This window comes from Thermodesulfobacteriota bacterium (assembly GCA_026415035.1).
In the GTDB taxonomy this organism is placed as follows: Bacteria; Desulfobacterota; BSN033; order BSN033; family UBA1163; genus RBG-16-49-23.
Genome location: JAOAHX010000006.1, coordinates 57,672 through 115,342 on the forward strand (window position 1 = coordinate 57,672; position 57,671 = coordinate 115,342).

The 57,671-nt window shown below is 56.8% G+C and carries 51 protein-coding genes and 5 tRNA genes (2 of these 56 cut by a window edge); 44 read left to right on the plus strand and 12 right to left on the minus strand.

The window, feature by feature from the left end; all coding sequences use genetic code 11:
- From hflC to N3G78_05470, 3 genes are all read left to right on the plus strand, one after another.
- On the plus strand, positions 1–159 hold the 3' end of the coding sequence (gene hflC, locus N3G78_05460) for a protease modulator HflC (GenBank protein MCX8117365.1). 714 nt of this gene lie to the left of the window's left edge; only the last 159 of its 873 coding nucleotides appear in the window; the start codon falls outside the window, past its left edge; its stop codon occupies positions 157–159.
- Between the two features lie 186 nt (positions 160–345).
- Positions 346–1,698 carry a magnesium transporter gene (gene mgtE / locus N3G78_05465; GenBank protein ID MCX8117366.1) on the plus strand — a complete coding sequence of 451 codons (1,353 nt, stop codon included), beginning with the start codon at positions 346–348 and terminating at the stop codon, positions 1,696–1,698.
- Between the two features lie 128 nt (positions 1,699–1,826).
- Positions 1,827–4,529 carry a cation-translocating P-type ATPase gene (locus N3G78_05470; GenBank protein ID MCX8117367.1) on the plus strand — a complete coding sequence of 901 codons (2,703 nt, stop codon included), beginning with the start codon at positions 1,827–1,829 and terminating at the stop codon, positions 4,527–4,529.
- On the opposite strand, the gene N3G78_05475 is transcribed toward N3G78_05470, so the two are convergent.
- From N3G78_05475 to rpoD, 8 genes are all read right to left on the minus strand, one after another.
- Positions 4,518–5,486: a 6-phosphofructokinase gene (locus tag N3G78_05475; GenBank protein ID MCX8117368.1), complete on the minus strand. Its 969-nt coding sequence runs from the start codon at positions 5,484–5,486 to the stop codon at positions 4,518–4,520. The two genes, N3G78_05470 and N3G78_05475, sit on opposite strands and share 12 nt — an antisense overlap.
- Positions 5,487–5,556: 70 nt before the next feature.
- Positions 5,557–6,195 carry an HAD family phosphatase gene (locus N3G78_05480; protein ID MCX8117369.1) on the minus strand — a complete coding sequence of 213 codons (639 nt, stop codon included), beginning with the start codon at positions 6,193–6,195 and terminating at the stop codon, positions 5,557–5,559.
- Positions 6,192–7,001 (minus strand): uroporphyrinogen-III synthase, encoded by an 810-nt coding sequence (locus N3G78_05485; GenBank protein MCX8117370.1) that lies wholly within the window; start codon positions 6,999–7,001, stop codon positions 6,192–6,194. The genes N3G78_05480 and N3G78_05485 overlap by 4 nt, the downstream gene beginning before the upstream one ends.
- Positions 6,998–7,939, minus strand: a complete 942-nt coding sequence (gene hemC, locus N3G78_05490) for a hydroxymethylbilane synthase (GenBank protein MCX8117371.1) — start codon at positions 7,937–7,939, stop codon at positions 6,998–7,000. Before hemC ends, N3G78_05485 begins: the two co-directional genes overlap by 4 nt.
- The gene (gene hemA, locus N3G78_05495; protein ID MCX8117372.1) at positions 7,926–9,245 is read right to left on the minus strand and encodes a glutamyl-tRNA reductase; all 1,320 of its coding nucleotides are present in this window, start codon (positions 9,243–9,245) and stop codon (positions 7,926–7,928) included. The genes hemC and hemA overlap by 14 nt, the downstream gene beginning before the upstream one ends.
- 30 nt (positions 9,246–9,275) lie before the next feature.
- Complete coding sequence (ccsB, locus tag N3G78_05500) at positions 9,276–10,103, minus strand: c-type cytochrome biogenesis protein CcsB (GenBank protein ID MCX8117373.1); 828 nt, start codon at positions 10,101–10,103, stop codon at positions 9,276–9,278.
- Between the two features lie 11 nt (positions 10,104–10,114).
- Positions 10,115–11,461, minus strand: a complete 1,347-nt coding sequence (locus N3G78_05505; protein MCX8117374.1) for a B12-binding domain-containing radical SAM protein — start codon at positions 11,459–11,461, stop codon at positions 10,115–10,117.
- Positions 11,462–11,562: 101 nt separating this feature from the next.
- Entirely contained in the window at positions 11,563–13,137 is a 1,575-nt protein-coding gene (gene rpoD / locus N3G78_05510; GenBank protein MCX8117375.1) for an RNA polymerase sigma factor RpoD, read from the minus strand.
- A 556-nt stretch (positions 13,138–13,693) separates the two neighbouring features.
- Between rpoD and N3G78_05515 the strand changes: the two genes are divergently transcribed.
- From N3G78_05515 to N3G78_05565, 11 genes are all read left to right on the plus strand, one after another.
- Positions 13,694–14,923: an acyl-CoA/acyl-ACP dehydrogenase gene (locus N3G78_05515; protein ID MCX8117376.1), complete on the plus strand. Its 1,230-nt coding sequence runs from the start codon at positions 13,694–13,696 to the stop codon at positions 14,921–14,923.
- A 132-nt stretch (positions 14,924–15,055) separates the two neighbouring features.
- A complete protein-coding gene (locus N3G78_05520; protein ID MCX8117377.1) occupies positions 15,056–15,700 on the plus strand; it encodes a ThaI family type II restriction endonuclease in 645 nt (214 codons plus the stop codon).
- Positions 15,690–16,625: a site-specific DNA-methyltransferase gene (locus tag N3G78_05525; protein MCX8117378.1), complete on the plus strand. Its 936-nt coding sequence runs from the start codon at positions 15,690–15,692 to the stop codon at positions 16,623–16,625. The genes N3G78_05520 and N3G78_05525 overlap by 11 nt, the downstream gene beginning before the upstream one ends.
- A 317-nt stretch (positions 16,626–16,942) precedes the next feature.
- Positions 16,943–18,169 carry a beta-ketoacyl-[acyl-carrier-protein] synthase family protein gene (locus N3G78_05530; protein MCX8117379.1) on the plus strand — a complete coding sequence of 409 codons (1,227 nt, stop codon included), beginning with the start codon at positions 16,943–16,945 and terminating at the stop codon, positions 18,167–18,169.
- Positions 18,157–18,639, plus strand: coding sequence for a small multi-drug export protein (locus N3G78_05535; GenBank protein MCX8117380.1), 483 nt, complete (start codon positions 18,157–18,159; stop codon positions 18,637–18,639). The genes N3G78_05530 and N3G78_05535 overlap by 13 nt, the downstream gene beginning before the upstream one ends.
- Before the next feature lie 51 nt (positions 18,640–18,690).
- Positions 18,691–19,116 carry a 3-hydroxyacyl-ACP dehydratase FabZ gene (fabZ, locus tag N3G78_05540; protein ID MCX8117381.1) on the plus strand — a complete coding sequence of 142 codons (426 nt, stop codon included), beginning with the start codon at positions 18,691–18,693 and terminating at the stop codon, positions 19,114–19,116.
- Positions 19,113–19,784 (plus strand): class I SAM-dependent methyltransferase, encoded by a 672-nt coding sequence (locus tag N3G78_05545; GenBank protein ID MCX8117382.1) that lies wholly within the window; start codon positions 19,113–19,115, stop codon positions 19,782–19,784. The genes fabZ and N3G78_05545 overlap by 4 nt, the downstream gene beginning before the upstream one ends.
- Positions 19,760–20,641: a class I SAM-dependent methyltransferase gene (locus tag N3G78_05550; protein ID MCX8117383.1), complete on the plus strand. Its 882-nt coding sequence runs from the start codon at positions 19,760–19,762 to the stop codon at positions 20,639–20,641. The genes N3G78_05545 and N3G78_05550 overlap by 25 nt, the downstream gene beginning before the upstream one ends.
- Positions 20,642–20,647: 6 nt before the next feature.
- Complete coding sequence (locus N3G78_05555; protein MCX8117384.1) at positions 20,648–21,295, plus strand: outer membrane lipoprotein carrier protein LolA; 648 nt, start codon at positions 20,648–20,650, stop codon at positions 21,293–21,295.
- Positions 21,292–22,521: a beta-ketoacyl-[acyl-carrier-protein] synthase family protein gene (locus tag N3G78_05560; GenBank protein ID MCX8117385.1), complete on the plus strand. Its 1,230-nt coding sequence runs from the start codon at positions 21,292–21,294 to the stop codon at positions 22,519–22,521. Before N3G78_05555 ends, N3G78_05560 begins: the two co-directional genes overlap by 4 nt.
- Positions 22,475–23,752, plus strand: coding sequence for a beta-ketoacyl-[acyl-carrier-protein] synthase family protein (locus tag N3G78_05565; GenBank protein ID MCX8117386.1), 1,278 nt, complete (start codon positions 22,475–22,477; stop codon positions 23,750–23,752). The genes N3G78_05560 and N3G78_05565 overlap by 47 nt, the downstream gene beginning before the upstream one ends.
- A gap of 12 nt (positions 23,753–23,764) precedes the next feature.
- Here N3G78_05565 and N3G78_05570 read toward each other — a convergent pair whose 3' ends face one another.
- A complete protein-coding gene (locus N3G78_05570; GenBank protein ID MCX8117387.1) occupies positions 23,765–25,750 on the minus strand; it encodes a FecR domain-containing protein in 1,986 nt (661 codons plus the stop codon).
- Between the two features lie 130 nt (positions 25,751–25,880).
- Here N3G78_05570 and N3G78_05575 point away from each other — a divergent pair, with 130 nt between their 5' ends.
- The 6 genes from N3G78_05575 (at position 25,881) to queF (ending at position 33,510) form a co-directional block, all read left to right on the plus strand.
- A complete protein-coding gene (locus N3G78_05575; GenBank protein ID MCX8117388.1) occupies positions 25,881–27,371 on the plus strand; it encodes an NAD(P)/FAD-dependent oxidoreductase in 1,491 nt (496 codons plus the stop codon).
- A 1-nt stretch (position 27,372) separates the two neighbouring features.
- Complete coding sequence (locus N3G78_05580) at positions 27,373–27,987, plus strand: hypothetical protein (GenBank protein MCX8117389.1); 615 nt, start codon at positions 27,373–27,375, stop codon at positions 27,985–27,987.
- Complete coding sequence (locus N3G78_05585) at positions 27,984–29,285, plus strand: B12-binding domain-containing radical SAM protein (protein MCX8117390.1); 1,302 nt, start codon at positions 27,984–27,986, stop codon at positions 29,283–29,285. Before N3G78_05580 ends, N3G78_05585 begins: the two co-directional genes overlap by 4 nt.
- A 485-nt stretch (positions 29,286–29,770) precedes the next feature.
- Complete coding sequence (locus N3G78_05590) at positions 29,771–31,504, plus strand: aldehyde ferredoxin oxidoreductase family protein (GenBank protein ID MCX8117391.1); 1,734 nt, start codon at positions 29,771–29,773, stop codon at positions 31,502–31,504.
- Entirely contained in the window at positions 31,501–33,078 is a 1,578-nt protein-coding gene (locus N3G78_05595; protein MCX8117392.1) for an ATP-binding protein, read from the plus strand. The genes N3G78_05590 and N3G78_05595 overlap by 4 nt, the downstream gene beginning before the upstream one ends.
- A 15-nt stretch (positions 33,079–33,093) precedes the next feature.
- Positions 33,094–33,510 (plus strand): preQ(1) synthase, encoded by a 417-nt coding sequence (queF, locus tag N3G78_05600; GenBank protein ID MCX8117393.1) that lies wholly within the window; start codon positions 33,094–33,096, stop codon positions 33,508–33,510.
- On the opposite strand, the gene N3G78_05605 is transcribed toward queF, so the two are convergent.
- The 3 genes from N3G78_05605 to N3G78_05615 are packed head-to-tail and all read right to left on the minus strand — an operon-like array spanning position 33,507 to position 36,887.
- The gene (locus tag N3G78_05605) at positions 33,507–34,148 is read right to left on the minus strand and encodes a histidine phosphatase family protein (protein ID MCX8117394.1); all 642 of its coding nucleotides are present in this window, start codon (positions 34,146–34,148) and stop codon (positions 33,507–33,509) included. The two genes, queF and N3G78_05605, sit on opposite strands and share 4 nt — an antisense overlap.
- Positions 34,149–34,160: 12 nt before the next feature.
- Positions 34,161–35,171 carry a zinc-dependent alcohol dehydrogenase family protein gene (locus N3G78_05610; GenBank protein MCX8117395.1) on the minus strand — a complete coding sequence of 337 codons (1,011 nt, stop codon included), beginning with the start codon at positions 35,169–35,171 and terminating at the stop codon, positions 34,161–34,163.
- Between the two features lie 57 nt (positions 35,172–35,228).
- On the minus strand, positions 35,229–36,887 hold the full coding sequence (locus N3G78_05615) for a B12-binding domain-containing radical SAM protein (GenBank protein ID MCX8117396.1): 1,659 nt from the start codon (positions 36,885–36,887) through the stop codon (positions 35,229–35,231).
- 171 nt (positions 36,888–37,058) lie between these two features.
- Between N3G78_05615 and rplU the strand changes: the two genes are divergently transcribed.
- The 24 genes from rplU to tig all read left to right on the plus strand — a co-directional run.
- Positions 37,059–37,373 (plus strand): 50S ribosomal protein L21, encoded by a 315-nt coding sequence (rplU, locus tag N3G78_05620; GenBank protein ID MCX8117397.1) that lies wholly within the window; start codon positions 37,059–37,061, stop codon positions 37,371–37,373.
- A gap of 101 nt (positions 37,374–37,474) precedes the next feature.
- Positions 37,475–37,735: a 50S ribosomal protein L27 gene (gene rpmA / locus N3G78_05625; GenBank protein ID MCX8117398.1), complete on the plus strand. Its 261-nt coding sequence runs from the start codon at positions 37,475–37,477 to the stop codon at positions 37,733–37,735.
- Positions 37,736–37,765: 30 nt separating this feature from the next.
- Positions 37,766–38,791, plus strand: a complete 1,026-nt coding sequence (gene obgE / locus N3G78_05630; protein ID MCX8117399.1) for a GTPase ObgE — start codon at positions 37,766–37,768, stop codon at positions 38,789–38,791.
- Positions 38,792–38,825: 34 nt separating this feature from the next.
- Entirely contained in the window at positions 38,826–39,947 is a 1,122-nt protein-coding gene (gene proB, locus N3G78_05635; GenBank protein MCX8117400.1) for a glutamate 5-kinase, read from the plus strand.
- A gap of 7 nt (positions 39,948–39,954) precedes the next feature.
- A complete protein-coding gene (locus tag N3G78_05640) occupies positions 39,955–41,214 on the plus strand; it encodes a glutamate-5-semialdehyde dehydrogenase (protein MCX8117401.1) in 1,260 nt (419 codons plus the stop codon).
- A 52-nt stretch (positions 41,215–41,266) separates the two neighbouring features.
- A complete protein-coding gene (gene nadD, locus N3G78_05645; protein MCX8117402.1) occupies positions 41,267–41,935 on the plus strand; it encodes a nicotinate-nucleotide adenylyltransferase in 669 nt (222 codons plus the stop codon).
- A 94-nt stretch (positions 41,936–42,029) separates the two neighbouring features.
- Positions 42,030–42,395 carry a ribosome silencing factor gene (gene rsfS / locus N3G78_05650; GenBank protein ID MCX8117403.1) on the plus strand — a complete coding sequence of 122 codons (366 nt, stop codon included), beginning with the start codon at positions 42,030–42,032 and terminating at the stop codon, positions 42,393–42,395.
- A 136-nt stretch (positions 42,396–42,531) separates the two neighbouring features.
- Positions 42,532–42,912 (plus strand): TraR/DksA family transcriptional regulator, encoded by a 381-nt coding sequence (locus tag N3G78_05655; GenBank protein ID MCX8117404.1) that lies wholly within the window; start codon positions 42,532–42,534, stop codon positions 42,910–42,912.
- 4 nt (positions 42,913–42,916) lie between these two features.
- On the plus strand, positions 42,917–44,293 hold the full coding sequence (locus tag N3G78_05660; GenBank protein ID MCX8117405.1) for a tetratricopeptide repeat protein: 1,377 nt from the start codon (positions 42,917–42,919) through the stop codon (positions 44,291–44,293).
- 27 nt (positions 44,294–44,320) lie between these two features.
- Positions 44,321–45,049: a ComF family protein gene (locus N3G78_05665; GenBank protein MCX8117406.1), complete on the plus strand. Its 729-nt coding sequence runs from the start codon at positions 44,321–44,323 to the stop codon at positions 45,047–45,049.
- Positions 45,050–45,063: 14 nt separating this feature from the next.
- Positions 45,064–48,570: an AsmA-like C-terminal domain-containing protein gene (locus N3G78_05670; GenBank protein MCX8117407.1), complete on the plus strand. Its 3,507-nt coding sequence runs from the start codon at positions 45,064–45,066 to the stop codon at positions 48,568–48,570.
- A 138-nt stretch (positions 48,571–48,708) separates the two neighbouring features.
- Complete coding sequence (nrdD, locus tag N3G78_05675; protein ID MCX8117408.1) at positions 48,709–50,853, plus strand: anaerobic ribonucleoside-triphosphate reductase; 2,145 nt, start codon at positions 48,709–48,711, stop codon at positions 50,851–50,853.
- Between the two features lie 74 nt (positions 50,854–50,927).
- Positions 50,928–51,206 (plus strand): thioredoxin family protein, encoded by a 279-nt coding sequence (locus tag N3G78_05680; GenBank protein ID MCX8117409.1) that lies wholly within the window; start codon positions 50,928–50,930, stop codon positions 51,204–51,206.
- A gap of 108 nt (positions 51,207–51,314) precedes the next feature.
- On the plus strand, positions 51,315–51,995 hold the full coding sequence (locus N3G78_05685; protein MCX8117410.1) for an anaerobic ribonucleoside-triphosphate reductase activating protein: 681 nt from the start codon (positions 51,315–51,317) through the stop codon (positions 51,993–51,995).
- A gap of 36 nt (positions 51,996–52,031) precedes the next feature.
- Positions 52,032–52,874 carry a hypothetical protein gene (locus N3G78_05690; GenBank protein MCX8117411.1) on the plus strand — a complete coding sequence of 281 codons (843 nt, stop codon included), beginning with the start codon at positions 52,032–52,034 and terminating at the stop codon, positions 52,872–52,874.
- 265 nt (positions 52,875–53,139) lie between these two features.
- Positions 53,140–54,390, plus strand: coding sequence for a CBS domain-containing protein (locus N3G78_05695; protein ID MCX8117412.1), 1,251 nt, complete (start codon positions 53,140–53,142; stop codon positions 54,388–54,390).
- Positions 54,391–54,506: 116 nt separating this feature from the next.
- Complete coding sequence (locus tag N3G78_05700) at positions 54,507–55,763, plus strand: Nramp family divalent metal transporter (GenBank protein MCX8117413.1); 1,257 nt, start codon at positions 54,507–54,509, stop codon at positions 55,761–55,763.
- Positions 55,764–55,930: 167 nt separating this feature from the next.
- On the plus strand, positions 55,931–56,308 hold the full coding sequence (locus N3G78_05705; protein MCX8117414.1) for a response regulator: 378 nt from the start codon (positions 55,931–55,933) through the stop codon (positions 56,306–56,308).
- A gap of 135 nt (positions 56,309–56,443) precedes the next feature.
- Positions 56,444–56,520 (plus strand) — tRNA-Arg (locus N3G78_05710).
- Positions 56,521–56,607: 87 nt separating this feature from the next.
- A tRNA-His gene (locus N3G78_05715) sits at positions 56,608–56,684 on the plus strand.
- Positions 56,685–56,688: 4 nt separating this feature from the next.
- Positions 56,689–56,765: transfer RNA gene (locus tag N3G78_05720), tRNA-Arg, on the plus strand.
- A 29-nt stretch (positions 56,766–56,794) separates the two neighbouring features.
- Positions 56,795–56,870 (plus strand) — tRNA-Lys (locus N3G78_05725).
- An 8-nt stretch (positions 56,871–56,878) separates the two neighbouring features.
- Positions 56,879–56,965: transfer RNA gene (locus N3G78_05730), tRNA-Leu, on the plus strand.
- Positions 56,966–57,022: 57 nt separating this feature from the next.
- Positions 57,023–57,671 carry the 5' portion of a trigger factor gene (gene tig / locus N3G78_05735; protein ID MCX8117415.1) on the plus strand. The gene runs 629 nt beyond the window's last position, so the window shows 649 of its 1,278 coding nt (coding positions 1–649); the start codon lies at positions 57,023–57,025; its stop codon lies off the right edge, out of view.

Here is a 57,671-nt window from a genome sequence, read left to right on the forward strand (position 1 = left end):
ATCTATGCCTCCGCTTACGAACAGGACGCGGAGTTTTACTCCTTCCTCCGGAGGCTTCAGGCCTACGAAAAGTTCTTCGAGGGAAAGACGACCGTCCTCCTCGAGTCAGATTCCGAACTCCTCAAATACTTCCGAAGCCCCCGCCCCTCGGGCAAATAAGTCTGTTAGAGGCGAGCCCTTTAAGGGGGGAGGAACTTCTCTCCCTGCTCCTATCCTGTTCATGGACACTCCCTGACGTTTGGAACGGGTCCGGAGGGAGGGCGATCCGGACAGACGGGGGATTGGGTGACCCAGAGGGGGCGATGGACGGAGGCATCTGCCTCGGAGGACGAAAGAGGGGGCTCAATGAAATTTTATCGATTGATCAAACCGGAGGTCCAGGCCTTAATCGAAGAGAGAAGATGGGCCGAGTTGAAAGAGGCCCTGAAGGGAATCGCGGTCCCGGATATCGCCGATCTGTTGCTCGATCTGGGAAAGAAGGACCGGATCATCCTCTTCCGCCTCTTGCCCAGGCCATTATCTTCCGAGGTATTTACCTATTTGGAGTCGAGCCACAAGGATGCCCTCCTCAAGGAGATGACGGACGGGGAGACCCGCTCTCTTCTGGCCGATCTCAGCCCGGATGACCGCACCGAGATCTTCGAGGAGCTCCCGGGACAGGCCACCCAGAGATTGCTCAACCTCCTCGATCCCGAGGACCGGAAAGAGACCCTGAAACTGCTTGGCTATCCCGAAGAGAGCGTGGGGAGGCTCATGACCCCGGACTACGTGGCCATCCGCCCCGAGTGGACGGTGGAGGAGGCCCTCAACCATATTCGGACGAGGGGGAAGGACAGCGAGACGATCAATGTCGTCTACGTGGTCGATCCCTCCTGGAAACTGTTGGATGACCTTCCCCTTCGACGCTTGATCCTTGCCAGGCCGTCCGATCCGGTTGAACAGATCATGGATCATGCCTTCGTCAGCATCTCCGCCTACGAAGACCGGGAGAGGGCGGTCCGGCTCATCCAGCACTACGACCTCGACGTCCTTCCGGTCGTCGATTCGGAGGGGATCCTGGTCGGCATCGTGACGGTCGATGACGTCATGGACGTGGCCGAGGAGGAGGCGACCGAGGACTTTCAGAAGGTGGCCGCCGTTGCCCCGTTGAAGATGAACTATCGGGAATCGAGCATCTGGTCTCTTTACCGGAAACGGGTCGGGTGGCTCATCGCCCTGGTGCTGGTCAACCTGGCCTCCTCGGGGGTGATCGCGGCCTACGAGGAGACCCTGGCCTCGGCGATCGTCCTGGCCTTCTTCATCCCCCTCCTGATCGACAGCGGTGGGAATACGGGCAGCCAGTCGGCAACCTTGATCGTCCGGGCCATCGCGATGGGCGATGTCAAACTGCGGGAGTGGTTCTGGGCCGTCAGCCGGGAGATCGGGGTGGGCCTCCTCCTCGGGTTGACGATGGGCGTGGGGGCTTGGTTGCTCGGGGTCTTCAAGGGAGGATACGAGATCGGGATCGTCGTTGGATTATCCATGGCCTCGATCGTGGTGGTCGCCAACCTGGTCGGGGTCGTCCTCCCCTTTCTGCTGAGTCGACTTCGAATGGACCCCGCGGTGGCCAGCAGCCCCCTGATCACCTCCATCGCTGACGCCGTCGGTTTAGCGATCTATTTCTCCATTGCCACCTGGGTGCTTCGCACCCCCGGATGAAGCTGGGCTCAGGGTTGAGAGTCCCTCTGTTCGGGTAGGGTCAAGGATCATTCCACAGGCGAGGATTCGAGTAGACATCCCATCGTTCCGGGAGAAAGGAAGCGTGGGCCATGCGTCGCTGGCATTCGATGGAGGCAGAGCAGGTTCTTCAGCATCTCGAGACGAACCTCGAGCAGGGGCTGAGCGAGGGAGAGGTTCAGAGGCGCCTCCGGAGATATGGCTTCAATGAATTGAGAAGGGAAGAACGGATCTCTCCCCTTTCCCTCTTCTTCCGCCAGTTCAAAAACCCCCTTCTGATCATCCTCATGGTGGCCATCGGGCTTTCCGGCCTGGTGGGAGAGGCGGTCGATGCGGCCATCATCGCTGTCATCCTCCTCTTCTGCGTCCTCCTCGGCTTCATTCAGGAGTACCGGGCCGATCGGGCCCTGGAGGCCTTGAAGAGGATGCTCACCCCGACGATCACCGTGAGAAGGGAGGGCAGAGAGAAGGAGGTCACGATCAGGGAGTTGGTCCCGGGAGATCTTCTGGTCCTGGAGGCAGGAGACCGGATCCCGGCGGACGGAAGGATCGTGGAGAACCACTTCCTGAGATGCGACGAGGCCGCTCTGACCGGCGAGTCCATTCCCGTCGAAAAGGAGATTGCTCCCTTGCCCGAAGGGGTGAGGGCTGGCGATCGGAGGAACATGGTCTTTGCGGGCACCAGCGTCACCTTCGGAAGGGGGATGGCCGTCGTCACCTCCACCGGGATGGAGACCGAATTGGGAAGGATCGCCGGACAGGTGACCTCGGTCAGGGCGGAGAAGACGCCACTCGAGCGAAGGACGGAGGAGATCGGAAAGTGGCTCGGAATCGGCGCCCTTTCGGTCTGTTTTTTAGTGGCCGCCTTCAGCATCCTCCGGGAGGCCCTCACCGGAAGGGTCGATTTCCCCTTCCTCGTCCGGATGGCGATGTTCACCGTGGCCTTGGCCGTGGCCGCGGTCCCAGAAGCCCTCTCCGCCATCGTGACCGGCGCCCTGGCGATCGGAATGCGGCAGATGGCCAAGAAGAATGCTCTGATCCGTAAGATGCCCGCGGTCGAGACCCTGGGCTGCACCACGGTGATCTGCACGGATAAGACCGGCACCCTCACCAGAGGCGAGATGACGGTGCGGAGGATATGGGCCGGAGGCCGTTGGGTGGAGGTTTCGGGCTCGGGTTATGCGCCGCAGGGAGAGATGAGAGGGTCGGGCCTTCTCCATCCGGAAGACCTTCCCGGCCTCCGGCTCCTCCTCCTGGGAGGGTTGCTCTGCAATGACTCCTCTTTGGAGGCCGAGGAGGGGAGATGGACCATCAAGGGCGATCCCACGGAAGGGGCCCTGGTGGTGGCAGCGGTCAAGGCGGGGATGCGCCAGGAAGAGACGAGGCGCGAGAACCCGAGGATCGAGGAGATCCCCTTCAGCTCCGAAAGGAAGAGGATGACGACCATCCACCAGATGAAAGACGGCCGAAGGCTCGCCTTCATGAAAGGGGCTCCCGAAGAGGTTCTGGCCAAGTGTGAACGGTGGATGGTGGAAGGGGAGCTCCGACCCCTGGGAGAGGCCGAGAGGGCGGAGATCCTCAAGGCGAACGAGGAGATGGCCCGGGATGCCTTAAGGGTCCTCGGGTTCGCTTACAAGGAGTGTCTGGAAGGAGCCGGATGTGAAATCGAATCGGTCGAGGCCGGGATGGTCTTCCTCGGGCTGGCAGGCATGATCGACCCGCCCAGGGAGGAGGCGGTCGAGGCGATCCGGGTCTGTCAACAGGTGGGCATCAAGCCGGTGATGATCACGGGCGACCACAGGATCACGGCCCTCGCCATCGCCAAGGAGATGGGGATTTACCGCGAAGGCGATTCGATCCTGACAGGCGAGGAGCTGGAGCGGATCTCGGAGGAGGAACTCACCGAGAGGGTCGATCGCATCACGGTCTACGCCCGGGTCTCCCCTTTGGACAAACTGAAGATCGTCAAGGCCTGGAAACGGAGGGGGGAGGTCGTCGCCATGACGGGCGATGGTGTCAACGATGCGCCCGCCCTGAAACAGGCCGACATCGGGGTGGCCATGGGGATCACGGGCACGGAGATCACCAAAGAGTCAGCCGACATGATCCTGACAGACGATAATTTTGCGACGATCGTGACGGCCATCGAACGGGGACGATGGATCTACGACAATATCAAGAAGTATCTGATCTACCTCCTCGAGAGCAATGTGGTGGAGGTGACCTTTGTGGGCGGGATGGTGATCCTGCTCGGACCGGAATATCTTCCGATCCTTCCTGCGGCGATCCTATACATCAATCTGGCCACCGATGGGCTGCCGGCCCTTGCCCTCGGGGTGAGTCCCCCCGACCCAGACATCATGCAGAGACCCCCTCGGGACCCCAAAGAGAGCGTCTTCACTTGGGACGTGAAGGCCTTCGTCCTGATGATCCTCGTCGTCGAGATCCCGATCCTCTCGTTTCTCTTCCTGAGGGAGCTTTCCGATCTGACCCACGGGAGGACGTTGATCTTTTTCTTCTTCGTCATCACGGAGCTGGTCATCGCCCTCCATCTCCGTTCCACCAAATATAGCGTCTTCACCGTGCCCCCGCACCGATGGCTCTGGATCGCCCTGGCCTGGGAGATCGTTCTCCTTTTGGCCATCCTCCAATTCCCCCGGTTGCTGGCCACCTTCGGGATCGACAAGCCCTCCCTCGAGGACCTCTGGATCATTTTTGGCGCTTGCGCGGTGCTCACGATCGGGATGGAGGTGGTCAAAGGCCTGGTGAGGAGAAGAGCCTCCTTCTTTAGGAAGGGGGATTCACTGGGCTAATATCCTGGCCATCTTCAAGAGCTCGAGGTCGAGGGGCTTCCTCTTCGAGGCCACGTCGCCGAGCGAGGTGAGGGTGATTTTCCCTTCCTGGAGGCCCACGAGCACCCCGCACTCCCCTCGGGCCAGGGTATCGGCGGCTGCCGAACCGAGGCGGGTTCCGAGGAGGCGATCGAAGGCGGTGGGCGTTCCGCCCCGTTGGACATAGCCCAGGATGGTGCTTCGCAGCTCGAAGCCGTGTTCGGGATGCTCCTGAAAATATTGGGCGAGCCTCCGGGCGTTATAGTAGGCGCCCTCGGCCACGACGATGAGGGCGTGGGACTTTCCCCGTTGGTAGGCCTCTCTCAGCTCCCTTGCCACCGCCTCTGGTGCGGTCTCGACCTCCGGGAGGATGATGGCCTCGGCGCCGCCTGCGATCCCGGTCATCAGGGCCAGATAGCCACAATCCCTTCCCATCACCTCCACGAGGATCGCCCTCTGGTGGGAGGAGGCAGTCACCTTGAGCCGATCGATGGCCTCGAGGGCGATGTTGAGGGCGGTGTCGACCCCGATCGTGATCTCCGACCCGTAGAGGTCGTTGTCGATGGTGGAGGCCACGCCGACCACCGGAAAGCCCTTGAGGGAGAGGGCATGGGCGCCTGTCTGGGACCCGTTTCCTCCGATCACCACCAGGCCTTCGATCCCCATCTGGCGGAGGAAGGCGAGGGCCTTCCCGATCCCCTCTTCGGTCTTGAACTCGGGGGATCGGGAGCTTCCGAGGACCGTGCCTCCGTGCTGGAGGATGTTGCTCACGTCCCTGGGCCCGAGCCGCCTTGCCCTGCCCGCGATCAATCCCGCAAAGCCCCTCTCGATCCCATAGACCTCCATGCCATGGCCGATGCCGGTTCGAACCACGGCCCGGATCGCCGCGTTCATGCCGGGCGCATCTCCTCCACTGGTCAGGACTGCGATTCGTTTCATCCGACAACGCCTCCGTTCCCGTTTCGATGGGCCGGGATTCAACCCCGTCGACGAAGGATCCACCCCTCACTCAACCCCGATCCAACATTCCGGAGAGTTCCTTCCGGAGCTGATCCGAGGAGAGAAAGTGGATCCCTTTCATGCCCATCGAGATCGCGGCCTCCACGTGGGTTTTCATGTCGTCGATGAAGAGGATCCTTCCGGGTTCGACGCCTGCCCACTCGATGGCCCTCTGGAAGATCTCCTTGGCCGGTTTTTTCCATCCCACCTCGTGGGAGAGGATCCACCGCTCCAGTTCCCTCACCACGGGGAATTTGGAGAGGATGTAATCGAAATGGAGGGGGTTGGTGTTGGAGACGAGGCCGAGCCTCTTTCTTCCTTTCAACGCCCGGATCGTCTCGCTCACCTCCACGTCCTCCCAGAAGATGTCGTTCCAGATGGGGGCGAACTCCTCGAAGGAGAGGCCGAGCTGGAGTTCCTCCTTCAACGCGTTGAAGAAGCGGTCGGTCGTGATCCTCCCCTTTTCGTAATCGTTGATGGCCCCATGTTCGAAGTCGAAGAGGTAGGAGAAGATCCGTTGGGGATCCCGATAGGAGGGATTGGCCGTGTACCGGGAGAGCTTCTCGGCGATCTGATAATGATTGAAGGGCAGGATGACGTTGCCCAGGTCGAAGAGGATGACCTCGATCGGGCCCCGATCGGTGCTCATCGCGGCCTCCTGGGCGGATAGGCCTCCCGACGAAAATATCGTTCGATCGCCCGGGTCAGAGCAGGGATGGTATATACCTCCGGCTGAATATGAACCCTCAAACCCGCCTCCCTCGCGCTTTCGGCGGTCACCGGTCCGATGCAGGCGATGGCCACTCCTTTGAGTAAAGCCGGGACCTCCTCCCCTTTGAGGAGGTCGATGAAATGGTGGACCGTCGAGGAAGAGGTGAACGTGACGACGTCGACCTTCCTCTGCCCGAGGAGTTTTTTCAGCCGTATTGAGGCGCCCTTCGGTTTGACGGTCCGGTAGGCCTCCACCTGATCGACCCGGGCTCCCATCGATTGCAACCCTTCGGGCAGGACCTCCCTGGCCCTCTCCGCCCTGGCCAAGAGGATCCGTTTGCCCTCGATCCCTTTCCTTTTTAACCCTCTCAAAATCGATTCGGCCACAAACTGTTTTGGGATATACTCTACCCTGACCCCTCGCTTTCTTAAGGCCTCGGCCGTGGCCGGACCGATGGCACAGATCCTTGCCTTGGAAAGGGAACGAGGGGTCTTTCCCATCTCTTTCAATCGATCGAAGAAGAAGGCGACCCCATTGACGCTCGTGAAGATGATCCAGTCGTAGGATCGAAGAGAAGAGATCGCCCGGTCCATCCCCTCCCAGCTCCGGGGAGGGACGATTTCGATCATGGGCAAGGGGATCACCTCGGCCCCCAATCTTTCGAGCCGGGAGGCAAAATCGGCCGACTGCTCCCGGGCCCGGGTGACGAGGATCGTCTTGCCCGAAAGGGGTTTTTTCCTCACGGGGTTAGCGACCTCCCGTAGACTTGGTCGAGGATCTCCTTTGCCCCACGACCGAGAAGGATCTCCGCCAATTCGAAACCGACTCGCTCTGCCTCCTCGGGTCGGCCTTCGAGATGGTGTCGCAGAAGCCTCTTTCCGTCGATCGTCCCCACCAATCCGTCCATTTGAAGGAAGGAGCCCACGACTTGGGCAAAGGCCGCGATGGGCACCTGACAGCCCCCTTCCAGCCTCCTCAGGAACGATCTCTCCGCAAGGACGGCGAGGGAGGAGTCCCTGTCGTTCAGAAACCGGATCTTCTCCTCCACCCCCTCATCCCCTTTCCGGGTCTCGATCCCCAGGGCCCCTTGGCCGATGGCCGGAAGGGAGATCTCGGTCGAGAGAATCTCCGTCGCCCTTTCCAAAAGGCCGAGCCTTCTCAAACCCGCGCTGGCCAGGACGATCCCATCGAGGTCGCCCTTGGCGAGCTTTTTGAGACGGGTATCGAGATTGCCCCTGAGGGGGATCAATTTCAGGTCGGGCCTGAAGTGAAGCAGTTGGGCCTGGCGCCTGAGGCTGCTTGTGCCGATCTTGGCCCCTGGCGGAAGATCCTTCAGGCGCACGCCCTCTCTTGAAACGAAGGCGTCACGGGGATCCTCCCTGAGGGTGATGGCAGCCAGATGGAGGCCATCGGGAAGCTCTGTGGGGACGTCCTTGATGCTGTGGACCGCAAGATCGATCTCTTTCGCGAGGAGGGCCTCCTCGATCTCTTTCACGAAGAGCCCCTTGCCGCCGATCCTGGACAGAGGGGCATTCTGGATCTTGTCGCCCGTCGTTTTGATTCTGATCAGGGAGACCTTGAGACCAGGGTGTCTTGCTTCGAGCCTCTCCTTCACCCAGTTGGCCTGAAAGAGGGCGAGGGGGCTTCCCCGGGTGCCGATTTTCAGTTCACGAGGGACCATCCGGATCGAACGTCCTTTCTTTCCTCTCCCGTTGAGGGGCCTCCGGAAGCTGAAAGAGCGTCCGGAGGGCATCGACATAGAGGTTGGACATCCCCTCTTCGTCCTTGCCTTTGAGCCGGCTGATCGGACCGTGGAGGATCTTGTTGACGATGGCCAGGGTCATCGCCTCGAGGGATTGTCGCTCCTTCTCCGAGAGTTGGGGGTGGAGGGCGAGCATCTTGGCCACCTCCCTCTTTCGGATCTCTTCACACTTCTCCCTCAGGGCGACGATGGTGGGGGTGAGGTCGAGGGATTGGTACCACCGGACAAATTTTCCGACCTCCTCCTGAACGATCGCCTCCGCCTTCTGGGCCTCCTGCTGCCGGTCCTTCATATTCTCGTAAGCCACCTTCTGGAGGTCGTCGATGTTATAGAGGTAGACATTTTCCAGCTCTCCCACCGCCGGTTCGACATCCCGGGGATCGGCGATGTCGATGAAGAAGATCGGCCTCTGTTTTCGGATCCTCATCAATTTTGAAATTTGGGATTGGAGGAGGAGGTAGTGGGGAGAATCGGTGGCGCTGATCACAATATCGGCCCTCTTCAACCCTTCCTCCAGTTGATCGAAAGGGAGGGCTTCGGCCTGGAATTCGGAGGCCAGAGCGAGGGCCCGTTCAAAGGTTCGATTGACCACGAGAATCTTTCCGACCCCTTGAGCCAGAAGGTGCCTCGCCGCCAATTCGGCCATCTCTCCCGCGCCGAGCAAGAGGACCGTTCGTTGCTTCAGGCTCTCGAAGATCCTCTGGGCCAATTCGACGGCCACGGAGCTTACGGAGACCGCGCTGTTGCCGATGCGGGTTTCGGTCCTCACCCGTTTGGCTACGTAGAAGGCACGATGGAGGAGTCGGTGGAGGATGAGGCCAGAGGCCTTCGACTCCGCCGCCATGGCGTACGCGGACTTGAGTTGCCCAAGGATCTGAGGCTCGCCGACCACCATCGAGTCGAGGCTGGAGGCGACCCGGAAGAGGTGTCTCACCGCCTCTTCCCCGAGTTGATGGTAGAGGTTTTGTTCAAACCGGTTCAAAGGGATGCCGTGAAAATCGGAGAGAAAGGCCTTGAGATCCCGGATCGTCCTTTCGGTCTCGCCCGAGACCCCGTAGAGTTCCACCCGATTGCAGGTGGAGAGGATCATGCCCTCTTTCAACGAGGGGAGGGACCGAAGGCGCGCCAGGGCGGTCTCCATCTCGGACTCCTGAAAGGCCAACTGTTCCCGGAGGTCGATGGGCGCTGTCTTGTGGTTCAGACCGAGGAGGACGAGTTCGTGCATACGGATCCGGCACCTTCGGATGGGCTTGGGTCAGGGCTCCCAGTTCGCATAGGTGTGGAGCCCCGGCAGGAGGAGGTTGACGCCTAAAAACGTGAAGAGGACGGAGAAAAAGCCAACGATGGCCATGATCGCGGCCTTTCTCCCCCTCCAGCCGACCGTCAGGCGCTGATGGAGCATGGCCGCATAGAGGAACCAGGTGATGAGCGACCAGGTCTCCTTGGGGTCCCATCCCCAGTATCTTCCCCAGGCGTATTCGGCCCAGACCGCACCCGTGATGATGCCGAGGGTGAGCATGGGAAACCCGAAGGTGAGGGCCTGGTAGTTGAGGTCGTCCAGGACCTTGAGCGAGGGGAGCCTCCTTGCCAAGGCCCCGACCTTTTTCGATTTGAGTTGGTGTTCTTGAACGAGATAGAGGACCCCGCACCCGAAGGCCAGCGTGAAGATGGCGTTTCCGAGAAAGGCGAAGAAGACGTGGAAGGGATGCCAGAAGCTTCTCAGTACGGGGGCCAAGGGGAGGACCTCCTTGGGGAGGGCATAGGCGAAGAGCATGAGGATGAGGGCGATGGTGGTGAGAAAGGCCCCGAGGACCTTGATCGGGTATCTCACGGTGGCCATCAACAGGATCCCGACGATCATCCAGGCATAGAAGGAGAGCGATTCATGAAGGTTGGTGACCGGGGTATATCCGGCCTCGAGGTAGCGGGCGATCAGGGCGAAGGTATGAAAGACAAAGCCGAGGATCACCATCCCCGAAGCCAGCTTGGAAAGGAACTCCCTGAAGAAGAGGATATAGGCGAGGTAACCCAGGGTCCCGAGGAGGTAGAGGAGCGTCGCTATTTGGAAGAAGGTCACGTTCATCAGACCTAATTTTACCACTTTTTGGTCAATTGATGAAACTGGAGGTTTAGGACGAGATAGAACAGGGGATGGATCCAAGGCCTCTTCAATACCCTCCTGTAGATCGAGGGGAGAGAAAAGACCTCCTTCCAGACCCTCCGCATCCCCCTTTGGAGTTCCTCGACGGACATCCGCAGGGGTTTGTAGACGACATTGAGGGAGTCGTATTTCTCCCAATCCCTGCAGAAGATCCTGCCCTCTCTTTCCAACCGTTGAAACGATTCCGTGCCGGGATAAGGGGCCATGATGAAGGTGAGGGCCCAGTCCAGTTTGGCCTCGTTGCAGAAATCGATGATGCGCTGAAAGACGCCCGGGTCATCGTCGTCCAGGCCCACGATGAAGGTCCCCATGATGCCGATGCCGTGGTCATGGATCCTCTGGACGGCTTCGAGATAGCGCGAGGGTTGATTGAATCCCTTGCCCATCGTCTGGAGATTCTTGAGGGAGAAGGACTCGAAGCCGAGATTGATGGCGATGCACCCGCTTTCGGCAAAGCCTTTGAGGAGCTTCGGATCGAAGGCGATCGAGACCGGAGCATGGCCATACCAGAGCAGGTCATACGATTTCAGCAGGGAGACCAGCTCGAGGGCAAACCGTCGGTCTCCGGCGATATTGGAATCGATGATATAGAGGAGCCTCCTCTTGAGAAAGTAAGGCAGATCGCGATTGAACAAGGAGAGGACCCTCTTCAACCATGGGTCCATGACAGGCCCTTTTTGGAAGAGGGTCGACAGCTCCCGATCGATCTCTTGGAGGGGACGGCTCCGGTACCGATAACCGAAGAAAAGGGAGACGCCGCAGAAGTCGCAATGATGAGGGCATCCCCTGGTCGTTTCCAGAAGTTTCAGGGGGAAATAGGATTGGCTCTTAAGCAGCTCTCTTCTCGGGAGGGGGAGCGAGGCGGGATCGACCAATCCTTCGGCCCGGTAAATCTTTTTTAATTGTCCCCTTCTAAGGTCTTCGATCACCGAGGGCCAAATCCCTTCTGCCTCGCCCACGACCACGGCATCGACGTGCTGGAGGGCCTCCTCCGGAAGCAGGCTCGCATGAACCCCCCCCATGACCACCGGGATCCCCCTCTGCTTGAACGCTTTGGCAATCTGGTAGGCCCGGGGGGCCGAAGGGGTCTGGGCCGTGAGGCCCACCAGGTCGACCTTCTCGTCGAAGTCGATCTTTTCGCAGGCCTCATCCACGATCTTGACCTCGATCTCCGGAGGGGTGACCGCGGCCACGTAGGGGAGGTTGAGAAAGCCGAGTCGGAAGAGAAAGGCCTCTTCCTTCTTCCTCTCCCTCTCGGGCGCGACGAGGAGGATCTTCATCGATTCAAACTTAACCGATTCCGCGTCTTCAAGACAAGAAGGTGGCTCCAAAGGGGAGAGATTCTAAAAAAGCGGGCTTTCAGGGGGATCTTTTCAGCCTGTCAACACTCCATGAAACTCCTGAGCTTCTCCGCACGGCTCGGGTGGCGCAGTTTTTTTAGGGCCTTCTCCTCGATCTGACGGATCCGCTCCCGGGTGACCTTGAATTCCTGGCCCACCTCCTCGAGGGTGTGGTCATGCTCCTCGCCGATCCCGAACCGCATCCTCAGGATCTTCTCCTCCCGCTTGTCGAGGGTGGAGAAGACATGCTGGATCTGCTTGGTCAGGTTGGCACTGATGGTCGCATCCTGAGGCGAGAGGGAATCTTTGTCTACAATAAAATCTTCCAGACGGCTCTCCTCCTCGTCGCCAATGGGCGTTTCGAGGGAGATCGTCTTCTTCGTGGCCTTTAGGATCTTTTGAAGGTGGGAGAGGGAGACGCCCATCCTCTCGGCGATCTCCTCGAGGGTCGGTTCCCTTCCGATCTCCTGGACCAGGGCCTGGGAGACGCGGTTCAGTTTGTTGATCACCTCGATCATGTGGACGGGGATGCGGATGGTGCGGGCCTGATCGGCGATGGCCCGGGGGATGGCCTGGCGGACCCACCAGGTCGCATAGGTGCCGAACTTGTATCCCCGGCGGTATTCGAACTTCTCCACCGCCCTCATCAACCCGATATTGCCCTCCTGGATCAGATCGAGGAACTGAAGTCCCCGATTCATATACCGCTTCGCAATGGAGATCACCAGCCTCAGGTTGGCTTTGATCAATTCGGTCTTGGCCTCCCGGACCTGGTGTTCGGCCCTTTCGATCGACCGGATGGCCTCTTTGAGCTCCCTCGAGGAGAGGCCGCATTCCCGTTCGATCTGGCGGATTCTCTGCTGGAGGTGGCGAGCGATTCGGGCCCTTTGCCCACCGACCGTCGGCCTCGGTTCTCCCACCTTTCTCCACTCCTGATGGGCCTTCTCGAGCTCGATATGGAATTGTTTCAGCCTTTCGACGATTCGATCGATCTGTCCCTCTTTGAGGTTGATCCGTTTAAAGAGGCGGATCACCTCCTCCTGTTTTTTCTGGATCTCCGCCTCGATCGCCCTCTTCGAAGCGCTCCTTTTCAGGGTTTTCCATCTCCTCTGGAGTTTTCGAAGGGCCTCGGTCTCCCTCCGGATTTTATCGATGAGGTAGAGCAGCCTTCGCTTTAGGTACCGCTCTTCTCTCACCATGTCGCCTTCATCTTCGACCTCGCTGGTGATCTCGCCGACCCTCATGTTGCCCATCCGGAGCCCCTCCCCGAGGGCGATGATCTCCTGGATGGCCACGGGGCAGTTGAGGACGATGCGTAGGATCTCTTCCTTTCCACTTTCGATTCGCTTGGCCACCTCCACCTCTCCCTCGCGGGTCAACAAGGGGTAAGAGCCCATCTCTTTCAAATAGATCTGAACGGGATCGACCGATTTGACCTGGGAGTTTAAGGAGTCGGCCTCAGGCTCCTCATCTTCGGATAAGGAGGGACCTTCTTCCTCGAGGTCAATGACCGGAAGTTCGTCGAGAAACTCGATGCCCAGGTCTTCGGAAAGGGGGGCTGGATCGTCTCCGTTAAACTCGAGGAGGTCGGTCATCTCTGGGTCCCGATTTTCCATATCTTTCTCCTCTCCTGTTGGATCGGTTTTGACCCTAATTTAACGACTCCCGTTGAGGAAATAATCGGGCCAGGTGGGACGATGAATCTTCTAAGGATTATTAATAAAAAAAACCGCAACCGAGGCCTCCGAGCCCCTTTTTGCGGTTTTTTTTCTATCGATGCCTCATCCCCGAGTTCATCTTGGGCAACTATAATCGATTCTCCAAAAGATATCAAGAGGATTTGGATAGATTCCGATGGGAGCCGGAAGGTCTCCTCATCGATTTCGAAGGGCCTTAACCAGAAAGGTTTGGGCCCCGAATCCCCTCTCCATGAATCTTCCGAGGCACTATAAAGGAACGAAGGGATCTTTCTCCAGGTGTTCTCGCCATAGCGGTAGAGACCCGCCGGGGGGAAAGGCCAGAAGGGCGGTCGATTTGGCCGTGGGGAGATACCGCTTATCCCTTTTGTGCCCCCTTTGTCAACAAAAGATCCCTTGATTCTGGAGGGGTTTTGGGTAAAGAATGCTATCGGTCATCCATCTCGGCATTCGCCACCTTGGGGAGGGGTCGGTTATGTTTGACATCTTGCTCACCGAAGAGGAGAAATGGCTGAAACAGGAAGTGCGGAGGTTCGTGAAAGAGAGGGTTCCGAGCTCCTTGATTCGGGCGATGGATGCGGAAGAGGTGAGGTATCCGAAGGAGTACATGGAGGCCCTGGCCTCGGAAAACCTCCTCGGGCTTCGATTTTCGAAGGAGTGGGGCGGAAGGGGAATGAGTTGGACCGCAGAGGTAGCGGCGATCGAGGAGATCGGGGTGCTCGGCTCGGGCATGGCCTGCCTCTATTCCCTGGTGAGCATCGTGGGCGAGGCGATCCACGAGTTCGGCACTCCCGAACAGAAGGAGAGGTACCTCAAGCCCACGATCGAAGGAAAGCTCTGCTGCGCCGAGGCCCTGACCGAGCCCAGGGGCGGTTCGGACTTCTTCGGGGCCACGACCCTTGCGAGAAGGGACGGTGATGATTTTATCCTCAGCGGCCAGAAGAGGTTCGTGGTGGGCGCCGAAGGGGCCGACTACTTTCTGGTCTATGCCAAGACCGCGCCCGAGGCAGAGCCCCATAAGTCGATCTCCTGCTTCATCGTCGAGAGGAAGATGGGGGTCGAGGTGAAACATGTCTACGGGCTTCTTGGCTCCCGTGGAGGAGGGACAGGCCGTCTCTATTTCAGGGACACCCGTGTGCCGGCCAGCAACCTGGTAGGGCCCTTAAACGGAGGTTTTCTCGTCTTCAACCGGATGATGATCCCCGAACGACTGACAACCGCGGCCGGGGCCCTGGGCATGGCAAGGTGCTGTTTGGAGATCGCCACCCGTTACAGCCACAGGAGAAAGGCCTTCGGCGAGCCCATCCGGAGGTTTCAGGCGGTCAGTTTCAAAATCGCCGATTCGATCGCGAGATTGGATGCCGCAAGAAGCCTCGTCTATGTGACCGCAAAGCATGTCGATTCAGGGCTCGATTCGAGGAGGATGGTCTCCGAGGCCAAGAAGATCTCGACGGAGATGCTCTGGGAGGTCGTCAACCATTCGATGCAGGTGATGGGCGGCATCGGGTATACGAACGTCTATCCCATCGAGCGCTTCTTCCGGGATGCGAGGCTCCAAATGATCTGGACCGGGACGAACGAGGTGATGAACCTCCTCATCCAGCACGAGTATTATAAAGAGGTGTTGGAACAGACGGGCCAGGCGAGGGATGTCGAGGCCGATGCCGGCGACTTAGAAGGCGACGAAGAGAAGGTCTATGAATGAGAGGTTGAATCATTTTTTCAATAGCCATTGAAAAATGATGCTTGAAAGTCCAACGATTTTCATAGAAAATGGTCTATGAGGTAAAGAGGGCTTGAAAGCCCTATCCCATTTGAAGGATGAAAAGAGGCAGAGGTGTCAAGTCGTTTAATCGAACTCTTTGAAGATAAAAACCTTGTTGAGAAGATCAAAAGGCGGTTGCCTTACCTGTTTCAATTGGCCGACTTGGAAAGTTCCAGAGCAAGCTTGATAGGAATGGAGGTCGGTTCAATTCGTGAAAAAATCATCGTCGCTCTTCTCATGTATAAGTTTGGCGAAATGAATGTTGAAACGGAAATCCCAATTACAGAACGGGAGGTGGATGCCAAATTATTCGGACAGCCGATATCTATCAAGACGATCACCGGAAAGGCATTTAGCGGTGTCAAATTGATCTGGACCGTTGATCCTGAAAAGGCAAGGGAATTTCGTGAACATTACTACCCCCATTTCGACATCCTTTTGGTGCAAATCAATTGGGGTCATACAGGTGGTTTTTTTTACATTCCCATTAGTATTCAGAAGGAACTTTTTGATAAAATAGGCAGAGAGAATTACATTAAACTTCCAAAACCTGGAACAAACCCAAGGGGAGTCGAAATCACCAAAGAGGCCTTATCGACCCTGGTTAAGGATGCTCGGACCATGAGCATTTCTATCCACTGGGAGAAAAGAAGGGTGCAGTTAAACCCATATCAAAGATGGGTTGATCTCTGGAAGGAAGAAGAAGATGGTGTTTAATCGCAGAAAAAATGGGACGAAAACAAGTCCTTTTGGTTCCCCCGGGAGAGTGGGACATGATTCTACCCCCTTTTACACAAGTAAATTATACGAAGGATTACCAAAAGAAGAGATCACCAAATATACCGAAAATTTCATTTCTCCCGAACTTCTCGATAAAATTTTTTCCAAGACAAGCGAACGGATGGAAGAACTACCCGATAGTAGCGTTCATCTTATGGTGACCTCTCCCCCTTATAATGTTGGGAAAGAATATGACGAGAATCTTACTTTAACCGAATATAGAGCATTTTTGAAAAGGGTATGGAACGAGGTTAAGAGAGTTTTGGTCCCCGGAGGTAGGGCATGTATCAATATTGCTAACTTGGGTAGAAAGCCTTATATCCCTCTACATGCTTTTGTTATTGAAGATATGATGGATTTAGGGTTTTTAATGAGAGGAGAAATCATTTGGAATAAGGCTTCGAGCGGGAGTCCCTCCACTGCTTGGGGGAGCTGGCTTTCAGCTAAAAATCCGACCCTGAGAGACATTCATGAATATATTTTGATCTTTTCAAAAGGTATGTTTTCTAGGGAAAATATTTTTAGAAGGCGGACCACCATCTCAAAAGAAGAATTTCTTGAATTCACAAAAAGTGTCTGGACATTTTATGCGGAACCAGCCACAAAGGTTGGACATCCCGCTCCTTTTCCTGTGGAGTTACCTTATCGACTGATCCAGCTCTATACCTTTGAAGGGGAGGTCGTTTTGGATCCCTTTATGGGGAGTGGACAGACCGCGGTGGCCGCGATCAAAACCAGGCGCCATTACATCGGATATGAGATCAACAAAGAGTACGTAAAACTGGCAGAGAGGCGGATTAAAGAATTTTTGTTAAATAACCAGCCGGATTTGTTTTCTTTGGCAAGAAAGGGCTCTGGTTGAAAAAAAAGAAATCTGGGATAGAATCCAAAGGCCGTTCGTGTCCTTTTAGACTTTTAAAAGTCTGTTTTCGTCTAGGATGATAACTGAATTGATGATAGAACTATGATTTATTCCCTTTACAGCCACGGGCGAAAGGCCTTACTTATCTTGAACTATGGCACCTCTGAAATCCGTTAAATTACCCCCAGGCGGAGGGATAGGTAAAATAACCGATAGTACCCCTACAGAAAAAAATTTTTCTTTTTTTTCCTAAAATATTATCCTATCAAGGGTCTTCCCTTTCAATCGAAATCCAGTGTCATGATCAAAAAGATTTTATGATTCAAAAAAGAGATTCCATCTGCATTACGGGGGTGGGGGTGGTCTCATCGATCGGGGTGGGGAAGGAGGCCTTCGTCTCTTCGTTGAAGGCTGGCCGATCGGGCATCGATGAGATTGAAACGTTCGATACCCGGTTCTCCCGGTCGAAAAAGGCAGGGATCGTCCGGAGCTTCGATCCAAAGGATTTCATCCCCGCAGGCAAGATCCGGCGTCTGGATCGGGCAAGCCAGTTTGCCATCGCTGCCTCGAAGATGGCCCTCACCGATGCAGGGTTTTCTGTCACGGATGAGAACCGGGATAGGGTGGGGGTCGTCCTGGGTTCGGGTTTCTGTGGGCTTTCGAGCTCCGAGGAGTTTCACAGGGGGCAGGTGTTAAAAGGTTTCTTGGATTTAAATCCCATGCTTTTTCCCAATACCGTCCCCAATGCGGCTTCGAGCCACGTCTCCATCGAACTGGGGATTCAAGGGGTGAATTCTACCCTTGTACAGTCTTTTTGCACGGCGGAGGCGGCCATCCTCTTCGCCTGCGACCAGATCCGAAAGGGCAGGGCCGATCTCATCCTGACGGGCGGGGTGGATGAGCTGAGCGAGTTTCTCTTCCGGGGGTTTTCGGACCTCCGCCTTCTCGCGAGGGATGAAGGCCATGGAGAGAGGTCCTGCCCTTACGATCGGACGAGGAACGGGATCGTACTGGGGGAGGGGTCAGGGGTCCTGGTGGTGGAGGCCGAGGCCCATGCCCAAGCAAGAGGTGCCAGGATCTACGGCTACATATTAGGGTATGGGCTGGTGGGCGATTCGGGGAGAGGAATTGGAGTCGAGGAGATCAGGCGGTCGGTCTTAAAGGCCATGAGAGGATGGGAGGGGATAAATGTCGATTACATCAGCGGCGCTGGAAATTCATCCAAGGTCCTGGACGCGATGGAGGCCAGGGGGATCAAGCTGGCCTTTCCCGATGGATATGGTCACATCCCGGTCACGTCGGTCAAATCGATGCTCGGAGAGGCCATCGCCTCGGGCGGGGTGAGGATGGTGGCCGAGGTGCTCTCCATGGAGCACGGCTTCATCCCGCCGACGATCCATTATCGATTCCCCGATCCGGATTGCGATCTCCGATATGTCACCCGGCCCGAGTTGGGTCGCCAGATCCGACGCCTTCTCCACCTGGGGATCTCCCCGGGTGATTGTTACGCGGCCATTCTCCTGGGACGATCATGGAACCCATAGCCGGCATTGGCCACCTCATCCTCCTCTTCACCCTGATCCATTTCACCCTGGGCCGGTCTTTCTCCGTCCTCTTTGCCATCCTCAATCAGATGCCTTTTTTCCTCTATTTTCCTCTCGCCCTCGCCTATGACTATGTCCAGATCCCTGTCTACGGCCTGCTCTTGGAACAATCGAGCAAGAGGCTCTTTCTCGTCCGGTGGCTTACCCGCAAAACCGAGAAGGTGATCGCCAGCCTTCAAGAGAGGCCCCTTATGAAGAGGGTGTTGTCCCTCGGCAATGTCGGCCTCATCCTCCTCTCCGCCCTCCCCATACGCGGTTTTGGAATCCTTTCGGGAAGCATCGTCAGTTTCTTCCTGAGGAAGGGAAGGCGGGAGGGGACCCTGCTTCTGATGACCGGTTCGGTGATCGGCATCTTCATCGTGATGGGGATCGCCAAAGGGGCGCTCAAGGTGTTATCTTTTATCCTGTGAGAGGGTTTATGACCGATCCCGGGATCTCCGGGTTTCTGTCTATTTCAGAGGATGGAGAAATCAACGCCCTTCATGAACCTGCCCCACGGCTTTCCTTTCAGGATGATCGATCGGGTCCTCGAGGTCGAGCCCGGGAGGCGAGCGGTTGCGGTTAAACAGGTGAGTATCGACGAACCCTACCTTCAGGGCCATTACCCGAAGGAGCCGCTCCTTCCCTCCCTGCTCATCCTGGAGGCCCTGGCTCAGACGGCGGGGATGGCCTTTCTTTCGTCCACCGAAGGGAAGGAAGGCGTGCCCTTTCTGGCCAAGGTGGAGACCTTTCGGGTCGATGGGAAGGTCCTTCCCGGAGATTCCCTGACGTTGGAGGCGGAGATCGAACATATCTTTTCGAACCTCGCCAAGGTAAGGGTGAGGGCGAGGGTTGAGGAAGAGGTGGTGGCCGAAGGGGTCGTGGTCCTGGCCAGAGGAACGGGATGAGGGAACGGATTTCGGAATCCGGGGTGATCGAGGATCGGGAGCTGGCCGAATACTACAGCCTCATGGCGAAGCGTCACATGAAGATCCCTTGCCGGAGGGTGCTCAGCCGGATCAAGGCAAAAGGCCTCCAGAGGGGGTTGGCCCTCGACGTCGGCACCGGACCCGGGATCTTCCCGATCTTTCTGGCAAGGGCGCTACCCGAGATTCGCTTTCAGGCGATCGACCTCTCTCCGGTGATGGTCGATATCGCCAGGGAGAATGCCAAAGAGGCCGGCCTGGCCGACCGGATCGACTTTCAGGTGGGCACTGCCTATGCGCTTCCCTGCGAAGACCGTTCCCTCGACCTCCTGCTCTGCATCAACACCCTTCACCACTTGGAGGAGCCGGTGGCCTTCTTCGACGAGGCGGCCCGCGCCTTGAAGCCCGAAGGGAGCTTCGTGATCGTCGATTTTCATCGGGACGCCTCTCCGATCTGGGTCGGGCTTTTCGACCTTCTCTGGAGGACCTTCTTTGGAAGGCATCCGAAGGCCAGAAATGGATTTATCGAATCGGTCCGTTCCTCCTATACCCTTGACGAATGCCGGACCTTTTTAAACCGATCGAAGTTGTCTGGCTGGAGGCTCTATACCCGAACCGTGGAGGTTTGGATCGAGTCCGGTCCTGCGTGAGCATGGGAGAGATCGGTCTCGAATTGGAGTGGGTTCCTTGTCCGGTCTGCGGAGAGGTTGCCTTCCACCCCCTGCATAAGGAGGATGGGTGGCAGATGGTGAGATGCGCCACCTGCCGGTTCATCTACCTCAATCCCAGGCCGACCGAAGAGGCCCTTTTTCGCTTTTATCAGACCTACCTTCCCGAGGGCCAACCCTCGGTGGAGGACTGGAAGAGGATGATGGGGCCGGTCTTTAAGAGGGCCGCGGATCTGATCGAACGTACCAAAAAGGGAGGAAGGCTGCTGGATGTCGGGGCAGGGTTCGGTTTCTTTCTCTCCGAGATGAAGGAGAGGGGATGGGACGCTTCAGGGGTGGAGCTCTCTCAAAGGGCGATCGATTATGCGAGAGGGGTCTTGGGCATCGATCTCCAGATGGGCCCTTTAGAGAAGATCGGTTTCAAAGAGGATCAGTTCGATGTGGTCAGCGGGTTCTACGTGATCGAACACCTCCCAAGGCCCATGGCCTTTCTCCGAGAGGCCCATCGCATCCTCAAACCGAAAGGGCTTCTCCTCCTGAGATATCCCCATACGACGCCGATCAAGGACCTCCTCCATCGCTTTCACATTCCGAACTGCCTCTACGACCTGCCGGCCCATCTCTCCGATTTTTCTCCCGAGATGATCGAGCGATGCCTGAAGGAGGCCGGTTTTCAGGGTTGCAAGCACACGATCGGAGGTTTTACCTTACCTAAGGCGTTGGGCAAGAGGATCGCCTCCGTGGTCTTTGGAAATGTTTCAGAGGGCCTTTTCTGTCTGAGCGGCCAACGGTACCTTCTTCCGGGGGTGAGCAAGACGGTCCTGGCCTATAAAGGATAGCGATCGATGGGAAGATTGGTCTTCTGCCTCCTCACCTTGTTACACTTCGGGCTTCTTCCTCCTCTTAAGGCGCAGACCCTGACCGTGGACGAGGTCATCCAGCGGATCAGGGAGGCTCGCGAAAAGACAAGGGACTTCACCGCCGACCTCCTCCAGGAGAAGAAGCTCTCCTTGCTGAAGGAGAAGGTCGTCTCCAGGGGAAGGATTCGGTTCAAGGCGCCGGACCGGATCTTTATCGAATTCTTCCACCCCGAGGCCATTCAGATGGCCTTCGACGGAAAGACCTTCCTCCTCTATTTGAAGGAGGAGAAGGTGGCGGAGCGCTACCGAATTCAGGGGAATCCTGTCGCGGAGAGGTTTCTCATCTTCTCGAAGGATCCTTTTCAGGAGCGATTGGCCTCCTGGAAGATCCTGGAAGATCGGGAGGGCAGCCTTCTCATCGAGGTCGTGCCCAAAGGGAAGGAATCCCTCTTCGTTAAGACGAGGCTCTGGATCTCTAAAAGAGACTGGGTCGTTACGGGAATGGAGCTGATCGAGAAGAACGGGGATACCACCCTCTTTCAATACTCGAACGTGAGGGTGAACACGGGCCTTTCGGATTCCGATTTCGAGATCCGCCTTCCGAAGGACGTGAAGGTCACGGAGGTCCGATGAAGAGGAGGGTGGTCGTCACGGGTCTGGGCGTGGTCAGCGCGGTGGGAAACGACGTCCCCCGGTTCTGGAAATCTCTCGTTGAGGGGAAAGATGGGACCAAGGAGATCACGGTCTTCGACGCCTCACCCTATCGGGTCAAATTGGCCGCCGAGGTCTCGGGTCTCGATCCCCTGGCCCATTTTTCGAAAAGGGAACTTCGGCGTCTCTCACGGTGTGATCAGTTCGGTCTCGTCGCCTTCCGGGAGGCCTGGAGGTCGGCCAGGCTCGATCAGGACCCTTTCGATCGAGAGCGGGCAGGGGTTCTCCTCGGCGCAGGATCAGGAGGGATCCTCTCCGTGGAGAGATATTTTCGAGAGTTTTATCGAGGAAACCGAAGGCCCTCTCCCTCTCTCCTCATCTCCTACTCCCTGGCCACGACGACCGATCTCGTGGCGATCGAAGGAGGCCTCAGAGGCCCCCGCTCCACGACTGCGACGGTCTGCTCCTCGAGCTCGGCATCGATCGGGGTGGCCTACGATTTGATCCAGATGGGCCTGGCCGATGTGATGGTCACGGGCGGAAGCGATTCGCTCTGTGAGGTCTCCTTCAGCGGCTTCAGCAGTCTGAAGCTGGTCGATCCGGAAAGTTGCAAACCCTTCGACAAGCGGAGGCAGGGCCTCATCCTCGGCGAGGGCGCAGGCATTCTCATCCTCGAGGCACTCGATCACGCCCTGAAGAGAAAAGCCCCTGTGCTTGCGGAACTCTTAGGCTACGGGATCTGTGCCGACGCCTACCATCTCACCGCACCCGAACCCCACGGAGAAGGGGTCGAGAGGGTCATCCGCCTCGCCCTCTCCCACGCAGGCGTATCGCCAGAAGAGGTCGATACGATCAACGCCCACGGCACCGCCACGGCCTTCAACGATATCGCTGAGACCAGGGGAATCAAGAAGGTCTTCGGGGAGAGGGCCAAAGAGATCCCGATCAGCGGGATAAAGTCGATGATCGGCCACTGCCTCGGCTCCGCAGGCGGGATCGAGGCCGTGGCCACCGTTCTGACGATCCAGGACGGGATCATCCCTCCGACCATCCATTACGAAGTTCCGGACCCCCTCTGCGATTTAAACTACACACCCAACCAATCGGTGAAGAGGGAGGTGCGAATCGCCCTTTCAAATTCCTTCGCCTTCGGAGGCAACAATGTCTGTCTGGTCTTCGGGAGATACACCCCTCAAGGCCGGAGATAAAAAGAGACATCGCGTCGTCGTCACCGGCCTGGGGATCGTCTCTTCCATCGGGATGGGAAGAGAGGAGTTCTGGAAAAACTGCCTCAGGGGGACCTCGGGGATCAAACCGGTCCAGAGGTTCGATGTCTCCTCCTACCGTTCCACCCTGGGTGGCGCGCTTCCGGAGATCGACTTTAGATCCCATATCAAACCGTCAAACCTGAGGAGGATGGATCGGATCGGAAAGATCATGGTGACGGCCGTGAAGCTCGCCCTGGAGGATTCGGGCCTCGACCTAAGAAAGGAGGATCCCCACAGGATGGGGATCTCGATCGGGACCGGCCTGGGAAGTTCGGACACCGTGGATCAGTTTTTCCGGGCCCTGCTCAAAGAGGGCCCGATGGGGGCACAGCCTCTGCTCTTTCAAACGGCCGTGCCCAATGCCATCACCAGCCATTGCGCCATCGAGTACGGGATCAAAGGGGTCAACCTCACCTTCTCCCATAAGGAGACCTCGGCCGAGATGGCGGTGGCCTATGCCTATTATCTTTTGAGAGAAGGGCAGGCGGATGTCATCCTTGCAGGAGGAGGGGACGAATTGAGCGAGCCGCTCTTCCACGTCTATTCCATGCTGGGTGCGCTCTCTCCGGGGCGAGGCAAGGGTCCGGAGGGGATGAGGCCCTTCGATCGGGATCGAAACGGCATCGTTTTAGGCGAGGGAAGCGGGATCCTCGTGTTGGAAACCCTCGAACATGCAGAGAGGAGGGGAGCCAGGGTTTATGCAGAGATAAGTGGCATCGGGATGGCAGGGAGCACGGGGGGGCTTCTCCGTTACGACCAGACGGGGGAGTCAGTCGCCCGGGCGATGTCCATGGCAGCGGCCGACCCATCCCTGGTCGATTTCATCTCGGCGGCGGCCAATTCGACCCGGGAACTGGATCGGGCAGAGGCCTCGGCCATCCGAAAGGTTTTCGGGGCAAGGGGCGAAGAGGTCAGGGTGAGCGCGATGAAGTCGATGATCGGTGAATTCGATGGATCGGGCGGCATCCGGGCGTGCGGCGTAGCCCTGAGCCTTTTTTACGGGGTGATTCCGCCGACGATCGGGACAAAATCCCTCGACCCGGAATGTGACCTGAGGGTCGTCCTTTATCATCCCGAAGAGGGGCTTTTACGGTCCGGTCTCCTCAACAGCTGCTCAAACGGAGGCTCGACCCTCTCGATCTGCTTTACACGCTACGTTCCCTCCGGTTGACCTTCTATTCAATTAAGGTCTTCGATCCCTCTCCCTTTCGAAGGAAGGCCTCTCAGAGGTCGGGCCTGGGCCGGTCGACCTTCCCGGTCCCTCACCTTCCCCCCGAAGAATGGGCTTTTCGGTTTTGCCTCCTCGTCTCTCGTCCGCTCCGACCTCTTGAGGTCGTTCAACATCCCGTCCCGATCGCCCCCTTCTCTCGATCTCCCGTTCTCTGATTTGGCGTCTCTCTTCAAAAGATTTCTGAACCTCCCTTTCCTGGATCGGACCTCTCCTCGGTTCTGGAACCGGGGTGCTCTCTTTCCCTCTTTCCCTTGCGGGCTCTATGGACTTTCGGTCCTCGGTCGGGCGTTCAACCTTGGGAGGAGAAGGCCTCTCCACAGGTTTCTCGAAAGCCTTCTCGGGCGGTTTCCCTAATGGATGTTCCGTGCTCCTTTCTGACCCCCTTTCTCTGAGCCTCTTTTCAGCGGGTGACTCGGGCTTCTCGGCAGGCCTTCGTTCGACCGGGCTTTCGAGTTCCCTCGGAGAGGGTTTCCTCCCTCTTCTCTCGAGGTCTCGCTCTTTCGGTCGATCTTCGATTCGATCCTCCTTTCTTTCAAATTTCTCAAAGGGCCTGATCTCTTTCGGCTTCACCTCCATCTCCCTGGGAGGGGTCTCCGGCCTTATCACGGAGGCCTCCGGTTGTCGAGTCAGGGGTCGCCTCATCTTGATCTCTGTTGGTCGGATCTCCTCGATCTTCTTGGGAGGTCTCCTTTCAGGATGGATCTCGCGGATGACGGGCATCAGCGTTGGCCTCTCGGGCCTGATATCGGGCCGTCCGATGTGGATCCTCTCTTTGAGAAAGGGGTTTTCACTGACCTTCACCTCCACCTTTCTTCCGTGGACAAAGGTATCGCGATGGACGATTGTGACCGCGTTGTGGACATGGACGTTCTTATAAACCACCTTCTGGAGATTGAGGGTGGCGATGTTGACCTGGAGGAGGTTGACGCTGTGGGGGCCGAAGTATCCGTAACCGTAATAGATCTCTCCAGGTGCGAGAGGGACCCAGCAGATATAGGCAGGGGTATAGACCCAGGCGACGAAACCAGGACCCCAATACACACCTCCCCTGACCGGAGGTACCCAGCACCATCCGAAGGGAGGGACGAAGACCCATCGTCCATAGTGGTAAGGGACCCATCCCCAGGGTTCATAAGAGATCCAGACGTAGTCCCCGCGTATCCAAACCCACCGACCGACCCGGTAAGGAGCCCACCCTGCCGAGGCCACCACCGTTGGGGTCCAAACATAACCATATCCCCTTACAAAGACCCACCTTCCGTGTTCATCGAAGTCATCCGAATAGGGGTGAAGCTCTTCGGGAAGGTATCGGGAGGATCCCCTGCGCTCGGCGTAGAGACGATTGCGACTGCGGTTCCACCTCTCCCACTCGTCCGGCGGTCCGATCGGACCTAACTCCGCTGGTGCGCCCTCTCTCAAGGTAAGGGTTCTGTCCTGATCCACCCGGATTCGACCTTCCCGGGTCTCCGCATAAATCGACCCGAAATAGACCGAGACATCGGCATGGCGATCGTCAAGAATATCGATCCGGAAGATGGCGCGGTCAAAGACCCGGATGGAAGAGAGAGGGGTTTCCATCTGGAGAAAGCTTCCCCGACCTCCCCTGAAATTGATATAGGCTCGGCCTTCTATGAGATTGAACTGATAATCGTCCTTTTCAAGGGTCAAGATGTCGAGGCCGGTCCTCTCGTCGAGGCGGATGGCGGTTCCGTCTCTCAACCGGGCTTCGAGTCGGCCTCCGGTCGGGACCCAGATTCGATCCCCCTCCTTCAAAGGCATGTTGATCGAGGCAGGGACCCAATCTCCGGTCTCCTCGGTCTGAATCTGCACGTCGCCCTCGAGGAGGCTGATATGCATCTGCCCCAGGGACGAGGCATAAGAGAAGACCGGAAGGGTGGCAAAGAGGATCATTGGGAACATCCATTTCAACCTATTCATCGCTTAGCCCTCCCGTTCGGTTCGATTTTCACCCTTCTCTATTTTAACCTGTTTGACGAAAGAAAGTCGTTTTATATTCAGAGGGAGGAGGATGGTTCAAGGGTAAAAGAAGTGTTATACTGCAACCACCATGTCCGAATTCGATGTCCTCATCATCGGGGGAGGGGTGGCGGGGCTTACCTGTGGTTGTCTCCTGGCCAAGAGGGGGCTTCGGGTCCTGATCGTCGAAAAGAACCGGAAGGTCGGAGGCTGCTGTTCCTCCTTTGAGAAAGATGGGTTCTCCTTCGACCTTTCCGTCCAATCCCTGGGAGAATGCCAGGAGGGAGGACGGATCTGGAATGTGTTGAAGGCACTGGACCTTCTGGACGGGATTCGATTCCTCCCCCTCGAGCCGGCGAGGATGTATCACTTTCCGACGATGCAGATCCCCCAGTCCTCCAGACTCGAAACCCACCTCGAACATTTATCGCGGCTCTTCTACGAAGAGAGAAGAGGAATCGAACAGGTCTATGAGGTCCTGAAAAAGGTCTATGAGGAGTTCTCACGACTGCCTCCCTCCGTGAACTGGTTCGATCCCTCCTCTTTTTCGGCTCGATTCCCCTTCCTTGCCGCCTATAAGGATAGAACTTTCGGTCAGCTCCTCCTGGAGTATATCGACAACCCCTTCCTGAGGACGATCCTATCCGTTCGGTGTTCGTATGCCTTGCTCCCCCCCGAAGAGATCTCTGTGGTCGCCATGGCCGGCATCGAGATGTCTTATTTCAGACATGGGGTCTCCTGTGTGGAGGGGAAGGTGGAGGAACTTCCCCTGAAGTTGGCCATGGCCTTTGAAAGAGAGAAGGGCAAGATTCTATCGGGGCAACTCGTCCAGAGAATCCTCTTTAAAGAGCGAAAGGCGGTCGGCGTCCGCCTTGAAAATGGAGAGATTCTGACGGGCAAGGCGATCGTCTCCAATATCGATGCCCATCGCACGTTCACCGAGTTGATCGGAGAGGATTTTCTTCCGAGGGCCTACCGTGCCAAATTGGGAGGCCTGCGGCCCTCGCTCTCCTATTTCATCCTCTACCTTGGGATTGAAGGAGATCTGAAGGAGATCCCGGTCTCCAATAACGAGATCTTCTCCGAGGATCCGCCCTCCAAAGAATACGAAGCGCTCTATGAAGGCCGCATTCCGGAAAGGTCGGCCTTCTATCTCCTTGCCCCTTCCCGGGTCAACCCGTCCCACGCTCCGCCCGGGAAGAGCACCCTCTGTTTAAGCCTGAAGGCCCCCTATCTATTGAACGGGGGATGGACCCCCGAGACCATCGATCGCCTCTCCGAGGGGCTCATCTCAAAGGCCAAACTCCTCCTCCCCGACTTAGAGAAGAGGATCTTGGTCAAGGCGGTTGCGACCCCCAAAACGATCGAGCAGTGGACAGGCAACCATATGGGAGCGGCTTACGGATGGGCCCAGATTCCGAGTCAGTCCGGGATCTATCGTCTCTCGAGATCGACGCCCATTTCGAATCTCTTCCTGACCGGCCACTGGACCTCTCCCGGCGGAGGGATAGCGGCGGTCGTCGCCTCCGGAGAGTTGACAGCCCAAACCCTTTGGAGCAGATTTGAGAGAGGGGAATTTTAGAATGGCCCGGATCCCTTGTCTCCTTTTATTGACGCTTTTCCTCCTCTCTTTATTCCTCTGGGGGTGTCCCAAGAAGGTCGAAATCCTCCCCCCCCAGAAACCCCGGTTTGAGGACCCGATCTCCAAGCTTTTGGAATCGTTTTCCCCGGTCGAATCCCTTCAGGCCAGGGCCTCTATCCGGATCGAGACCGTGAGAGAGGGAGAGGAGATGAATTTTCTTCTCAACGGTTTTCTTCTCTATCAAAAGCCGGATAAGCTGCGGCTCCTCGGGTTTCATCCCCTCGGCATGGGGCTCTTCGACGCCCTCTATCGGAACGGGGAGATCTTCCTCCTGATCCCTCCTCAGAAGAGGGCCTATATCGGTGAGGTCGCCCAGTTCGAGGAGGCGATGGCAAAAGCAGGAGAGGTCCGAATTTCGATGGAGAAGGGGGAGGGTGCTGAAATCCCCCATCGTATCCAGATTGAGCTGATTGAGAAGGAGAGCCGGATCGAGCTCCGGCTGAAGGGCATCTCGGTAAACCTCCCTCTTCCTCAGGAGAGTTTTCAGTGGGAGGTTCCGGCAGGGGTGGAAGTGAGGTCGTTCGAAAGGCTGTTGAGGGGGTTGAGAAAGCGATGAGGATCCTCCTGATCGTCCCCAGATGGCCCGAGAAGAGCTTCTGGGACGTCATCGCCTTCAAATTTCCCCTCCTCTCGACCTCTCTCTTGGCGGGGTTAACCCCTCCCCGCCATCAAGTCCACATTGTTGACGAAAGCCTCTCGCCAATCGATTTCGATCAGGAGGTCGACCTCGTCGCCATCACGGCGATCACGCCCCTGGCGCCCAGGGCCTATGAAATCGCGGACGAATTCCGTAGGAGGGGAAGAAAGGTCGTTATCGGAGGCATCCATGCCTCCTGGCTTCCCGAAGAGGCAAAGGCCCACTGCGACAGCGTGGCCATCGGCGAGGCGGACGAGACCTGGCCAGAGATTTTAGCGGACGCCGAGGCCGACGATCTGAAACCCTTCTACCGGCAAAAGGGGAGGACCGACCTGAGCCGACTCTCCCTTCCGAGGAGGGACCTGCTCCCCAAGAAGGGATATCTCTTTCACAATCTCATCCAGACGACGCGGGGATGTCCCTTCGATTGTGAGTTCTGTTCGGTGACCGCGCTTCACGGCCGGACCTACCGGACGAGACCGGTCTCCGAAGTCGAGAAGGAGATCCAGTCGCTTGAACGTTCCAAGGCGTATATCTTCTTCGTTGACGATAATCTCTTTGGGCACCTCGGCCATGCCAGGGAACTTCTGACCCTGCTCTCCCATTACCGATTGCGATGGGTGAGCCAGGGCCCCATCCATATCGCTGAAGACGAAGAGATCCTCGGCCTGATGGCCAAAGCGGGCTGCCACGGCCTATTCATCGGCTTCGAGAGCCTGCGGGAGGAGAACCTCGATCTGATGGGCAAGAGGATCAATCGGGTCGGGCGCTACGAACAGGCCATCCGGAAGCTCCATGACCAGGGGATCGGCGTCTATGCATCCTTCGTCTTCGGATACGATTTCGACGACGAATCGGTCTTCGACGAGTTTCTCCAATTTGCTGACCGTAACCGGATCGATGGCGCCTTCCTTCCGATCCTCACCCCTTTTCCCGGAACACGGATCTATCAGAGGCTCAAACAGGAGGGAAGGCTTCTCACGGAGGATTGGTCGAAATATGACATGGCCACGGTGGTCTTCCGGCCCAAACGCATGACCGTTGAACAACTCCAGGAAGGGTTTTGGAGGGTGAACCGGTCCTTTTATTCCCTTCCGTCGATGCTCAAGAGGATCTTCCATCCCTTCCAGTGGAGAAGGAGCCTCATCATCTTCGGCCCGATGAATTTAGGGCTCTGGCCCGCCGTGAAAAAGGCGGAAGGCTATTGCAGAAGGTGACCTCCTTTCATTGATAAGGCCCTCCCTTTTTCTGACAATATTCCTGTTCCTTAGAGATGGCCACCGGGTGAAATGAGGTGCTGGGAAGGAATAAAGCCATTTAAAGGATGTCTTCCCTCCAGAGGGATACCGGTCCCGAAATCGCAAAGGCCATCCGGTTTGAAAGCCCCCTTATCTCTCGCTCACCAAAGAATTTTCCGATAAGGCAGTGGACTTCGTCGAGAGGGGCCACTTTCGGTTGGGCCCGAAGGAGAATACAATTGGGCTGAATTTGCCATGAAAGGAATGCTCGTTAAGAAAATAAGGGATCTCCCCGACTCCAGGGTGGGATTGCCCAACCCTTCGGAGGATTTTTGTAAAACCCGGGTAGGGCCACTCTTCTTATTTAGTGGTCAATCTTTTACAAATCTTTCTCATAAGTTGGGGCAATTCGGTAGACCTTCTTCCCTTGATTTGACTCCTCTCTTTCCATTAAGATAGATTTGATGAAAGGTTTCTTCCATCGACTGCTCCGGATCGATCTTTCGAAGAGAAAGACCACGGTCGAACCCCTGCCGGAGGCCGTTTTGCGCTCCTATTTGGGCGGAAAGGGGTTGGGATCGTATCTCCTTCTCCAGGAGAACCCCCCCCGAGTGGATCCTTTCTCACCGGAGAATCGCCTCATCTTCACCCTGGGCCCCCTGGCCGACACGGTCTTCTATGGTTCGAGCCGTTTCGCCGTCTTCACCAAATCGCCCCAGACGGGGATCTATTCGGAGTCCTATTCCGGCGGCAAGATCACCAGCGCCATCAGCCGGACAGGCTACGATGCCATCGTCATCCAGGGTCGATCGAAAGAGCCCGTCTCTCTCGAGATCAGTGACGAGGGCGTCCTTTTTCACGCTGCTTCCTCTCTCTGGGGTAAAGAGACTTATGAGGCAGAAGAGGCATTGATAAAAACGGCGGGAGAGAAGGGGGCAGGGGCCCTGGTCATAGGTCCGGCCGGGGAAAACCTCGTCAAGTTCGCGGTGATCGAAATCGAGAGGTGGCGATCCCTCGGCAGGGCAGGCATCGGCGCGGTCCTAGGGTCGAAGAGGTTGAAAGGCATCGTCTTCCATGGGAGAAAGAGGAGGGAGGTGGCCGACCCCGCCCTTTTGAGACGACTCTCCGAGGCCTTCAAGGAGCGCGTCAAAGATCATGAGGTCGTCCGGATCTATAAAAAGTACGGCACCCCCATGCTCGTCTCGATCATGAACACGATCGGAGCCTTCCCCACCCGATACTGGTCGAAAGGAACGCTCGAGGGGTGGGAGGGGATCAGCGCCGAGAGCCTGATGGAGCGGTGCGAGGTGAAACCCTCGGCCTGCCCCCACTGTTTCATGGCCTGTGGAAAGGTCTCCCGGGTCAAACAGGGAAGACATCGAGGGCTTCAGATCATGGGGCCGGAATATGAGACCATTTATGCCTTCGGTGGCCTCTGCATGGTCCGGTCGATCGAGGAGATCATCTACCTCAATGACCTCTGCGACCGCCTCGGAATGGACACGATCACCGCAGGGAACCTGGCCGCCTTTGCCATCGAGGCCTCTCTGAAAGGGAAGATCAAAGAGAAGCTCCAGTATGGGGATGTGGATGCCATTGCCGAGATTTTGAGGAAGATCGCCTACCGGGAAGGGATCGGCAAGGTCCTCTCCGAAGGGGTCCGCCACGCCGCATCGGTCTGGGGGATGGAGGGGGAAGCGGTCCATGTGAAGGGGCTTGAGCCGGCGGGATTTGATCCCAGGGTTTTGAAAGGGATGGGCCTCGCCTATGCGACTTCCGACCGGGGCGCCTGCCACCTGAGGGCAACCTTCTATAAATCCGAGCTTTCCGGACAGATCGATCCGGAACAGATCCGGGGGAAAGCCCGTCTCTTCATCGACTACGAAGATAAGATGAACCTCTTCGATGCCCTCATCCTCTGCCGGTTTTATCGGGATCTCATTACTTGGAAGGACCTTCAAGAGATCCTGAAGGCCGCCTGTGGCCTCTCCCTCAAAAAGGGAGCGTTGAAAACCATCGCCGCCAATATCCTCCAATTGGCCAGGGATTTCAATCGTCGAGAAGGGGTCACGAAACGGGACGATAGACTCCCCCGCCGTTTCTTTCGGGAGGTCCTTCAGGAGACTGGCAAGTCGATCCAGCCCGAAGAGATGGAGACCATGATCCAGGAGTATTACCAACTGAGAGGTTGGGAATGATTCGGTTTTGGACGCTGAAATCGAAGATCATCCTCAGTGTCGTCCTCGTGGTCGTCGTGATCGAAGGCATCTTTCTCTATCTCAACATCAAATCCCTCTCCCAACAGATGATCGAAAAGACCGAAGAGGAGGCCTTCAATCTCAGCGAGACGATCCGGCTGAGCATCCGGTATGCGATGATCAAGGACCGCCGCGATGAGTACCAGCGGATCATCGATGACGTGGCCCAACGGAAAGGGATCGTGGAGGTCCGCATCTTCAATAAGGCCGGAGAGATCACGGTCTCTTCGGACCGGACCAAGGTGGGAACCGTGGTCGATATGAAGGCCGAGGCCTGTTACGGATGCCATCGGGAGGGCGAAGCCAGGGTCCTCCTCCCCTCGGACAGCAAGACCCGCATCTACCACACGGAGGACAAGAAGAGGCTCCTCGGCCTCATCAACCCCATCTACAACGAGCCCTCCTGCTTCCCCTGCCACCCGAGGAATATCAACGTTCTTGGCGTCCTCGACACGATGGTCACCCTTGAAGATTTCGACAAGCAAAAGGTCCAGCTCTACAACCGGATGATGCTCTCAGGGGCGATCAGCGTGGTCGCCCTCAGTCTGCTCTTGGGCCTGCTCTTCACGCGGTTTGTCGAGCGGCCGATCAACCGTCTCCTGGCCGCCACCAAACGAGCGGCGGAAGGCGACCTCGATCAGACGGTCCGGATCAAATCGTCCGACGAGTTGGGGGAGCTCGCCGAGTCGTTCAACCATATGATCTTGGAGCTGAAGCGATCCCGCGATGCGATCGAGGGCTGGACCCAGACCCTGGAGAAACGCGTCGAAGAACGCACGCACGAGCTTCAGCAGGTCCAGAATCAGCTCATCCGCGCCGGCAAGATGGCCGCCCTCGGGGAGCTCGCCGCGGGCGTGGCCCATGAGATCAACAATCCCCTGACGGGGGTGCTGACCTTCAGCTCCCTGATCCTGAAGAAGATGGACGAGTCCCATCCCTGGCGAAGGGACATGGAAAATATCGTCACCCAGACGACGCGGTGCCGAAATATCGTGAAGGCCCTTCTCGACTTCGCCCGCCAGCGAAAACCGGACAAGCGAGAGACGGACCTCCATCTCCTGATCGACCGGACCCTCCAGCTTCTCGAAAACCAGGCCCGTTTCCAGAACGTGAAGATCCAAAGGGAGTATCAGAACGAGCTGCCGATGCTTTCGATCGATGGCGATCAGATCCAACAGGTCTTTATGAATATCCTCATCAACGCCGCCGATGCCATGGCCGATCAGGGCGGCACCCTGACGATCAAAACCGCGGTCCATGACGGGATGGTGGAGGTCTCCTTCAAGGACACCGGCTGTGGGATCCCGCCGGAACATCTTTCGAAGATCTTCACCCCGTTCTTCACCACCAAAGAGACCGGGAAGGGGACCGGGCTGGGATTGGCGATCAGCTATGCCATCGTGCAAGGCCATGGAGGAGACATCGAAGTGGAGAGCGAGGTCGGGAGAGGGGCTACCTTTCGCGTAAAACTTCCCATCGAGACATCGGTCAAAGAGGTGGGAAGAGAATCGTAACTCCGAGGAGGGGAGATGAGCTCTTATACCCAAGAACATGCCCGGGCCGGGATCGACACCCCCCTGCCCGAGATCGAATGCTTCGAGAATCAATTTCCAAACTATGAGATCACGATCGCCATCCCTGAGTTCACCTCGGTCTGCCCGAGGTCGGGACTGCCCGATTTCGGAACCATCACCATCCGCTATGTCCCGGATCGATGGTGTATCGAGTTGAAGTCTCTCAAGATGTACATCCTCGGCTATCGGAACCTGGGGATCTTTTATGAAAACGCGGTGAATCGAATCCTTCGAGACATTGTCAAAGCGGCCAAACCCCTCCGGGCGACGGTGACCGGCGAATTCAATGTCCGAGGGGGGATGAAGAGCACGGTCGAAGCCACCTACCCGCCCTCCGGGTCAACCCGAAAGAAAAGACGTAGGCCTTCCTAAAAGTCGACAAACTGTCTCGCCTCCTCCAGACGTTTCAAATGGCACGTCTCGTTCATCAAGGCCAGGACGTAACGGCCCTGATGATATTGGATCAGGTTGATGGCCGTCGTATCCTGGGCGATCTGCCAGAAGTGAGAGTTATCGATGCCGAGGATGCCGCAAAGAAGGACTTTGTTGACGACTCGATGGGAGACCAGAACGAGCGACTCCCCCGGATGTCTCTGGATGACCTCTTCGAGGGCGGCCATCGCCCTCTCTCGGACCTGATCGAGCGTCTCACCGCCCGGAAGCCTGGCCAGATGGGGTTCTTCCCTCCATCGGCGGTAGGTTTCAGGGTCGGTCTCTTTGATCTCTTGGTGCGCATGTCCCTCCCAGCTCCCGAAACTCATATCGATCAGCCCCTTTAGGGGATGGACCTCGAGGCCATGGAAACGGGCGATCTTTTCGGCCGTCTGAATGGCGCGCTGGAGGGGGCTCGAGTAGATCGCATCGACCTTCCTCTGGCTCAAATACTGACCCGCCAGTTCGGCCTGCTTCAGGCCGGTCTCGTCGAGGGGGACGTCTGTCCTTCCCCTGAAGATCTCCTCCCTGTTCCAGGCGGTCTGCCCGTGGCGGACCAGATAGATCGAGGTGGCCATGCTCTCTCCTTGTCAGAAACCCTTTGAGATCCTCAATACGCCCGAACCCCGAACCTTTCCCTCCTTCAGGAGGAGAAGGGCCCGGTTGGCCTCTGTCCATTCGAAGGCTTGAACTTCGGGCAGGATAGGGATTCTGGCAGCTAATAAGAGGAAGTTTTCCGCGTCCTTTCGCGTCAGGTTGGCCACGCTCTTCACCTCTTTTTCATCCCAGAGGTGTTGAGCATAGTCTAACGGGGGGATGAGGGTTCTTTTCCGAATGACCGCCAGGACCAACCTTCCACCCTTCTCTAAGGCCTGAAGGGCCATGGGAACCGTCTCCCCCACCGGAGTGAAGTCGATGGCCGCGTGGAGTTTTCTGGGGGGCAGGTCATCCGGCCCTCCGATCCAAGACGCCCCCAACGTTTTGGCTAATTCACGGTGCTCTTTGCCTCGGGTGAAGACGAAGACCTCGCACCCCCAGTAAGTGGCGAGCTGAAGGACGATGTGGGCAGAGGCCCCGAATCCGAAAAGGCCCAACCTCTGACCTTTTTGAATGCCCGAGAGCATCAGATCTCGGTAGCCGATGGCTCCTGCACAGAGGAGGGGCGCGGCCTCCTGGTCGGCGAACCTCTCGGGGATCAAGTAGGCATAATCCTCGTGGACCGTCATGTATTCCGCATAGCCACCGTGGGCGTGACACCCCGTGCCTTTGAAGGCTTCGCAAAGGTTCTCATGCCCTGCTTCGCAAAACGGACAGGTCCCGCAGGAGGAGTAGATCCATGCGATTCCCACCCGATCTCCCAACCGGAATCTACTCGCCTCTGACCCTACGGCCACGACCCTTCCGATGATCTGGTGTCCCGGGATCACGGGGAGCACGGGCCGAAGCCTTCCTTCGATCTCGTCAAGCTCGGTGTGACAGATCCCGCAGACCGAGACGTGGACCAGTATTTCCTTGGGTCCTGGCACGGGATCGGGCAGCTCTTCGAACCTGAGGGGTTCCTTCTCGATGGGTGCGATCTCTCTCAGGACCATCGCCTTCATCTGGATCCCATCCTTTCTGCGACTCGCCCAAACTATAACCCTTGGCCTCTCCCCTTTTCAATCGTTCCGGGAACGAAAGATCGGTCTCTCCCAGGCTTCTTCGAAGAAGAGGTCCATTACCCTCTGGGACGTGGCCTCCTTCCTGAGGAAGAGCCGGTTGCCGTCCATCCGGACGAGGCTGTAGAAGGATTTTTCCTCGAAGAACCTCGAAAGGAGATCTTCCCATGTGGGGTTCCGGCCGGTTCCGGAGGCTCTCCGGCCCCATCGCTCCGCCAGTTCCCGCCAGGTCATTCCTTCCGCCATCTCCCGCCGATCCATTTGGCCTTTGAGGAAGTTAATGAGCCTGGCCAGGCGCAGAAGGGTCGCCAGGTCGAGACGGCTAAAGGAGTCCGTCTCGATCGGAAGGGCGCTTGAGCGGCACCGATTAAGGCCGGTTGGCAAAAAGCTTTCCTTTCCGTGTCGTTCGAAAAGAGGGGTACCTGGCACCGGATAGTAAAGGCTCGGTCCGATGAGAACTCTCCTTCCCATGAGGTAAACGAGGGTGTGGGTCATCTCCTCGAGGGTCTGGCCGGGGATTCCAAGGATGGCATAGGCGATTACATTGAGACCGACCCTTTCCACCTCTTTAAGGATCGCTTCAAAATCGAGGGAAGGGCTTGGCCTCATGAGCCTCTCCTTGGTCAGGGGGTTTGTGCTCACATAGGAGAGGTTCAGGGTGCGAAATCCGGCACGCCTCATCAAAGAGAGAAGCTCGCCATCCAAGGAGGCGAAGGAGAGACCGTTCATCGCCGAAAGGTCAAGGCGGCTCTCCCCGAAGTGTTCGATGATTCGGCGCATCAACCCCTTGGCCCTTCCGAGATCGAAGGTGAAGTTGTCGTCTTCGAAGTCGAAGGCCTCGATCCCGTATTGGGTATGGCAAAGAATCATCTCTTGAAGGATGTTTTGAGGGCTTCTGGCCCTAAAAAGGCGTCCCATCACCAGGTGGGCCGAGCAGTAAGAACATCCATGGGGACAGCCCCTGCTTGTGATTAACATGGTGGACCGCTTTCCGCGGATCCGGTATCGTTCGATATCGAGCAAGGACCTTTCAGGAAGGGGTAAGGCATCTAAATCCCTCAGGAAGGCTTGGATGGGATGGATCCGGGTCGACCCGTCCACGCGATATCCCACGCCGTCGATTTCGATTCTCTCTTTCGATCGTCCCCTCCGAATCTCCTCGACAAGAGCGGGGAACCTTTCCTCCCCTTCTCCCAGGATCACGAAGTCTACCGATGGATTTTTCAGAACCCCTTCCGGATCGCAGCAGACATGGGCACCTCCCATGACGACGATCTTTCTGGGATCCCATGACTTGACGATGTGGGAGACCCTCAGGGCCTCCCCGTGGTAGGGGGTAAAGCTGGAAGAGATCCCGACGAGGTCGGGGTTTGATGCCTCGATCCTCTTTCGGATCTCCTCCCATCCCATCCCGAAATGGTAAAAACCCTGATAAAGCTTGAAAGGGCTTCGATCTTCAAAAGGGTAGAACTCTTTAAGGTAGGAGAGTTCCGATGGGATCGGGATGGGTTTTTTGGCTCCGGTCTGGCAATCAAGAATTTCGACCTCGTAACCGCTCGCCCTCAGGGAGGCCGCCAGATAGGCAAGCCCGATGGGCTGGGTTCGGATCGGGGTATGGTAAAAATCACGGACCGGAGGTTGAATGAGAAGGATCTTCATGGGGTTATTTAACGCTACGGCCCGACCGCTTGCGGCCAACCGAAGGCTCTTCGCTGACAGTATAATCAAGGGGGAGTCGGTTGTCCATGGCCAATAAGAGTCGAGGGGGCATTTGACAATTTTCATTAAATTTTTTAATATTTACGGATAAATCATCCGGAGGATGGGAAGATGTTTGCCGTTCTGAAAACGGGTGGAAAGGAATATCGGGTTTCCAAGGGGGATGTGATCCGTGTGGAGAAGTTAGAGGGGGAAGTGGGGGATCGTATTACTTTGGGAGAGGTCCTTATGGTCTCTGAAGGAGGTCAGGTCCGCATCGGGGAACCCACCCTTAAGGATACGGTCGTCACGGCAGAGATCGTTGAGCAAGCCCGAGGGAGAAAGGTCCTCACCTATAAGATGAAAAGGCGAAAAAATTACCGGAGGATGAAGGGCCATCGCCAGGCTTACACTTATTTGAGGATCAACGAAATTACTTCGAGCTAATCACCGATAACCCCCCTTTTCTCGCTCTTGATCCCCTTTTTCGGGCGAGTCGATCCGTGGATTGAGCAAGGGAAGGGAGTTTCGGTGCCCAGGAGGTTGTTATGGCACATAAAAAAGCTGGAGGGAGTTCTCGCAATGGCCGGGATAGCGCTGGCCAGCGTTTAGGGGTGAAACGTTTCAGCGGCCAGCTCGTTTCGGCCGGAAGTATCCTGGTTCGGCAGAAAGGGACCAAATTCTTTCCCGGAGAGAATGTGGGGATGGGAAAGGATTACACCCTTTTTGCGAAGATCGACGGCATCGTCAAGTTTGAAAGTAGAGGCAGGGATAAAAAACAGGTGAGCGTTTACGCAACGACCCTCTAACCCGTCCCCCATCCCCTTCCATCCATCGCCATGAAATTTGTGGATCGCGTAAGAATCCGGGTGAAGGCAGGAGATGGCGGAAACGGGTGCGTCAGTTTTCGGAGGGAACGATATATCCCCAAGGGAGGTCCAGACGGCGGAGATGGCGGTAAAGGGGGGGATGTGATCCTCCAGGCAGACCCTCAACTCTCAACCCTTCTCGATCTATCCTACCCACAGCAGTTTCGTGCCCGGAAAGGGGCCCATGGTAAAGGCAAAAATCAAACCGGGAGAGACGGGGAAGACCTGATCCTTCGGGTTCCCGTGGGGACCCTCGTCCTGGATGATGAAACCGGAGAGGTGTTGCAGGACCTCCTCTTCGAGGGGCAGCGATTTACCGCGGCCAGAGGAGGCAGGGGCGGAAGGGGAAATGCTCGTTTTGCAACCCCGACCCATCGAACCCCCCGCCATGCGGAGAAAGGCGAAAAGGGCGAGGAGAGGTGGATACGCCTCGAGCTCAAGCTGATCGCTGACGTGGGCCTGATCGGATTTCCCAACACCGGAAAGTCAACACTGCTCTCCCGGATCTCTTCGGCCCGGCCGAAGATCGGGGATTACCCCTTCACCACCTTAGCTCCTAACTTAGGGGTCGTGGAGAGGGAGGAGGGCCGTTGCTTTGTGGTGGCCGACATTCCTGGCCTGATCGAAGGGGCTTCCAGGGGGGCGGGGCTCGGCCATACCTTTTTGAGACACGTGGAACGGACGAGCGTGCTCGTCCACCTTCTCGACATCTCCGGAGATCCTCCCCCGGATCCCCTAAAACATTTCGACATCCTGAATGACGAGCTCAGGGCCTATCACCCCGCTCTTTCGGAAAAGACCCAGCTCGTGGCCCTCAACAAGATCGATCTCCCCTCCGTCCGGGAGCGGATCGAGGAGGTGAAGGGAATGTTTGAGAAGAGGGGCCATCGGCTCTATCCGATATCGGGGAAGACGGGGGAGGGGGTGGAGGAACTGCTCTTGGCCATGACGCTGGCTTTGGCCTCTTTGTCTCCTTTGAAGGAGGCCCGATCATAGCCTTGTTTGTCGGACGCGAATGAGTCGGAAAGAGATTCGAAGGGGCATTCTCGCCAAGGTCAGGCGGATCGTCGTCAAAGTGGGCTCGAGCATCCTGGCTTCGGTGGACAGGGGCCTCCATTACGAGGTCTTTTCCCAGCTGACCAAGGAGATTTCGGATCTGAAACGGCAGGGGTATGAGATCGTCCTGGTCTCCTCGGGGGCCATAGCGGCGGGGATGGAGAAGTTGGGATTAAAGACCCGGCCTCAAACGATCACCCAGAAGCAGGCCACAGCCGCTGTCGGTCAGGGGCGACTGATCCATATCTACGAGAATTACTTCTCCCGGTATCAGCAGATGGTGGCCCAGATTCTTCTCACCCACGACGACCTCAGCCATCGGAGGCGATTCCTCAATGCCAGAAATACCCTTCTGACCCTTCTCGATCTCGGGATCATCCCTATCATCAATGAGAACGACACCGTCGTCGTCGACGAGATCAAGTTCGGCGATAACGATAACCTCTCGGCCCTCGTCACCAACCTGATCGAGGCCGACCTCCTCATCATCCTGACCGATATCGATGGCCTCTGCGATCGGGATCCAAGGATCCATCCTGAAGCCAAGTGCATTCCCTTCATCGAGGATATCGACGCCGATCTGGGGGAGGTGACCGGAGAAACGAGGAGCGAGATGAGCGTGGGCGGGATGGTGAGCAAAATCCAGGCTGCCCGAAAGGCCTCGCGGTTCGGCATCCCGACGGTGATCGCCTGCGGAACCAAAAAGGAGGTCCTTCGGCAGATCCTCAAAGGGAAAGAGATCGGAACCTTCATCCTGCCCAAACCTAAAACCCTGAGCAGCCGGAAACACTGGATCGCCTTCAACCTGAAACCGAAGGGAGATCTCCTGGTGGATGAGGGTGCCAAGCGGGCCATCGTGCAGAAAGGAAAGAGCCTCCTTCCATCGGGAGTGCTTGAGGTCAGGGGGGTTTTCGATCGGGGCGACTCCGTCTCCTGTATCGGACCCAGGGGAAAGGAGTTCGCTCGGGGGCTCGTCAACTACAGCGTCCAGGAGCTCGACCGGATCAAAGGCCACAAGACCTCCGAGATCGAGAAGATCCTCGGCTATAAATATTCGGATGAGGTCATCCATCGGGATGATCTGGTCGTCTTGTGAGATGGGGATGGAACTCAGGGCTGAAGTCAAAGCGATGGCCCGACGGGCCAAAGAGGCTTCCCGCCATCTGGCGAAGGCCTCTTCCGAGACAAAGAACAAAGCCCTTTACGAAATCGTAGAGGCCCTCGAACAGAACGAGGCCTTTCTCATCGAGGAGAACCGAAAAGACCTTGCGGAGGCCGAACGGTTGGGGCTGTCTTCGGCCATGATCGATCGCCTCAGGCTTACTTCTTCGGTGGTTCGTTCCATGAACAAAGGCCTTCAAGAGGTCGCCCGGCTCCCCGATCCGGTTGGAGAGATAATCCGGATGTGGAGGAGGCCCAATGGCCTGGTGGTGGGACGCATGAGGATCCCCCTCGGGGTCGTGGGAATCATCTATGAATCGAGGCCCAATGTGACGGTCGATGCGGCAGGCCTCTGCCTTAAATCGGGAAACGCGGTGATCCTAAGGGGCGGTTCCGAAGCCTTCCATTCGAATCAAGCCTTCGTTCACCTGATTCAAAAAGCGATCCAGAGAGCGGGATTGCCAGCGGAGGCTGTCCAGACCTTCGCCAGGACCGAAAAGGAGGCCATCTATGAGATGCTCCAGCTCGAAGAGGAGATCGACCTCATCATCCCCAGGGGCGGGGAGGCCCTGATCCGGTTTGTCTCGGCCCATTCCAAGATCCCGGTCATCAAACACTATAAAGGGGTCTGCCACATCTTCGTCGATGAAACCGCCGATCAGGAGATGGCCTTGAGGATCTGCCTCAATGCCAAGGTCCAACGGCCCGCGGTCTGCAATGCGGTGGAGACCCTACTCGTCCATGAAAAGATCGCCCCGGCCTTTCTCCCCAAGTTGGCCGAAACCCTTCAGAAGGCCCACGTGGAACTGAGGGGATGCCCCAAGACCCTGACCCTCCTTCCCGGAATCAAAGAGGCCACGGAAGAAGACTGGTCTGAGGAGTATCTCGACCTCATCCTCTCCATCCGGGTGGTCAAGGATATCGATGAGGCGATGGATCACATCGCCACCTATGGTTCCCTGCATACCGAATCGATCCTCACCTCCGACTATGGAAACGCCCAGCGCTTTCTCAGGGAGGTGAACTCCTCCTGCGTGCTGGTCAACGCCTCGACGAGATTCAACGATGGATTCGAGCTCGGTCTCGGGGCCGAAATGGGGATCAGCACGTCCAAGCTCCATGCCTTCGGCCCCATGGGGCTGGAGGAACTGACCACGACCAAATTTATCGTCTATGGAGAGGGGCAAATTCGAACGTTATAATTAAATGGGTTTGAGGCTAAACGCCCTACTATCCTGAAAAGGAGAACGGAACATTAAAGGAAAGAGCAAGGGGAAGAAGGTAGGACTCTTCGGAGGCACCTTCAATCCCATCCACTTGGGCCATCTCAGGGGAGCGGAGGAGATTCGGGAGGGGTTCGGTCTGGACGAGGTCATCTTCATTCCCTCGGCCAACCCCCCCCATAAACCCCCCGAGGAGATCCTCGATGCCAGGCACCGAGTCGAAATGGTGAGACTGGCGATCTCCTCCAATCCATTCTTCTCCCTCTCGGAGATAGAACTAAAAAGGCCAGGGAAATCCTACACCATCGATACCCTCCGCCATTTTTGTGGAGAAGGCTCCGATGACCATTACTTCATCATGGGCGGGGAGGCCTTCGGGGAGATTGAAACCTGGAAGGATTACAAGGAGTTATTTGTCCTCTCCCATTTCATCGTGATGCTCCGGCACGGATGCGAAGCATCACCCGACGTCTCTGCCCTGCCCGAAACGCTGAGGTCCGAGTTTCGATACGATCTCGAGCTAAAGGCGTGGGTCCATCCTTCGGGGAAGCGCCTCTACTTTCGGGAGATCTCTTTCCTCGATATCTCTTCGACCAAGGTAAGGGAGTTGATCGAACGGGGAGCCTCGGTGAGGTACCTCATCCCACCCGAGGCAGAGGCCTATCTCCGGAAACACGCCCTGTACCGAAAGGAGGGATGAGAGCGAAGCCCCCCTTTAGGCGCTTCTTTTTTCTGTTGTCATCCCATTTATTTCTGTTATAATGCTACATCCATCATCACCTTGACCGGAGGATATGGCGACCGATTCGAAAACCAAGTTGCAACTTTGCCTCAAGGCAGCGATTGAAAAGAAGGCCCTCGATCCGGTCATCCTGGAAATGAAGAAAGTTTCGACGGTGACCGATTATTTCCTCATCATGACCGGGAAATCGGATCGCCAGGTTCAGGCCATCGCCCGGGCGATCGAGGAGACCCTCGAACAGAAAGGCATTCGACCTCTCGGCCTCGAAGGGGCCCTTCACGGGAAATGGATCCTGATGGACTACAACGACGTGGTGGTTCATATCTTCCTGGAACCGGTCCGAAAATTCTATGACTTAGAAGGGATGTGGGAAGATGCCGCCCGCATCGAGCTGAACCTGGGAGCGAAGCTTGCCTAACTTGCCTAAGAAGAAATGGGCCTCCAAGGAGACAAGATCTGAGAAATCCGGAAAGGAAAAGAAAGAGAAAGGGGGTGCCGAAAAGAGAAAGGCAAACCCGGGGATGAAAGCGGTTGAGAAGGTGGTAAGAGGAGACATGGACGAAAAAGAAAAGATGGAAAAGTTGGATCAAAAGACCATGGCGCGCCTCAAAAAACTACTGCTCAAAGAGAGGGAGCAGATCGTGGGAGAGGTGAAACAGACCTATACCTCCTCCCAGGAGATGGGCCAAGATGGGATTCAGGATATCGGGGACGAAGCGGCCAACATCTATAACAAACAGATCCTCCTCAGCCTGAACGAGAACGAACGGATGAGGCTTCAAGAGGTGGACGAGGCTCTCGACCGAATGGCCAGTGGCACCTATGGCATCTGTGAGGAGTGCGGGGAGCCGATCAGCCTGAGGAGGCTCGAGATCCGGCCCTGGGCCAAGTATTGTGTCGCCTGTCTCTCCAAAATGGAAAAGGGGTTGATTTAGTTTCATGCTGACAAAATTGCTCATTCTGACGATCTTAGGGCTCGTCTCGGTCTTCTGCTGGCTCTCCCTGACCAATCCCCTCGACGTGGAATTCCAATGTTTCGGGAGGACCTTCCAAACGGATCTCTCCACGCTGATGATCAGCTCCTTCGTCCTGGGAGGGCTGCTCGTCTTCATCGCCATTCTGGCCCGGGATGCCAAGCGGGCCCTTGAAAATTATCGTCAGGCGAGGCGGAGGCGGAAGGAGCAGGCGATCAAAGAAGAACTCAATAAGGGCATGGAGGACCTCTTACGCGGTCACCTGGGCAAGGCCAAGGCCCATTTTATCGAAGTGCTAAAGGAAGACCCCTTTCAGAAGGATCTTTACCAGAGGTTGGCCGAGATCTCCGTGAGGGAGTCGGATGATCCAGAGGCCCTGCGCTGGCTCGAGCGAGGTCAGTGGATCGATCCCAAGAATGTGGAGATTCTGATCCAACAGGCCGAGATCTATCATCGGATCGGCCGGGCGGACGAAGCGATTCGGGCCTTGCAACGGGCCGTCCGCCTCGATGAGGCCAACCTCCGGGCCTTCAAAAGGCTTCGGGAGATCTACCGGGAAAGGAAACAATGGGGGGATGCGATTCGAACCCAGAAATCGATCTTGAAGTTGGTGAAAGGAAAAGAGGCGGAAGAAGAGGAGTTCCATTTCTACCTGGGACTGAAGTATGAGTATGCGGAGGACCTGTTGAAGCAGGGGGAAGAGGGGCTCCCGGAGGCCCTCAAGGTGGCCAAGGAGATCGTTCGAGAGGAGAGGACCTTTGAGCCCGGGTTCGTCCTGTTGGGGGAGATCTATCTCCGGATGGGCAAATGGGCCTCCGCGGGAAAGGTCTGGGGGAAGAGCTTCCGTCGTTTCCGATCGATCATCTTTCTTCTGCGATTGGAAGACCTCTATCTCAACCGGGAAGACCCCGGATCCCTTCTCCGGATCTATCAGAGGGCCCTGAAGGAAAACCCGGACAACTGGATGCTCGCCTTCTTCTATGCCAAGCTCTGTCTGCGGCTGGAAATGCTGGATGAGGCCCTTGAAGAGATTCAGGCCATCGGCCTGAGACAGAGGGACTTTCCGGCCCTCCATAGGCTCCTGGCGGAGATCTATCTCCACAAAAAGGACTTCAGCCGGGCGGCCCAGGAGTTTGAAAAGACCTTCGAACTGAGCGGAACCTCCTATCTTCCCTTTGTCTGCAAAGTGTGCCACAGGGAATCCCCAAACTGGGTCGCCTTCTGTCCCCAGTGCCAACGGTGGTCCACCTATACCGTTAAAGAGGTAGAAAAGGCAACCTCTCCCCTGCCCCCTCCCCGGCCCTTCTCCCAGGAGGCTTTCATCTCGCTCGAAGAAAGATAGAAGGGTTCACCCCCCAGGCGGAAAGGGATGCTCAACCTGCCCAAGAGGCTCCTCCAGTTTCTCCTCCCCTCCCAGTGCGTCGTTTGCGAACGATTCCTGGAGGTCGAACAGGAAGGTTTCTGTCCGGAGTGTTTCTCGCAGATCCGGTGGATCGGCCCACCCTTTTGTACGTGCTGTGGCATGCCTTTCCCCTCGGAGGAGATCGAGTCCCATCTCTGCGGTCCTTGTTTGACGGAAAAAAAGTATTTTACAATGGCAAGGGCCTCGGGCAGTTATGAGGGGCCTCTCCGGGAGGCGATTCATCGATGGAAGTATGAAGGCAGGGATAATCTCACCCCCTTCCTGGGAGAGATTTTGGTCGGGACGTTTCATCGCTACTGGGACGTCTCCTCTTTCGACCTTCTCCTCCCCGTTCCCCTCCATCCCAAACGATTGAGGGAGCGAGGGTTCAATCAGGCCCTTCTTCTGGCCAAGCATTTGCACCGGAGAACCCGGATCCCTTATAAGAAGGGGCTTCTGAGGAAGCGGATCGCCACCCCTCCCCAGATCCAGCTGAGCGGCAAGGAGCGGGAGAAGGCCGTCAAGGGTTCTTTCGTCATCCGCGACGAGGAAGCCATTGAAGGAAGGAGGATCCTCCTCATCGACGATGTCTATACGACCGGGGCGACGGTGAACGAGTGTTCAAAACTACTGAGAAGGGGGGGCGCCGAGCGGGTCGACGTGCTCACCCTGGCTCATGCCCTGAAACGTTCTTGATCGCGAGGCTCTGAATGGCGATCTCTCATCGCCGAAAATTTTTGATTGGGTTATCGATTCCCATCCTTTTCGTCGGCCTTTTTCTGGCCTTGGGCCTCCCCTACCTTCTTCGGCCCGAGTATTACCGGCACAGCTTCCAGAAGCTCCTGACCGATCATATCGGAAGAGAGGTGACCTTTGGGAGGGCCACCATCGGTTTTTGGGGCGGCCTTGGGATCGCCTTGGACGATTTCCGGATTCGAGACCGTTCGAAATCCTACGATCTCCTCCAGGCCCAACGGTTGATCGTAACGGCCAAAACCCTTCCCCTTCTGCTCAGACGAGAGTTGAGGTGGAAGCGGTTGACCCTCGAAAAACCGGTCGGTCGGTTTCACCGGGATCGCACCGGAAGGCTCAATTTCCTCGACGCCCCTTCCGAGGGAGAGACCCTGAGATCGACTCCTCTCAAGATGGTTGAAACCTTTGCCACCCTCTTCGGCGGGACCCTCACCCTCCGGTCCGGAGAGTTCTCCTTTAACGACGAATCCTTCGAAGATGGGCCTTTTCTCATCGTGATCAGGAACCTCGATTTACGCCTCTCGAAGATCGCCAGGGATAAACCTTTTCCTTTTCGTGTGACAGGGGAGGTGCTCCATGGCCCGAGAAAGGGGACCTTCTCCCTCTCCGGTACAATGGAGGGGTTGCCGGAAGACTTCGACCTCCTAAGGGGGAAAGTGAGGGCCGAGGGGGAATTGAAGGGAATCGAGGTCTCTCACTTTTGGCCTTATCTCAAAAGACTCCTTCCGATGAAGAGGATTGCAGGGGTCCTCGATCTCAAGGCCAAATATCAGGGCTCTCTCTCCGGGCCCTTCATCGCCTCGGCCAAGCTCCAACTCAGAGAGGTCACCTACGATCATCCGCAGGCGTTCGCCTACGTCTTCCACCCCAAATGGATCCAGCTCGAGGTGAACGGGAAATACGACAATCGAACATTGGAGATCCCGGCCTTGTCGATCGAACTTCCCGAGATCAAATTGAGGGCAAAAGGAAGGATCTATGGAGTGGGGACGAAGGAGATGGGGATGGAGGCCATGGCCTCGAGCAACGTTTTCGACCTTGCAGAGGGGAGGAGGTTCATTCCCTTCCGAATCATCACCCCGAAGGTCTCCGACCCCCTATTCCGGGCGGAAGGCAGCGGCCAGGTCCAGATCCTCTCCGTTAGGGTTTCGGGAAAGATCCCCGAGATCGATCACTGCGATGAGCCGAAAAACGCCCATGTGCTCTCGGTGGAAATGAAGGTCCACAACGCCCGGCTGAAACTCCCCTGGAACCTCCCTCCTCTCGAAGAGCTCAAGGGGCACCTCCTGTTTAAACAGGGTCATCTCCATCTGAAGGAGGTGGCAGGAAGGGTCTTTCATTCGAAGATCGAGCAGGCCGAAGGGATATTCTACGAGCTTTTACAGGTTCCCACCCTTGAGGTGAGGGGCCAGGGTCAATTTCAGATGGCCGACCTCCCTGCCCTGTTACAAACCGAGGTGTTCGCGGAGGATCGGGAGACGAGCGATCTTCTTGGGTCCCTTTCCTCCCTTTCTGGCACGGCCAACTATCAGCTCCAAGTCCGTGGGAGGCTCAAATCTCCTCTCAAATTTAAGCATCAAGGGAGCTACCACCTCTTCAGGGTGCGCCTCGTCCACCCTCAAATCCCCTTTCCCCTCTCGATCGGAGAAGGGAAGGTAGGCCTCTCCAATGAAGAGGTCGAATGGTCGGAAGTAAAAATGGACGTCGGGACCTCTTCTCTCCTCCTCCACGGCTCGATCAAGAGGGGAGGCCCTTTTGAAGTGTCGGTCAGAGGAAAGATCGATCTGCCTCACCTCCATTCCCTGATCCGATCTCCGCTCTTTCCACAGCAAGTCCGTCTGAAGGCCGAGGAGATTCAAGCCCTTTCGGGGTCGGGACAGGCAAGCTTCAGGGGAGGAAGGCCGGCCCCTCTTCAGCCGTTTTCCTATGAGTTTCATTTCGCACCGAAGGAGGCCACCCTTCTTTTCAAGGGGGCGACCCAACCGATCCACCTTCGGGAAGGCACCTTCTCTCTCTCTAACGCGGGGGCCACCTGTTCGAAATTAAAAATCCAGTTTTTGAACTCCACGCTGCTCCTGGACGGAACGGTGAGAGAAAACGGGCTGAACCTCACGGCCTCCGGTTCGATCCATCTCAAAAACATCTCGGATCTGGCCAAGATGACCCTCATCCCCAAACCGCTCCGGACCCTGCTCGATGAGGTGAAGGAACCTCAGGGAAACGCAGAGCTCCGTCTGCACTGCCAGGGCAGGATGGAGCAGGGGATGGACCTCCTCAAAGAGGGTGAGATCGTGCTGAAGGGCGTCTCCTTCGGCCACAGGGCGCTTCCCGTTCCCCTCTCTTGGATGGAAGGAAAGGTCCTCTTCTCTTCGCAACAGATTCGACTGGAGGGGATGAGGGGAAAGCTGGGCGATTCTCCGGTTCACCTTTCTCTCGGCATCTCCCGGCTGATGGAAGGGGCAGGAGAGACCGGTTCGACCCTGGGTAGACGGGTCCAGATCCATCTTGCGTCTTCCCAGCTCCATCTCGACCCCATCTTCCCCGAAAGGGAGGACCGAACCCCCCTGTCGTTCGAGAAGGTAAAAGAATGGCTTTCCCGCTTGATTCTTGAAGGCAGGGTGGAGATTGAAAAAGGTAGATACAGGGGAGTCGTCTTTCAAGACCTGAAGTTTGAGATGAAGACGGTCAATGGCCGTTTAACCATCCGGCCTTTCGAGATCAAGGCGAACGGGGGCATGCTCTGGGGCGAGGCCTGGGTCCAACCCTCAAGGGGAGGGATTCAATTCGAGATGAGACCCCGTCTCTCCTACATGGAGGCGCCCCCCCTTCTCCACACCCTTCTCAAAAAGGTCGAAGGAGAGAAGGTGCCGGTGACAGGAAGGCTCTCCATCGATCAGGTCCTGCTGGCTGGAGAGGGCGGAAATTTTCAAGAGATAAAGGAGTCTCTGCAGGGAAGGCTCCGTTTCGAATTGGAGAACGGGGTGATCGAGAGGGCGAACATCCTTTCCAAGATCTTCTCCCTCCTCAACGTCTCCCAGCTCTTCAAAGGGAGGCTTCCCGATCTGAAGACGAGGGGGCTTCCATACCATCGGATCACGGCAACCTTCAAGGTGAAGGAAGGGGTGGCCTTTACCGAAGATTTTCTGGTCGATAGCGATGCGATGAGGATTACGGCCATAGGAAAGGTGGATTTCGGAAAGAACCGGATCGATGCGAAAGTGGGGATTCATCCTCTGGGCACCGTCGATACCATCCTCAGCCACATCCCGATCGCAGGGTATATCCTCACAGGAAAGGATCGGGCCTTCCTCTCCTATTTCTATGAGGTGAAAGGGGATCTCGATGATCCCGTCATCGAGGCCATCCCCTTCAAGATGATCGGAGAAGGAGTGGTGGGCCTCTTCAAACGCCTCCTCGAAACTCCCCTGAGGCCTTTTCTTGGGAATAACAGCGATAAAAAATGAACAAATGTTTTTTTTCACAAGGGCTCCTTTCCCTTGACAAATAACAAGATGTTGTTGTAGTCATTATTGGTCACACTAAATATAGCCTATTCCTGACCCTCTTACCGACCAATCCTGAATTTCAAGGTGGACTGAAAGATGGCAGAGATCATCGAGATGAGAGAGGAACGTAGAGAGCTCAGAGGCGAGTTAGACACCACGGACATGGCCCTCTTCGTCCGGACTTCCGAAGAGTCGATGCACGACTGGAATCGGCAGAGGATTGTCGATGCCCTCCTCAGGGAGACCTATATCGACAGCGATACGGCCAGGGAGATCGCCCGGGAGGTGGAGGACCTCATCTTCACCTCCAAGATCAAGATGATCACCGCTCCCTTGATCCGAGAGCTCGTCAACACCAAACTGATCGAACGAGGTCTCGAGGGTGCGAGGAAGATGCATACACGTCTCGGAATGCCCCTTTACGATGTGGACCAGCTCATTCTCCACCCTAACAAGGAGAATGCCAATGTCCCTCACGGTCCTGAGGCGACCAACCTCACCCTCGCCGAGAGGATTAAAAAGGAGTATGCCCTGCTTTCGGTCTTCTCCCAGGAGACGGCCGATGCCCACATGCGGGGGGACATCCATCTGCACGACCTCGGCTTTGTGGATCGTCCTTATTGTAGCGGTCAATCCCTCGAATATATTAAGCGTTTCGGCCTGAGCCTGCCCAATTCCATTGCCATGGCCAAGCCTGCCAAACATCCGGAGGTGCTTCTGGCCCACATGGTGAAGTTCGCCGCTGGGCTTCAGAGCAACTTCGCAGGGGCGATCGGATGGGATGCCGTCAATCTCTTCTTCGCCCCTTATCTGGTCGGGATGTCGGATCGGGACCTGGAGCAGTTGGCCCAGATGTTGATTTTCGAATTCTCCCAGCAGGCCGTGGCCCGGGGGGGACAGGCCATCTTCACGGATATCAATCTTTACTGGGAGGTGCCCAAACACTTCGAGGATGTCCCTGCCATCGGACCCGGGGGGGCCTATACCGGCAAGAACTACGGCGACTATCTGAAGGAATCCCAGCGGTTTGTCTGGGCCCTTTTCAATGTCTTTATGGACGGGGATGGCTCTGGGAGGCCCTTCTTCTTCCCGAAACCCCTCGTCCACATCACGGAGAAATTCTTCCAGACGCCTGGTCACATGGACTTTCTCCACCATATCTGCGAGGTGGCCACAGAAAAGGGAAACACCTATTTTGTCTTCGACCGGGGGGAGACGGCGAAGATCTCCGAGTGCTGCCGCCTCAGCTTCAAGCTCGAACAGTCCGATCTCCAGGAGGCCAGAGAGCCTTGGAAGATGCGTTATTGCGCCCTTCAGAATGTGACGCTTAACCTGCCCAGGGTGGCCTATCTTGCCAAGGGAGAGGACACCCGCCTCTTCTCCAAATTGACCGAATTTGTCGAGATCGCGGTCAAGGCCCATCTGGAGAAGAAGGCCTTCATCGAAAAACTTCTCTCCCTCGGCGAAAAGGGCCCGCTCGCCCTCCTCGCCATGAATCGGGATGGCTCTCCCTATCTGCGGATGCACCGGGCCAGTTTTCTCATCGGGATGGTCGGCCTCAACGAGCTCGTCCAGATCCATACCGGCCAGGAGATGCACCAGTCCCGTCAGGCCTTCAAGTTCGGGTTGAAGGTGATCGCCCACATGAAATTGCTGGTTGATAAGTTGAGCCAGCGTCACGGAATGCATTTCGTTCTCGAACAGACCCCTGCGGAATCGACCGCCTACCGCTTTGCCAAGCTTGACCTGAGGTACCATTCGCCCCTTTCGGGCCGCATCGTCAAAGGCGACCTTTCGAGAGGAGAGGTTTATTATACCAATTCAACCCATCTGAACGTCTCCGCAGTCCTCAATCCCATTGAGCGGGTGCGACAGGAAGGCCTCTTTCATCCTCTGATCGAGGCCGGAGCCCTCACCCATCTCTGGCTCGGCGAGGCCAGGCCCTCGAAGGAGTCGCTGGCCAACTTCGTCCTCAAGACCTTCCGGCAGACCCAGAACGACCAGATCGCCTTCTCCCCGGAGTTTACCACGTGCAATGCCTGTAACCGGACAAGCCGGGGGTTGAGGACTGCCTGCGCCTATTGCGGATCGACCGAGGTGGATGGCATCACCCGCATCACCGGTTACTTCACCAAGCTCTCCAGCTGGAACAAAGGAAAGCTCGGGGAGCTTCGAAATCGTTATCGGAACCAAGGCTTTCTCGAAACGACCCAGGAAGGGACCGCGCTGAGGGCTGGATAGGGTCCGAAGGGCTCCCCTTCCAACCCATGGAGACCATTTCCATCCCGGGAGGATCCGGGGTGAGGAGATCACACATGGAACGCGTCAAAATCTTCGTCAAGGCCAACTGTCCAAGATGTCCGGCGGCCAAGGAGATCGGGAATGCTTTGAAGAGCGAGGGCATATCGGTCGTCCATTACGACCTCGATACCATCGAAGGCTTAGCCGAAGCCTCCTTTCACAGCATCCTCGCCACGCCCTCGTTCATTGTCGAGGATGAAGAGGAGAGGGAGGTGGCAAGCTGGCGGGGTGTGGTCCCCACCCTCCATGAGTTAAAACAGCACCTCTCCGCAACCCGCCACTCCTTCCCTTAATCCGCGGACCCTGAAATCGAAATACCACCGAGGCTGCAGGGAACGTCGTCGACCCCTCGGCCCCCTGTTTGGGTTTGAGGAGGCCTGGACGTTCAACCCCGATCGGTCATGGTCGATATCAAGGGATTTTTAGAAACCTCGTTTGTGGATTGGCCGGGGAAGATCTGTTCGGTTCTCTTCCTTCCCCGGTGCAACTTCCGTTGCCCCTATTGTCACAACCATGGCTTGATCCTCCATCCCGATCGATTCGCCTCGATCCCGATCGCCGAGGTCTTCCGCCGGCTCGCTTCCTTCAAAGGGTGGATCGACGGCATCTGTCTGACCGGGGGAGAGCCGACCCTCCACCCTGATCTTCCCCTTTTGGTGCGTCAGATCAAGGAGAGGGGATGGGCGGTCAAACTCGACACCAATGGCTCCAATCCGAAGATGCTTCGAACACTGATCGAAGAGGGAGGGATCGACTTTGTGGCCATGGATGTGAAGGCACCTCTGGACCCCTTGAGTTATGGCCGCATCACCGGCCGTCGCGCTGACCTCGAGGCCATCCGGGAGTCGATCGCCCTCCTCAAAGAGAACCGGGTCGAATATCAATTCAGGATGACGGTCGTTCCTCTTTTCCATACCGAGGGAGAGGTCCGGGCCCTCGCCCAGCAACTTCGGGCCGGATCTCGCTTGATCCTGCAGAACTTCAACCCTGCCGATCCCCTGGACCCTTCTCTAAAGAGGTTGAACCCTTACGACCCTAAAACCCTGAAAGAGATGGAGCGGATGGTCCATACCTTTCTTTAAGACCGGCACCCCGAGGGGAGGAGGGGACTTTTCGAGATGGCAAGGGATCCTAAAGCGAGATATGCCGAAAGCCTCGAGAGGGCCCTCCAACACAACTACGAAAAGTTGAAGGAGATGGTGGACGATTTTAAAGGGCTCTGCATGGTCGTCACCCCTGAGCGGGTGCCCCCCCAGGATATCATCACTAATATCCGAAAGCTCTATAAAGAGATCCGTGACCGCTTGGCTGAGATCAGGGCGATTCAGCAGGTCCTCCAAGGAAAATACAGGCAGTACTACCGACGGGACGGACTTCGGGACAAATCGCTCGCCGAGATCGGATTTCTGACCAAAAATCTCTATTCGAAGTTCGAATTCATCCTCCATCAGAAACAGGCCTTGGAGCGCCAAAAAGAGGAGGCTCAAACAGAAGGCAAGCCCTTCCCATCCCTCTGGTTTCGCCTCAGAGACCATCAGGTCACCTTCATCAGGAATCTGAGGCTCCTCAACGAGTTCACGTACGAAGATCCTTCGAACCAAGGCATCCCTGAGAGACGGGCGGTCCAACCCGAAAAAGGAGGACAACTGACCCTTTTCACGTTCAAGGGCGATCCTGAGATCATCCATCGGATCCACACCACTCTCACGTTGAGGGAGCACGATATCCTCGAACGGTATGCCCCGGACGAACTTCGGGGGCTGCTCCTCCATCTCCGGTCGGTGGATCCCGTCGAGCTTCAGAGGATCTTTCAAAGGATGCTCGAAAAAACGGGGGCCTTCGGACTTAAAGTCCTCCTCATCCCGATCCGCTCCGACAAGGAGCTCGAGAGGGACCTCCTCCGAAGGATCCAGAGGACCCTCGAGGCGATGGAGGAGGGAGGGGTTTTTATGCTGGAATGACCCCCCTTATCCCCTTTTGACCTTGAAAGGCGTGGGCGCCCCTTTCTTCAAAGCCTCCCTGGGAGGTTTGACAGCTTCGATATAACTCGTTATAAAAGGACCGAAGCACGCGACCAAGGGCCTGCTACAAGACATCGTTCCTCAAGCGGCCACTTCTCATGAGGTTCCCCCGCGACCTCTCGAAAGGGGAAGGCGCGGGGCTCCTTCGACCTTCAGAGCCCTCTTGGAATCTGCCCCGCCAGAGGGGGCAGGAAGTTCTTCGAACATGGATCAGAACCTGAAACAGTTCTATTTCCTCAGTGATTTCCTGAACCGGAAGGCCTATGACCCATCCGGGAAAAGGGTGGGGAAGGTCTATGATCTCGTGGCCGAGAGGGTGGAACCCTATCCGATGATCCTCGGCCTGGTGATCCGGACCACCGGGAAGAGAAAGGCCGTTCTCCTCTGGGAGAAGATCCTTCAGATCGAACCTCGGATCGTCCTCTCCGAAGAGGACCTTCTCGAACTTTCCGAATTTCTGGCCTCGAGAGATGTGGTCCTCCTTCGAGAAGAGGTGATCGACAAGCAGATCGTCGATACCTACGGGGCCAAGGTCGTCCGGGTCAACGATCTCCATCTCCTCAGGGTGGACTCGAAATTACGGCTGGTCCACGTCGATGTGGGGTTCCGGGGGTTGATGAGGAGGGTCGGATGGGAGAGGGCGACCGATTGGGTTCTCGATCTTCTATTCTCTTACAGACTGCCCAATCAATTCATCTCGTGGAAATATGTCCAACTCCTCTCCGGCTCCGACCTGCTCCACCTCAGCGTCTCCCAGAAGAAACTCTCCCACCTCCATCCGGCCGACTTAGCCGACATCATCGAGGATCTGAGCAGTCGAGAACGCTCCGCCATCTTCCACGCCCTCGATCCGGAGACGGCTGCCGAGACCCTTGAAGAGATCGATCCAAAGATCCAAAAGGCCTTGATCGAGACGATCCCTTTGGAGAAGGCCTCGGATATCGTGGAAGAGATGTCCCCCAGCAATGCGGCCGATCTCCTGGGGGACCTGCCGGAGGAAAGAGCCGAGGAGATCTTAGAGGGGATGGAGCAGGAGAAGGCCGAGGACGTGAGAGAGCTCTTGACCCACCCTGAGGAATCTGCTGGAGGGCTGATGACGACGGCCTATCTCAGCCTCTCCCCGGACATCACCGTGGAGGCCGCCATGGCCCGTCTTAAGGCTGAAGCGCCTCACCTGGACATCATCGATTATATCTACGTGGTGGACGAGGAGAGGGTCTTGCAGGGCGTGATCAGCATCCGGGACCTCCTCACGGCCCAGCCCCACCAGCTTTTGTCCGAGATTCAGACGCCGAGGGTGGTCAGCGTCAAGTTAGACGCGGACCAGAACGAGGTGATCGATGCCTTTGCCAAGTATGGGTTCAGGGCCCTTCCGGTCTTAGACGAAGAGAACCGGTTAAGGGGGGTCATCGGTTTTCGAAGCGTCCTCGATGTGCTGGCCCCCGATGCCGGTTAGCTCCACAGAACCTTTGACGTCTTTCCTCACTCCTGCCCTCAATCGCCCGATTCCGACCGCTCCGCTTTCGGAATTTTGGAGAGGGGGGGAGGGGGTGATCCCAAAGGTAAGGAACCATGTCCGAAACCCTCCGTTGGATCTCCAGTTCCAAACGGTCCCTTTGGAGAACCGTCGGGCTCTTCTTCATCCTGATGGGCCCGGGCATCATCACCTCCAACGTCGACAATGACGCGGGTGGGATCACCACCTACTCCCTGGCCGGCGCCCAGTTCGGCCTTAAACTCATCTGGTCTCTGGTCCCCATCATGATCGTCTTGATCGTCATCCAGGAGATGTGCGCGAGGATGGGGGTCGTCACGGGCAAAGGGCTTTCAGACCTGATCCGCGAGAAATTCGGGGCCAAGATCACCTTCTATTTGATGATCGCCATGTTTCTGACCAACATGGGCAACGCCATCTCCAATTTTGCGGGAGTCGCTGCCGGGATGGAGATTTTCGGAGTTTCCAAAATGGTCTCCGTCCCTCTGAGCGCCTTTCTGGTCTGGTGGATGGTGGTCAAGGGGACCTATAAATCGGTGGAGAAGGCCTTCCTCGTCGCCTGCGTCTTCTATGTCGCCTATATTATTACGGGAATCATCGTCAAGCCTGACTGGGATCGGGTGATCGATCAATTCCTGAATCCCCGGCTGGACCTCCGGCCTGAAGAGATGACCATGGTGATCGGCCTGGTGGGCACGACGATCGCTCCCTGGATGCAATTCTATCTTCAGGCCTCGATCGTGGAAAAAGGGATCAAAGTCGAAGAGTATAAATTCGCCCGCTTCGACGTCATCATGGGGTCGGTCGTCGTCCATATCGTAGCCTTTTTCATTATCCTCGTCTGTGCGGAGACCCTCTTTAAACACGGCATTCATATCGAAACGGCGAAGGACGCAGCCCTTTCCCTTAAACCTTTGGCCGGAAAATACTGCACCTACCTCTTCGCCTTTGGCTTGGTCAACGCCTCTCTCTTCGCGGCCTCCATCCTCCCCCTGTCGACGACCTATCTCATCTGTGAGGGCCTGGGCTGGGAGGTCGGGCTCGACAAAAAATTTATGGAGGCACCCCAGTTTTATGGGATCTATACCCTGATCATCCTCTTGGGTGCCGGGATCATCCTCTACCCCGACATCCCCCTCATCCCCATCATGTACTTCTCCCAAGTGGTCAATGGGATTGTCCTCCCTTTCATCCTGATCTTTATTCTCCTTCTGGTCAATGATAAGAAACTGATGATGGAACACACCAATGGTCCCATCTTCAACTGCATCGCCTGGACCACCGCCATCCTTTTGATCCTTTTCACGCTCACCCTCTTCGTCCTCATGGTCTGAGGGGAGGCCTCCCCCGGAAATTTCGATTAAAATCCGTTTAGGCTTTGCCCCTACCTCATTGACAAAAGGGAGAGAACTGGGTAGGATTGTCCCATCATGTCCCTGCCCCGGGGCCGGCGATTTTGCATCAGGACGGGTGCCGAAGAGAATCTCAAGGGGGAGGCTACATGGGGTCCAAGAGGATTTTGGTGGTAGATGATGATGAGGTCATCCGAAGGCTGTTACGGACCTACCTGACCCAATCGGGATATGAGGTGACGGAGGCCGAAGACGGTCAGAAGGCCCTCGAGAGACTCGGACAGGAGAGGTTCGATCTTCTCATCTGCGATGTCATGATGCCCCATAAAGATGGTTGGGAGGTGGTCAGGGAGGTGAGATCGAGGCCGGAGTTGAGCGAGCTACCCATCATCATGCTCACGGCAAAAGGGGATGACTCCGATATGTTCAAAGGATATGAGTTGGGAGCCAATTACTATATGACCAAACCCTTCACAAAGGCCCAGCTCCTGTATGGGTTGAAACTGATGTTCGAAGAAACCCCATAGCGAGCAGGGGCGAACCATCATCTACCTTTTTTTTCCATAAGTTATATGACGATCCCCTCCTCTTTACACTGGCCGAATTAAATCTTATAATGGGCCTTGATGGAAAGCTTCAAAAATCCTATACTTAGATCTCAGGCGCCTGTAGCTCAGCTGGATAGAGCTACGGACTTCTAATCCGTGGGTCGGGGGTTCGAATCCCTCCAGGCGCGCCAGATCCCGAGGGGGGAGGGCCGACCCGGGGTTTGGCCATTACGGGTTTGGGTTTTGTGCTTTGGAGTTCGTGGGATAGATATAAGACGGTGAGTGTAGCTCAGTCGGATAGAGCACTGGGTTGTGGCCCCAGCGGTCGAGGGTTCGAGTCCCTTCACTCACCCCAAAAAGCGCCCGTAGCTCAGTTGGATAGAGCGTCGGACTTCGAATCCGCAGGCCGTCCGTTCGAGTCGGACCGGGCGCGCCAGGACATCCGAGAGGTCTCATCGAAAGGGTGAGCCGTTAGCTCAATCGGTAGAGCAACTGACTCTTAATCAGTAGGTTGCAGGTTCGATTCCTGCACGGCTCACCAAATTCTCTGCCGGGGTGGCGAAATGGGCATACGCGCGAGACTTAGGATCTCGTGGTCGAAAGACTGTGCGGGTTCAAATCCCGCCCTCGGCACCAAGGTCATGAGGCCATGATCTCCGGCGGGGCAAAAAGCGAGGGAGAGGCCAATTCTTCATGAACGTCACGGTCGAAGAGATCAACTCCGTCAAGAAGAAGATCAACGTCGAGATCCCGGACGAAAGGGTGGCCCAGGAGATGGAGGCCATCTATCGGGAGCTTGGAAAACAGGCCAGGATCAAGGGATTCCGGCCGGGGAAGGTTCCCAGGGCCATCTTGGAGAGGTATTTTAAAGATTATATCAAGTCCGAGGTGATCCAGAAACTGATCCAGGAGACCTATTCGGTAGCGCTCTCCGAAAAGGGACTCCAACCCGTCTCGCCCCCGGTGTTCGATCCCGGGGATCTGGAAAAAGGAAAACCCTATACCTACTCGGCCACCGTGGAGGTCAAGCCCGAGATCCGCATCGAAGGCTATACGGGATTGAAGATCCAGGGAAGAAAGGAAGAGGTGACCGAGGAGGAGGTGGAGGAGAGGCTCAAGGGATTACAAGAACTTCACGCCCAACTGAGGACGATTTCCGAATCGAGGCCGGTCCAGGCCGGAGACCATGTCATCTTCGACTACGAGGCCCGCAGGGACGGACAACCGCTCCCAGAAGGAAGGGCGATCGACTTCACCGTCGAGGTGGGAAGCGGCCGGTTCATCCCCGCCCTTGAAGAGAAGATGATCGGGATGCGGCCCGAGGAAGAGCGAGAGATCGAGG

Bases quoted from the DNA above. Each gene is read 5' to 3' on its own strand.
- N3G78_05570 (MCX8117387.1), bottom strand. From the start codon at position 25,750: ATGAATAGGTTGAAATGGATGTTCCCAATGATCCTCTTTGCCACCCTT.
- nrdD (MCX8117408.1), top strand. From the start codon at position 48,709: ATGGCAGAGATCATCGAGATGAGAGAGGAACGTAGAGAGCTCAGAGGC.
- N3G78_05605 (MCX8117394.1), bottom strand. From the start codon at position 34,148: ATGGCCACCTCGATCTATCTGGTCCGCCACGGGCAGACCGCCTGGAAC.
- mgtE (MCX8117366.1), top strand. From the start codon at position 346: ATGAAATTTTATCGATTGATCAAACCGGAGGTCCAGGCCTTAATCGAA.
- N3G78_05590 (MCX8117391.1), top strand. From the start codon at position 29,771: ATGAAAGGTTTCTTCCATCGACTGCTCCGGATCGATCTTTCGAAGAGA.
- N3G78_05480 (MCX8117369.1), bottom strand. From the start codon at position 6,195: ATGAGCACCGATCGGGGCCCGATCGAGGTCATCCTCTTCGACCTGGGC.
- N3G78_05685 (MCX8117410.1), top strand. From the start codon at position 51,315: ATGGTCGATATCAAGGGATTTTTAGAAACCTCGTTTGTGGATTGGCCG.
- N3G78_05640 (MCX8117401.1), top strand. From the start codon at position 39,955: ATGGAACTCAGGGCTGAAGTCAAAGCGATGGCCCGACGGGCCAAAGAG.
- N3G78_05475 (MCX8117368.1), bottom strand. From the start codon at position 5,486: ATGAAACGAATCGCAGTCCTGACCAGTGGAGGAGATGCGCCCGGCATG.
- rpmA (MCX8117398.1), top strand. From the start codon at position 37,475: ATGGCACATAAAAAAGCTGGAGGGAGTTCTCGCAATGGCCGGGATAGC.
- N3G78_05580 (MCX8117389.1), top strand. From the start codon at position 27,373: ATGGCCCGGATCCCTTGTCTCCTTTTATTGACGCTTTTCCTCCTCTCT.
- N3G78_05535 (MCX8117380.1), top strand. From the start codon at position 18,157: ATGGAACCCATAGCCGGCATTGGCCACCTCATCCTCCTCTTCACCCTG.
- N3G78_05680 (MCX8117409.1), top strand. From the start codon at position 50,928: ATGGAACGCGTCAAAATCTTCGTCAAGGCCAACTGTCCAAGATGTCCG.
- N3G78_05695 (MCX8117412.1), top strand. From the start codon at position 53,140: ATGGATCAGAACCTGAAACAGTTCTATTTCCTCAGTGATTTCCTGAAC.
- N3G78_05700 (MCX8117413.1), top strand. From the start codon at position 54,507: ATGTCCGAAACCCTCCGTTGGATCTCCAGTTCCAAACGGTCCCTTTGG.
- N3G78_05595 (MCX8117392.1), top strand. From the start codon at position 31,501: ATGATTCGGTTTTGGACGCTGAAATCGAAGATCATCCTCAGTGTCGTC.
- N3G78_05575 (MCX8117388.1), top strand. From the start codon at position 25,881: ATGTCCGAATTCGATGTCCTCATCATCGGGGGAGGGGTGGCGGGGCTT.
- rsfS (MCX8117403.1), top strand. From the start codon at position 42,030: ATGGCGACCGATTCGAAAACCAAGTTGCAACTTTGCCTCAAGGCAGCG.
- N3G78_05690 (MCX8117411.1), top strand. From the start codon at position 52,032: ATGGCAAGGGATCCTAAAGCGAGATATGCCGAAAGCCTCGAGAGGGCC.
- hemA (MCX8117372.1), bottom strand. From the start codon at position 9,245: ATGCACGAACTCGTCCTCCTCGGTCTGAACCACAAGACAGCGCCCATC.
- N3G78_05660 (MCX8117405.1), top strand. From the start codon at position 42,917: ATGCTGACAAAATTGCTCATTCTGACGATCTTAGGGCTCGTCTCGGTC.
- ccsB (MCX8117373.1), bottom strand. From the start codon at position 10,103: ATGAACGTGACCTTCTTCCAAATAGCGACGCTCCTCTACCTCCTCGGG.
- hemC (MCX8117371.1), bottom strand. From the start codon at position 7,939: ATGGTCCCTCGTGAACTGAAAATCGGCACCCGGGGAAGCCCCCTCGCC.
- N3G78_05610 (MCX8117395.1), bottom strand. From the start codon at position 35,171: ATGAAGGCGATGGTCCTGAGAGAGATCGCACCCATCGAGAAGGAACCC.
- rplU (MCX8117397.1), top strand. From the start codon at position 37,059: ATGTTTGCCGTTCTGAAAACGGGTGGAAAGGAATATCGGGTTTCCAAG.
- N3G78_05545 (MCX8117382.1), top strand. From the start codon at position 19,113: ATGAGGGAACGGATTTCGGAATCCGGGGTGATCGAGGATCGGGAGCTG.
- N3G78_05615 (MCX8117396.1), bottom strand. From the start codon at position 36,887: ATGAAGATCCTTCTCATTCAACCTCCGGTCCGTGATTTTTACCATACC.
- rpoD (MCX8117375.1), bottom strand. From the start codon at position 13,137: ATGGAAAATCGGGACCCAGAGATGACCGACCTCCTCGAGTTTAACGGA.
- N3G78_05555 (MCX8117384.1), top strand. From the start codon at position 20,648: ATGGGAAGATTGGTCTTCTGCCTCCTCACCTTGTTACACTTCGGGCTT.
- N3G78_05525 (MCX8117378.1), top strand. From the start codon at position 15,690: ATGGTGTTTAATCGCAGAAAAAATGGGACGAAAACAAGTCCTTTTGGT.
- queF (MCX8117393.1), top strand. From the start codon at position 33,094: ATGAGCTCTTATACCCAAGAACATGCCCGGGCCGGGATCGACACCCCC.
- N3G78_05670 (MCX8117407.1), top strand. From the start codon at position 45,064: ATGGCGATCTCTCATCGCCGAAAATTTTTGATTGGGTTATCGATTCCC.
- N3G78_05470 (MCX8117367.1), top strand. From the start codon at position 1,827: ATGGAGGCAGAGCAGGTTCTTCAGCATCTCGAGACGAACCTCGAGCAG.
- N3G78_05665 (MCX8117406.1), top strand. From the start codon at position 44,321: ATGCTCAACCTGCCCAAGAGGCTCCTCCAGTTTCTCCTCCCCTCCCAG.
- obgE (MCX8117399.1), top strand. From the start codon at position 37,766: ATGAAATTTGTGGATCGCGTAAGAATCCGGGTGAAGGCAGGAGATGGC.
- N3G78_05655 (MCX8117404.1), top strand. From the start codon at position 42,532: ATGGACGAAAAAGAAAAGATGGAAAAGTTGGATCAAAAGACCATGGCG.
- N3G78_05505 (MCX8117374.1), bottom strand. From the start codon at position 11,461: ATGAAGATCCTCCTCGTCGCGCCCGAGAGGGAGAGGAAGAAGGAAGAG.
- N3G78_05585 (MCX8117390.1), top strand. From the start codon at position 27,984: ATGAGGATCCTCCTGATCGTCCCCAGATGGCCCGAGAAGAGCTTCTGG.
- N3G78_05705 (MCX8117414.1), top strand. From the start codon at position 55,931: ATGGGGTCCAAGAGGATTTTGGTGGTAGATGATGATGAGGTCATCCGA.
- N3G78_05515 (MCX8117376.1), top strand. From the start codon at position 13,694: ATGTTTGACATCTTGCTCACCGAAGAGGAGAAATGGCTGAAACAGGAA.
- N3G78_05565 (MCX8117386.1), top strand. From the start codon at position 22,475: ATGTCTGTCTGGTCTTCGGGAGATACACCCCTCAAGGCCGGAGATAAA.
- fabZ (MCX8117381.1), top strand. From the start codon at position 18,691: ATGGAGAAATCAACGCCCTTCATGAACCTGCCCCACGGCTTTCCTTTC.
- N3G78_05530 (MCX8117379.1), top strand. From the start codon at position 16,943: ATGATTCAAAAAAGAGATTCCATCTGCATTACGGGGGTGGGGGTGGTC.
- N3G78_05560 (MCX8117385.1), top strand. From the start codon at position 21,292: ATGAAGAGGAGGGTGGTCGTCACGGGTCTGGGCGTGGTCAGCGCGGTG.